Below are 56334 nucleotides of genomic sequence, written 5' to 3' on the forward strand. Positions count from 1 at the left end.
CCCCGGACCCCCGGCCCGCCCCCGGCGTCGACGGGGCCCCCGCCGAGGTGCCGAACCAGGTCAACGGGCACGCGCCCGAGCAGACCGCCAACGGCACCGCCGCGGCCGCCGAGCAGGCGGCCTCCGCCGAGGGCACCCCGGGCCCGGCCGAGGGCACCGCGGGCGGCGCCGACGGCGAGGAGGGCACCGGCCGTCGCCGGCAGACCCGCCGCCGCTCCGGCGGCGAGCCCCAGTCGGACACCCTCGACGCGGTCGCCGCGAGCATCGGCGCGTCCGAGAAGGAGAAGTCCGACCGCGGCGAGCGCACCGACCGCGACGGCGAGGGCGGCCGCAACCGCAACCGGAACCGCAACGACCGCTCGGAGCGCTCCGACCGCTCGGACCGTTCCGAGCGGGGCGGCGACGGCGGCGGCCGCAACCGCAACCGGAACCGCAACGACCGCTCGGAGCGCTCCGACCGCTCGGACCGTTCCGAGCAGGGCGGCGACGGCGGCGGCCGCAACCGCAACGACAACCGGGCCGACCGGGCCGACCGGGGCGACCGGGGCGACATCCGGACCGAGCCGCGCGACTCCCGTGCGGACGACGACGGGGACGACGACGGCGACGGCCGCGGCCGGCTCGGCCGCCGGTTCCGGGACCGCCGCCGGGGCCGCGACCGCGACACCCGCGGCGGCGACCGCACCGTCGACACCGAGGTGCGGGAGGACGACGTCCTGCTGCCGGTGGCCGGCATCGTCGACATCCTCGACAACTACGCGTTCGTGCGGACGACCGGCTACCTGTCCGGCCCGAACGACGTCTACGTGTCGCTGTCGATGGTCCGCAAGCACGGCCTGCGCCGCGGCGACGCGATCACCGGCGCCGTCCGCCAGCCCCGCGAGGGCGAGCAGCAGCGGCAGAAGTTCAACCCGCTGGTGCGCATCGACACCATCAACGGGCGGGACCCGGAGTCGGGCCGGCAGCGGCCGGAGTTCACCAAGCTCACCCCGCTCTACCCGAACGAGCGGCTGCGCCTGGAGACCGAGCCGTCGAAGCTCACCACCCGGGTCATCGACCTGGTCATGCCGATCGGCAAGGGCCAGCGCGCGCTGATCGTCTCGCCGCCGAAGGCCGGCAAGACGATGGTGCTGCAGTCGATCGCCAACGCGATCACCACCAACAACCCCGAGTGCCACCTCATGGTCGTCCTCGTCGACGAGCGGCCGGAGGAGGTCACCGACATGCAGCGGTCGGTGAAGGGCGAGGTCATCGCCTCGACCTTCGACCGCCCGCCGTCGGACCACACCGCGGTCGCCGAGCTCGCCATCGAGCGGGCGAAGCGGCTGGTGGAGCTGGGGCACGACGTCGTCGTCCTGCTGGACTCGATCACCCGCCTGGGCCGCGCCTACAACCTGGCCGCGCCCGCGTCGGGCCGGATCCTGTCCGGTGGTGTCGACTCGACCGCGCTCTACCCGCCGAAGCGGTTCCTGGGCGCGGCGCGGAACATCGAGGACGGCGGCTCGCTGACCATCTTCGCCACCGCGCTGGTCGAGACCGGTTCGACGATGGACACGGTGATCTTCGAGGAGTTCAAGGGCACCGGCAACGCCGAGCTCAAGCTGGACCGCAAGCTCGCGGACAAGCGAATCTTCCCGGCGATCGACGTCGACGCCTCCGGCACCCGGAAGGAGGAGCTGCTGATGTCCGGCGACGAGTTCGCCATCAGCGTCAAGCTCCGCCGCGTGCTCGCCGCGCTCGACCACCAGCAGGCGATCGAGCTGGTGCTGGGTCAGCTCCGCAAGACCCGCACCAACATCGAGTTCCTCATGCAGGTCCAGAAGACCACGCCGGGGAACTTCGGCAACGACGACTGACCCCGCTCGGCGCCCGGCCCCGGTGGGAATCCCCGCCGGGGTCGGGTGGTTGAATGAAGCGGTACGCATCCGGCTCCGGTTCACCCACATCCGGGGGCTCCGCCCCCGGAAGCCCCCGAACGGCGAGGGGTGTGAGACCCGGCGGCCGATCTTCGAGAGGAACATCCCATGCGTGAGGGCATCCACCCCCAGTACGTCGAGACCCAGGTCACCTGCGGTTGCGGCAACTCGTTCACCACCCGCAGCACCAAGACCAGCGGCGTGATGACCGTCGAGACCTGCTCCGCCTGCCACCCGTTCTACACGGGCAAGCAGCGGATCCTGGACTCCGGTGGCCGCGTCGCCCGCTTCGAGGCGCGCTACGGCAAGCGCAAGGCCGCCAAGTAGCTCTCCCGTCCGGCGCCCGTCCCCTCGCCAGGGGCCGGGCGCCGTTCGCATGTCAGGGGTGACGACGAGGGAGAACGGGAGCACGTGGTGGCGGTGAGCAGCAGCGCGGCAGGCGTGGACGCGCTGATCGACGAGTACGCGGAGCTGGAGACCCGGCTGGCCGACCCGGCGGTGCACGCCGACGCGGCCACGGCACGCAAGCTCGGCCGGCGCTACGCCGAGCTCGGCCCGGTGGTCGCCGTCGCGCGGGAGCTGGCCGGGGCGCGGTCGGACGAGGCCGCCGCCCGTGAGCTGGCCGCCGAGGACCGGGCGTTCGCCGCCGAGGCGGACGAGATCGCCGCGCGGATCCCCGCACTGGAGGCCCGGCTGGCGGAGCTGCTGGTCCCGCGCGACCCGCACGACGGCGACGACGTCGTCATGGAGGTCAAGTCCGGCGAGGGCGGCGAGGAGTCGGCGCTGTTCGCGGGCGACCTGGTCCGCATGTACACGCGCTACGCCGAGCGCCGCGGCTGGAAGGTCGAGGTGCTCGACTCCGTCGGCTCGGACCTGGGCGGGTACAAGGACATCACGCTGGTGCTGCGCTCGCGGACCCCGTCCGCCGACGGCGTGTGGTCGGCGCTTAAGTTCGAGGGCGGCGTGCACCGCGTGCAGCGGGTGCCGGTCACCGAGTCGCAGGGCCGCATCCACACCTCCGCGGCCGGCGTGCTGGTGTACCCGGACACGGGCGAGGACGCCGAGGTCGAGATCGACGAGAACGACATCCGGGTGGACGTCTTCCGCTCGTCCGGGCACGGCGGGCAGAGCGTCAACACCACGGACTCCGCGGTGCGCATCACGCACCTGCCGACCGGGATCGTCGTGAGCTGCCAGAACGAGCGCTCGCAGCTGCAGAACCGGGCGCGCGCGATGGAGGTGCTGCGCTCGCGGCTGCAGGCGCTGCACGAGGCCGAGCAGGCCGCGGCGGCGTCGGCGGAGCGGAAGTCGCAGGTCCGGACGGTCGACCGGTCCGAGCGCATCCGCACGTACAACTTCCCGGAGAACCGGATCTCCGACCACCGCGTCGGCTACAAGGCACACAACCTCTCGACGGTGCTCGACGGCGACCTCGACGACGTCGTCGCCGCCCTGCAGAAGGCCGAGCGCGCCGAGGCGATCGCCGCGACCGAGCAGGGCGCGTGAGCCGCCTGCCGCTGCGGGTCGCGATCGCGGAGGCCGAGCGCGCGCTGGCGGCGGCGGGCGTCGAGTCCCCCCGGGTGGAGGCGGAGTTCCTGGCCTCGCACGTCGTCGGGGTACCGCGCGGGCGGCTGATGCTGCACCCGCTCGTCGACCCGCCGCAGGTGGAGGAGTACCGCCGGCTCGTCGCCCGGCGCGCCACCCGCGAGCCGTTGCAGCACGTCCTCGGCACCGCCGTGCTCGGCCCGGTCGAGGTCGCCGTCGGGCCGGGAGTCTTCACGCCGCGCCCGGAGACCGAGCTGCTGCTCGAATGGGGCCTGCGGCAGCTCCGCGGCGTCGAGAACCCGGTGGTCGTGGACCTGTGCACGGGGTCGGCGGCGCTCGCGCTCGCCTTCGCCGAGAGCCGGCCCGACGCGCGGGTGCACGCCCTCGAGATCGACCCCGCCGCGCTCACGTGGGCGCGCCGCAACATCGCCGCGCACGGCGACCGCGTCACGCTGCACGCCGCGGACGTCCGGTCGCCGGACCCGCTGCCCGAGCTCGAGGCCCGCGTCGACCTCGTGGTCTGCAACCCGCCGTACGTGCCGGAGGGCACCCCGGTGCCGCCCGAGGTCGCGGACTGGGACCCGGCCGTCGCGGTGTTCGGCGGCGCGGACGGGCTCGCGCTGATCCCCGCGGTGATCGCGCTGGCCGCGACCCTGCTCCGCTACGGCGGCGGGCTCGCGATCGAGCACGACGACACCCACGGCGAGGCCGTCCCCGCCCTGCTCCGGCGGCGCAAGGTGCTCACGGACGTGCAGGAGCACCACGACCTCACCGGCCGCCACCGCTTCGCCACCGCCCGCCGCACCACCCCCACCTGAGCTCCCGCGAGTCGGGGGTTGGTTCCGGCAGCGCGAGTCGGGAGTTGCCGCATGTCACGGGGGTGCGAGCCGGGTCCGTTCGGGCCGGTCGTAGGGTGCCGGGCGTGACTGCTCCGGCCGTTCCCGTCTACGACTGTTCCGATCCCGACACCCGCGCCGAGGGGCTGGCCGCCGCCGCGCGTGCCGTGCGGGCCGGGCAGCTCGTCGTGCTGCCGACGGACACCGTGTACGGCCTGGGCTGCGACGCCTTCTCCTCGACCGCGGTCCGCAACCTGCTGGCCGCCAAGCACCGCGGCCCGGACATGCCCGTGCCGGTGCTGGTCGGCTCCTGGTCCACGATCGACGGGCTCGTCCTCGGCGTCTCGGCCACCGCCCGCAGCCTGATCGAGGCGTTCTGGCCGGGCGGGCTGTCGCTGGTGCTGCCGCACGCCCCCTCGCTGAACTGGGACCTCGGTTCGACCAAGGGCACCGTGATGCTGCGCATGCCGCTGCACCCGGTGGCGCTCGAGCTGCTCCGCGACGTCGGCCCCATGGCCGTGTCCAGCGCGAACATCTCGGGCCGGCCGCCCGCGAGCACCGCCGCCGAGGCCCTCGACCAGCTCGCCTCCTCGGTCGCCCTCTACCTCGACGGCGGCCCCAGCGGCGACCCCGTGGCCTCCACCATCGTCGACCTGACGGGCAAGCAGCCCCGCATCCTCCGCGAGGGCGCCGTCACCCGGGCCCAGGTCGGCGAGGTCATCGGCCAGGACGTGCCCCTCGGCTGAGCGCGTTCGCCGAGAAGGAGCTGAGGGCTCGTGGCGACCGTCGGACTCACCCTCAGCTCCTTCCGCCGCATCGGAGCCCTGCTTCGAGGCGCGGAGCCGCGCGGCCTACCTGCACGTCGAGCGTCGGGGCGGGGTGCTGGCCGGGTACTCCGCGGCGCAGCTGCTCGGCGCGTCGTGCGAACCGCGCGGGGCGCCGGCGGAGGTTCTGGTGCCGGCCCACCTGCCGAGGCACGACGGTCTCGTGGCGCACCAGGGCACGGCTACGCCGGACGACCTCCAACGGATCGCAGCATCCGGTGGACGTGGGGTGGTGGTCACCGGGCGCGAGCGCACGGCCTGGGACGTGGCCAGGCGCCTCGAGCTGGTCGAAGGCGTCGTGCGGCAGCCGCGGGCGCCCGGGTTCAGCGCACGGCCGCCGACATCGTGCGCCACCCGGAGCGCACCTCGCGCTGTCCGCGGCCAACTGGCGCACCGCGCAGCGCTCCTCGGCGCCGACAGGAGCTGGGGGCTCGATGACCACGCTTCTGGGACCGACAGCTCCCGTCGCTCACACCGGGAGACCCACCTCGGCGGCGAGGCGGGTGGCGAGGGTGCGGAAGTGCTCCTCGTGCGCCACCACGACGTCGTGGGTGTGGCCGAAGAGCTCGAACCCGACGGCGCCGAAGAGGCTCGACCACGCCAGCACCAGGCGCCCGCCGAGCCCGCTGTCCGTCGGGAGACCCAGCTGGTCGAGCAGGCCGGGGGCGATCGTGGCGTCGTCGTCCCCGGGCGGGGGAGTGACGGCGCCGGCGGCGATCCCGTCCCGCAGCACGCCGGCGAGCACCACCGCCACCCGGCCCGCGGGGGCGATCGTGTCCTGCGGGGCCGAGTAGCCGGGCACGGGGGAGCCGTAGAGCAGGGCGTACTCGTGCGGGTGGGCGAGCGCCCAGGTGCGGGCCGCGGCGCAGGCGGCGTGCCAGCGACCGAGCAGGTCCTCGCGCGGGACGGCCGCCTCGGCGAGCTCGACGGCCTCGCCCAGCGCGTCGTAACCCTCGACGATCAGCGTGGTGAGCAGGTCGTCCCGGCTGGGGAAGTAGCGGTAGACCGCCGACGACACCATGCCCAGCTCCCGCGCGACGGCCCGCAGCGAGAGCGCCGCGGCGCCCGAGGTGGCCAGGTGGGCCCGGGCCACGTCGACGATCTCGGCGGTGAGCTGCGCGCGGACGCGCTCGCGGGCGGTGCGGGGCGCGGAGCGGGGGGAGGTCATGCGGACCAGTCTCCCAGCGGCCACGGAGCGGTGTCCACGTCCGCGAGCACCGATCCGCGAGCCGTCCGCACGGTCCGTACACATGCCGGTGACGCTGCGCAGACCCTCCGGATTCCGGAGCGGGTCCTCGTCGGACGGCGAGGAACCGCAGGTAGCCTGGTGCACCGTGAGTGCGCACAGCGAGAACGCCCCCGGTCAGGACGTGCCGTTCTGGGGCCCGGACTTCGGAGCCCTGCAGCAGGAGGACCCGGAGATCGCCGGCGTCGTCCTCGACGAGCTGGAGCGCCTCCGCGGCGGACTGCAGCTGATCGCCAGCGAGAACCTCACCAGCCCGGCCGTCCTCGCGGCGCTGGGGTCCACGCTCTCGAACAAGTACGCCGAGGGCTACCCGGGCCGCCGCTACTACGGCGGCTGCCAGGTCGTGGACCGCGCCGAGGAGATCGGCAACGCGCGCACGAAGGCGCTCTTCGGCGCCGAGCACGTCAACCTCCAGCCGCACTCGGGCGCCAGCGCGAACCTCGCCGCGTACGCGGCCTTCGCCAAGCCCGGCGACACCGTGCTGGCCATGGACCTCAAGCAGGGTGGGCACCTGACCCACGGCAGCAAGGTCAACTTCTCGGGCCTGTGGTTCCACGCCGTGTCCTACACCGTGCGCGAGGACTCCGAGCTCATCGACTACGACCAGGTCCGCGACCTGGCGCTGCAGCACAAGCCGAAGATCATCATCGCCGGCGCCACCGCCTACCCGCGGCTGATCGACTTCGCCCGGTTCCGGGAGATCGCGGACGAGGTCGGCGCCAAGCTGATGGTCGACGCCGCGCACTTCATCGGCCTGGTCGCCGGCAAGGCGATCCCCTCGCCGGTCCCGTTCGCCGACGTCGTCACGGCGACCACGCACAAGGTCCTGCGCGGCCCGCGCGGCGGCATGATCCTCGCCCGCGAGGAGCACGCGAAGGCGATCGACAAGGCCGTCTTCCCGTTCTCCCAGGGCGGTCCACTGATGCACTCCGTCGCCGCGAAGGCCGTCGCGATGAAGGAGGCCGCGCAGCCCGCCTACCAGGCCTACGCGAACCAGGTCATCGCCAACGCCCAGGCGCTGGCGAAGGGGCTGGAGGCCGAGGGCATGCGCGCCGTCTCCGGCGGCACCGACACGCACCTCGCGCTGATCGACCTGCGGCCCATCGGCGTCACCGGCGGCGAGGCCGAGGCGCGCTGCGACCTGGCCCGGATCACGCTGAACAAGAACGCCATCCCGTACGACCCGGCGCCGCCCATGAAGCCCTCGGGCATCCGCGTCGGCTCGCCGAGCGTCACCACCCAGGGCATGGTCGAGTCCGACATGGCGGAGATCGCCTCGCTGCTCGCGCGGGCGGTCAAGGCCGAGCACGGCACCCCGGCGGGCGACCGCGAGCTGGCGGACGTCGCCGAGGCCGTCTCCTCGCTCGTCTCCCGCGCCCCCGCCTACCCGCGCGGCTGACCCCGCCCGGCCCGCGCGCACGCGGTGGTGCTCGCCCAGTCCTCGTACGGCCAGTCCTCCTTCGGGTTGGGGCTCCCGATCCGGGAGTACCTGCTGGTCGGGCTGGCCGCCGCCGTCGTGACGTTCCTGCTGGTCGGCCTGGTGCGGGTGCTCGCGCTGCGGCTGGGCGCCGTGGCGTGGCCCCGCGGCCGGGACGTCCACGTGACGCCGACGCCGCGGTGGGGCGGGCTGGCGATGTTCGGCGGGGTGCTCGCCGGGATCGGGCTCGCCGCCCAGCTCCCCGCGCTGCGGCTGGCCTTCGACTACTCGCGCGACGTGCAGGGCGTGCTGCTCGCGGCCGTCCTGCTCGTCGCGGTCGGGGCGCTCGACGACCGCTTCGAGCTCGACGCGATCACGAAGGCCGCCGGGCAGGTCACCGCGGCCGGGGTGCTGGTGCTGTTCGGCGTGCAGTTCTCGGTGTTCTGGATCCCGTGGGGCGGGGGCGGCACCGGGATCTCCGGCTCGATCCTGTCCCTCGGCCCGGAACAGGGCGTCGTGCTCACGGTGGTGCTGACCGTCGCCCTGGTGAACGCGATGAACTTCGTCGACGGCCTCGACGGGCTCGCCGCGGGCATCGGCCTGGTCGCGGCCACCGCGACGTGCGCCTTCGCGATCGGGCTCGTCCGCGAGAACGGGAACGACGCCGCCGCCTACCCGCCGGCGCTGATCGCGTCCGTCCTGGCGGGGGCCTGTCTGGGGTTCCTGCCGCACAACTTCAACCCGGCCCGCATCTTCATGGGCGACTCGGGCTCGATGCTCATCGGGCTGATGCTCGCCGCCGCCACGACGAGCGCCTCGGGCAAGATCCCGATCACCACGACGACGGACGGCACGGACGTCCTGGCGCTCTTCGCCCCGCTCATCGTGCTCGCCGCGGTCGTGTTCGTGCCGCTGCTCGACCTGCTCATGGCGGTCGTGCGGCGCACCCGGGCCGGGATGAGCCCCTTCTCGCCTGACAAGATGCACCTGCACCACCGGCTGCTGGAGATCGGGCACAGCCAGCGGCGCGCGGTGCTGCTGATCTACCTGTGGGCGGGCATCCTCGCGTTCGGCGCGGTGGCGCTCGCCCTGATCGACGACCCGGCCTTCGTGCTGTGGGCGGTGGCGCTCGGCCTCGGGGCGGCGGTGCTGGCCACGGCCGTGCCGCGGGCCCGCCACGCGCGGCGGTCCGGGTCCGCGGGGCCGCCCCGTCCCGGCACCCCGCCCCGTGCGCCGGGACGGACCTGACACGAGCGGCCCGTGCCGGGCCGACGAGGAGTAGCCATGACCGAGAACCCGAACCCCGCCCCGGCGGCCGACGAGCAGCCCCACGTCCGGACGGTGCTGCGGCTGGCGGCGGCCATGCAGCGGACCGCGTTCCTGGTCGGTGCCGTGGTCAGCGTGCTCGCGATCGTCCTGTCCGTCGTGCTGCGCGGGGTCCCCGGGCTGATCGGTGCCCTGCTCGGGGTGGTGATCGGGCTCGCGCTGGGGTTCGTCGGGACCGCGGTGATGAAGGGGACGGCCCGGGCCACGCCCGGCGGCGTCATGGTCGGGGCGATGGCGTCCTTCGCCGGCAAGTTCGTCGTGCTGCTGGTCTTCCTGCTCGTCTTCCGCGGCACGACGCTCTTCGACAACCAGACCTTCGCCTTCAGCCTGCTCGGCGTCACCGTCGGCTGGATCGCCGGCGAGGTCGTCGGGTTCGTGCGCGCCAAGGCCCCGTCCGTCGACGTCTGACCGGGTCGACCCGCGCGCCCGGGGCGGTGCCGCGGCGCGTCCGTTAGCCCGATCGGGTGAAGCTGGTACCCCTGTCCGGGCTGTCCGGGATGTCCGTGACGGCGCTCTCAGCGAGACCTGTGTCACACGCCGCCGGAACTTCTACAGGTGATAGAGCGACGTCGGGCGGTCGCGGGCCCGTCGGAGGGTAAGGATCGGGCCGCCGGAGGGTGTCACGGCAGGTCGTGCCGGGTAAGTGCGCCGTAACCCGGCTGATAGGGTCCGCGGTGATGGAGCAGGAACGGCCGCGCGGGACGAGCGGCGGGCCCGGCGGGGCGCCGGGGCCGACGCCACCCCCCGGTGAGGCCTGGACCGCTCTGTCGCACCTCCTGACCGGGATCCTCCTCTTCGGAGGCATCGGTTGGGGAGTGGACGAACTGTTCGACCTACGGGGCTTCACCGTGGCCGGCCTGCTGGTCGGTGCGGCGGCCTCGATGTACTTGATCTACGTCAGGTACGTTAAGTCCTGATCGTCTCGATTCCGCAGGCTCCGGCTCCCTGGAGCGCGGAACCGAAAGGAGCATTGGGTGACCACGACGGCCACCGCCCCGGCACCGGGGTTCGAAGCCCCGGGGGTCGAGGACTTCCAGCTGCCCCCGGTCTTCGGGCCCGTGACCAAGCCGGTCCTGGAGCTCGTGCTCGCGGCGATCCTCATCGCCGCGTTCTTCCTGGTGGCCGTGCGCAGGCCCGCGCTGGTCCCCGGCAAGACGCAGTTCCTCGGCGAGGCGTTCCACGGACTCGTCCGGAACACGATCGCCCGGGACATGATCGGCGGGCGCGACTTCGTCAAGTACGTCCCGTTCCTGACGGCCCTGTTCGCCTTCATCCTGGTGAACAACCTGTTCGGGATCATCCCGTTCATCCAGTTCCCGACGTTCTCGCACCCGAGCGTGCCCTACGCGCTGGCGGGTCTGGTGTACGTCGTGTTCACGTACGCGGGCATCCGCAAGCACGGGTTCGGCGGGTACATGCGCCTGTCGACCTGGCCGCCGGACGTGCCGTGGTGGGTGCGGATCATCCTCACGCCGATCGAGTTCCTCTCGAACCTGATCCTGCGGCCGGTCACGCTGTCGCTGCGGCTCTTCGGCAACATGTTCGCCGGCCACCTGCTGCTGCTGCTGTTCACCCTCGGCGGCGAGTACATGCTGCTCCACGCCGGGGACTGGCAGCTGAAGGTGCTGTCCCCGTTCGCCTTCCTGATGGCCATCGTCTTCACGTTCTTCGAGGCGTTCGTGCAGGTCATCCAGGCGTACATCTTCGTCATGCTCACGGCGTCGTACATCGGCACCGTCCTCGCGGACGACCACTAGGTCCCGTCGAGTCCCACCCCAGAGACCCTTCGGAACCGCGGGACGGCCGCGGACCCGGATCGAAAGGAAAGCGCAATGATCACCGGTAACCTGAACGCCATCGGCTACGGCCTCTCGGCCATCGGCCCCGGTATCGGCGTCGGTATCGTCTTCGCGGCCTTCATCAACGGTGTGGCCCGCCAGCCGGAGGCCCGCGGCCAGCTCCAGGGCATCGCGTTCATCGGCTTCGCCCTCTCCGAGGCCCTCGCGATTCTGGGCCTGGTGCTCGCGTTCGCCCTCTGACGCACCCCCTGAACCACAGGTGACGCGGAGGAGCACACCATGACAATCGCCGCGGAGGAGCTGAACCCGCTCGTCCCGCACCTCACCGAGATCATCGTCGGTCTCATCGCCTTCGGCCTGCTGTTCTGGGTCCTCGCGAAGACGGTGTTCCCGCAGTTCGAGAAGCTGTACGCGGAGCGCACCGACCAGATCGAGGGCGGTCTGAAGCGGGCCGAGCAGGCGCAGGCCGAGGCCGACGCGCTGAAGAAGCAGTACGAGGACCAGCTCGCCGGTGCGCGGGCCGAGGCGGCGCGCATCCGCGACGACGCCCGGGCCGAGGGCCAGCAGATCAAGGCCGAGCTGCGTGCCGAGGCCGAGGAGGAGGCCGCGCGGATCCGGGCGCGCGCCGAGGAGCAGGTCACGGCGCAGCGTTCGGCCGCGGAGCGCTCGCTCCGCGGTGAGATCGGTGGTCTGTCGGCCGAGCTGGCCGAGCGCATCCTCGGGTCCGAGCTCGCCGACCCGAGGCGCCGGTCGGCCACCGTCGACAGCTTCCTGTCGGAGCTCGACGCGATGGCGCCGCGCCAGACCACCGGGGTGCGCTGATGGCGCTCGTCCTGGCCGCCACCAGCCGCGAGTCGCTGGCCGAGGTCTCGGAGCGCTTCGAGACCCGGCTCGGCCCGCTCGCCGCGGGTGACCGGCAGAAGCTGGGCGAGGAGCTCTACGCCGTCACCCGGCTGCTGGTCGCCGAGCGCGGCCTGCGCCGGGCGTTCTCCGACCCCGCCACCACCGCCGAGCAGCGCGGCCGCCTGGCGCAGAGCGTGCTGGGCGGGAAGGTCGCGCCGGCCACCCTCGAGACCGTCGGGGACCTGGCCGGGGCCCGCTGGTCCGGGCCCGCCGACCTGGTCGAGGCGACCGAGGCGCTGGCCCGCACGGCGCTGCTGGCCGCGGCCGAGAAGCAGCGCGCCCTCGACGACGTCGAGGACCAGCTGTTCCGGTTCGGCCGGATCCTGGAGCGCGAGCCGCAGCTCACCGCCCTGCTCGCCGACGAGGACGTGCCGGCGGACAAGCGGATCGGCCTGCTGGACTCGGTGCTGGGCACGAAGGTCTACCCGGTCACCGCGGCGCTGCTGCGGGACCTGGTGCGGACCCCGCGGTCGCGGCACCTCGACGTCGCCGCGGAGGAGCTCTCCGAGCTCGCCGCGGCCCGGCGCAACCGCTCCGTCGCCTACGTGCGCACGGCGGTCGCCCTGAGCGCGGCGCAGGAGCGCCAGCTCACGGCCTCCCTCACGCGCCTCTACGGGCGGGAGATCGCGTTGCAGGTGGAGCTGGACGAGAGCCTGCTGGGCGGCATGGTCATCAGGGTCGGCGACGAGGTCATCGACGGCAGCGTGTCCGGCAAGCTCGCCGCGGCCCGCCGGTCGATCCCGAGCTGACCGCCCCACGTTTCGAAGAGAAGGAACAGACGACAGCCATGACAGAGCTGACGATCTCCCCGGAGGAGATCCGGAGTGCGATCTCCAGCTACGTCTCGTCGCTGGAGACCGGGACCTCCCGCGAAGAGGTCGGGACCGTCTCCGACACCGGTGACGGCATCGCCCACGTCGAGGGCCTGCCCTCGGCGATGACCAACGAGCTCCTCGAGTTCGAAGGGGGCGTGCGGGGTGTCGCGCTGAACCTCGACGCGCGCGAGATCGGTGCCGTGGTCCTGGGCGACTACGCCGGGCTCGAGGAGGGTCAGTCGGTCAAGCGGACCGGCGAGATCCTCTCGGTGCCGGTCGGCGACAAGTTCCTCGGGCGCGTCATCGACCCGCTGGGCAACCCGATCGACGGGCTCGGCGACATCGAGGCCGAGGGCCGCCGCGTCCTCGAGCTGCAGGCCGCCTCGGTGATGCAGCGCCAGGAGGTCCGGGAGCCGCTGCAGACCGGCATCAAGGCCATCGACGCCATGACGCCGATCGGCCGCGGCCAGCGCCAGCTGATCATCGGCGACCGCAAGACCGGCAAGACCGCGGTCTGCGTCGACACGATCATCAACCAGCGGCAGAACTGGGAGTCGGGCGACCCCAAGAAGCAGGTCCGCTGCATCTACGTCGCGATCGGCCAGAAGGGCTCCACGATCGCCGGCGTCCGCAAGTCCCTGGAGGACGCGGGCGCGCTCGAGTACACGACGATCGTCGCCGCCCCGGCCTCCGACCCGGCCGGCTTCAAGTGGCTCGCGCCCTACACCGGCTCGGCCATCGGCCAGCACTGGATGTACGGCGGCAACCACGTGCTGATCATCTTCGACGACCTGTCGAAGCAGGCCGAGGCGTACCGCGCGATCTCGCTGCTGCTGCGCCGCCCGCCGGGCCGCGAGGCCTACCCCGGCGACGTCTTCTACCTGCACTCCCGCCTGCTGGAGCGCTGCGCGAAGCTGTCGGACGACCTCGGCGGCGGTTCGATGACCGGCCTGCCGATCATCGAGACCAAGGCCAACGACGTGTCGGCCTACATCCCGACGAACGTCATCTCCATCACCGACGGCCAGGTCTTCCTCGAGTCGGACCTGTTCAACCAGGGCGTCCGGCCGGCGATCAACGTCGGCATCTCGGTCTCCCGGGTCGGCGGCTCGGCGCAGATCAAGGCGATGCGGTCGGTGTCCGGCTCGCTGCGCCTGGACCTGTCGCAGTACCGCGAGCTGGAGGCCTTCGCCGCGTTCGGTTCGGACCTCGACGCCGCCTCGGCCGCCGCGCTGGGCCGCGGTGAGCGCCTGGTCGAGCTGCTCAAGCAGGCGCAGTACGCCCCGTTCGCGGTCGAGGACGAGGTCGTGTCGATCTGGCTCGGCACCTCCGGCCAGCTGGACACGGTGCCGGTCGCCGACGTCTCCCGGTTCGAGTCCGAGTTCCTGGACCACCTGCGCCGCAACCACGACGGCGTCCTCGCCGAGATCCGGGACACCGGGCTGCTGAAGGACGAGAACGTCGACCGGCTCAAGGGCCTGGTGGACGACTTCAAGCGGAACTTCACCGCGTCCGACGGGTCCTCGGTCGTCAAGGAGCCCCAGGCGGAGGCCCTCGAGGAGGACCAGGTGGACCAGGAGACGGTCAAGGTCAACAAGCCGGCGCCGGCTTCGAGCTGACGGGTAGGGACCGATGGCGGCACAGATCCGTGTGCTGCGGCGGCGGATCAGGTCGACGCAGTCCATCAAGAAGATCACGCGCGCGATGGAGCTCATCGCGACCTCCCGGATCGCGAAGGCCCGGGCGCGGGTCGAGGAGGCCAAGCCGTACGCCGAGCAGATGACGGCCACGCTCACCGAGCTGGCCAGCAACTCGGCGCTCGACCACCCCCTCCTCGTCGAGCGGGAGAACCCGAAGCGGGCCGCGGTCCTCGTCGTGACGAGCGACCGCGGTCAGGCGGGCGGCTACAACGCCAACGTGCTCAAGGAGGCCGAGCAGCTCCAGTCGCTCCTGCGCGAGCAGGGCAAGGAGCCGGTGCTCTACGTGGTCGGCCGCAAGGGCGTGAACTACTACCGGTTCCGCCGGCGGAAGATCGAGGACTCCTGGACCGGGTTCTCCGAGCAGCCGAGCTACGAGAACGCCGCCGAGGTGGCGCGCACCCTGGTGAAGGCGTTCATGGCCGGGGCGGACGACGGCCGGGACGACTCTGCGGACGGCGCGGGCGAGGACGGTGTCCGCGGCGTCGACGAGCTGCACCTGGTGTACACGCAGTTCCGCAACATGGTGACCCAGGTGCCGCAGGCGCGGCGCATGGCGCCGATGGAGGTCGAGTACGCCGGCGAGGGCGACGGCGTCGACGCCACGACGTCGGAGACGCAGACCGGCGGCGCGACCGGTGTCCGGCCCGGCGAATCCGGCCCGGCTGCGGGCGAGGGTCCGGCGCGGCTCTACGCGTTCGAGCCGAGTGCGGACGTCCTGTTCGACGCGCTCCTGCCCAAGTACGTCGGGGCGCGGCTGTTCGCGGCGCTGCTCGAGTCCGCGGCGTCGGAGTCGGCGAACCGGCAGCGGGCCATGAAGGCCGCGACGGACAACGCCAACGAGCTCATCCGTACCCTGACACTGGAGGCCAACCAGGCCCGTCAGGCCCAGATCACCCAGGAGATCAGCGAGATCGTCGGTGGCGCCGACGCTCTCGTCAGCGCAGGAAGTGAGAGCTGATGACCGCCACCGTTGAGAACACGGCCGCCGGCACGACAACGGGCCGCGTCGTCCGGGTCACGGGCCCGGTCGTCGACGTCGAGTTCCCGCGCAACTTCGTCCCGGACCTCTACAACGCCCTCCAGGTCAAGGTGGAGTTCGGCGACCTGGCCAAGACGCTGACCCTGGAGGTCGCCCAGCACCTGGGCGACAACCTGGTCCGCGCGATCTCCATGCAGCCGACGGACGGCCTCGTCCGCGGCCAGTCGGTCGAGGACCTCGGCCGGCCGATCTCGGTGCCGGTTGGCGACCAGGTCAAGGGGCACGTGTTCAACGCGCTCGGCGACTGCCTGGACGACCCGGAGTTCCGGCCGACCGGCGACCTGTGGAGCATCCATCGCAAGGCGCCGAACTTCGACCAGCTCGAGGGCAAGACCGAGATGCTGGAGACCGGCATCAAGGTCATCGACCTGCTCACCCCGTACGTGCAGGGTGGGAAGATCGGCCTGTTCGGCGGCGCCGGCGTGGGCAAGACGGTGCTCATCCAGGAGATGATCACCCGTGTCGCGAAGAACTTCGGTGGTACGTCGGTGTTCGCCGGCGTCGGCGAGCGCACCCGCGAGGGCAACGACCTCATCACGGAGATGACCGAGTCCGGCGTCATCAACGACACCGCGCTGGTGTTCGGGCAGATGGACGAGCCGCCGGGCACGCGTATGCGCGTCGCCCTGTCGGCGCTGACGATGGCGGAGTACTTCCGCGACGAGCAGAACCAGGACGTGCTGCTCTTCATCGACAACATCTTCCGGTTCACCCAGGCCGGCTCCGAGGTCTCCACGCTGCTGGGCCGCATGCCCTCCGCGGTGGGCTACCAGCCGACCCTGGCGGACGAGATGGGCGAGCTGCAGGAGCGGATCACCTCGACCCGCGGCCGCTCGATCACCTCGATGCAGGCCATCTACGTGCCCGCGGACGACTACACCGACCCCGCGCCGGCCACCACGTTCGCCCACCTGGACGCGACGACGGAGCTCTCCCGGCCCATCTCGCAGAAGGGCATCTACCCGGCGGTGGACCCGCTGACCTCGACCTCGCGGATCCTGGACCCGCAGTACATCGGCGAGGAGCACTTCCGCGTCGCCAACGAGGTCAAGCGGATCCTGCAGAAGTACAACGACCTGCAGGACATCATCGCGATCCTCGGCATCGACGAGCTGTCCGAGGAGGACAAGCAGCTCGTCGGCCGGGCCCGCCGGATCGAGCGCTTCCTGTCGCAGAACCTGCTGGTCGCCGAGCAGTTCACCGGCCAGGCGGGCTCGACGGTCCCCCTCAAGGAGACCATCGAGTCGTTCGACAAGATCGCCAAGGGCGAGTTCGACGACGTGCCCGAGCAGGCCTTCTTCCTCTGCGGCGGTCTCGAGGACCTCGAGAAGAACCGCAAGAAGCTCGAGGGCTGACCGCATGTGCCGGACGCGCGACGCAGGAGTGCGTCATTGGCCGAGCACGACGAAGGAGTGCGCAGTTGGCTGAGATGACCGTGGAGCTCGTCGCGGTCGAGCGGCGGATCTGGTCGGGCGAGGCGAGCTTCGTGCTCGCCCGCACGACCGAGGGCGAGGTCGGCGTCATGCCCGGGCACGAGCCGACGCTCGCCCAGCTCGAGGAGGCGGGCGTCGTGCGGATCGACCCGGTGGACGGCTCGCCGCTCACCGTGGCCGTGCACGGCGGCTTCCTGTCGATCTCGCCGGAGCGCGTGTCGATCCTGGCCGAGTTCGCCGAGCTGGCCGACGAGATCGACGTCAGGCGGGCCCGCGCCGCGCTCGACCGCGCGGACACCTCGGACGAGGAGGGCGCGGCCGCGCGCAAGCGCGCGGAGGTACGGCTGCGGGCGGCCGAGTCCGCCACGGCCGGCCAGTAGGACCGGACCACACGGGCGGGAGCGGCGGACAGCAGTGGCGGGGACCGTGGCGATCGTCGTCGGGGCCGTACTGCTGCTCGCGTGCCTGTTGCTGGGCTGGCTCGCCGTGCGGCGGGTGAGACTCATGCGGGGCGGCGGCGTGGACCTGTGTCTGCGCCGCCGCTTCGCCGTCACGGACTGGCACTTCGGCGTGGGCCGCTACCGGGGCGACGAGTTCGCCTGGTACCGGCTCACCAGCTTCCGGGTGGGCCCGAGCGTCGCGATCGACCGCACCGAGGTCGAGATCGTGGACCGGCGGGCGCCGCTGCCCGAGGAGTCCTTCGCCATCCCCTACGCCACCGCGGTGCTGCGCTGCCGCGACCACGGCGAGGACGTCGAGCTGGCCATGGACCGGGACGTCCTGACCGGCTTCCTGGCCTGGCTGGAGGCCACGCCGCCGGGCCGTACGGGCTACCGGCAGGCGAGCTGACCGCTCCCGTTGTGGAACCATAATGCGATTTCGGCGCCTTCCTCGACGCATTATGGAACCATAATGCGCTGATTGTGGCCGCTGAACCGCAGGATGGTTCCCTAATGCGCGCCGGGTTAGGCTCGGCCCATGGCCGTGCACCTGACCAGGATCTACACCAAGACCGGCGACGACGGGACCACCGCGCTCGGCGACTTCAGCCGCGTCCCGAAGACCGACCGCCGGCTCGCGGCCTACGCCGACACGGACGAGTGCAACGCGGCCGTCGGGGTCGCCGTCACCGTGGGGCAGCTCGAGGAGCAGCTGCTGGTACCGCTGCGCCAGGTGCAGAACGACCTGTTCGACGTCGGAGCGGACCTGTGTGCGCCGATCGTTCCCGACCCGGAGTACCCGCCGCTGCGGATCGACGAGGCGTACATCACCCGGCTCGAGGGCTGGTGCGACGAGTTCAACGCCGAGCTGCCGAAGCTGGCCTCGTTCATCCTGCCCGGCGGCACGCCCGGCGCCGCGTACCTGCACGTGGCCCGCACGGTCGCGCGGCGGGCGGAGCGCAGCGTCTGGGCGCTCCTGGAGACGGACGCCGAGCGGACCAACCCGCTCACCGCCAAGTACCTCAACCGGCTCTCCGACCTGCTGTTCATCCTCTGTCGCGCGGCGAACCCGAACGGTGACGTGCTGTGGCGGCCCGGCGGGCCCGAGGGCGGCCGCTGAGCCCGGAGCCGCTACCGTCGGTCGTCGTGACGGAGCATTTCGCGGTCCGCGGCGGGGCCCGGTTGTCGGGGACGGTCGACGTCGTCGGGGCCAAGAACAGCGTGCTGAAGCTGATGGCGGCGGCACTGCTGGCCGAGGGCACGACGACCATCACGAACTGTCCGGAGATCCTCGACGTCCCGCTGATGGCGGACGTGCTGCGCAGCCTCGGCTGCACCGTCGACGTCATGGGGGACCGGGTCACCATCGACGTGCCGGCCGAACCGGGCGCGCAGGCGGACTACCGCTCGGTGTCGCGGCTGCGGGCGTCGGTCTGCGTGCTGGGGCCGCTCGTCGCGCGCTGCCGCAAGGCCGTCGTCCCGCTGCCCGGGGGCGACGCGATCGGCTCGCGGCCGCTGGACATGCACGCGAACGGCCTGCGCAAGCTGGGCGCGACCACCGAGATCGAGCACGGCCGCGTCGTCGCGCAGGCGGACGACCTGCACGGCGCGCAGATCTGGCTGGACTTCCCGAGCGTCGGGGCCACGGAGAACATCCTCATGGCGGCGGTGCTCGCCCAGGGGACCACCGTTATCGACAACGCCGCCCGCGAGCCCGAGATCGTCGACCTGTGCGTGATGCTGCAGCAGATGGGCGCGAAGCTCGAGGGCGTCGGCTCGTCGACGCTCACCGTGCACGGCGTCGCGGAGCTGCAGCCAACCACCCACCGCGTGATCGGCGACCGGATCGTCGGCGCGACGTGGGCCTTCGCCGCGGTGATGACGCGCGGTGAGGTCACGGTCCGCGGCGTGGACCCGCACCACCTCGACCTGGTGCTCGACAAGCTGCGCAGCGCGGGCGCGGAGACCCGCATCGGCGGGGACGAGTTCGCAGTGTCCATGGCCGGCCGCCCGCGGGCCGTCGACTTCGTGACGCTGCCGTACCCGGGCTTCGCCACGGACCTGCAGCCGATGGCGATCGCCCTGTCCGCGGTGGCGGACGGCACCTCCATGATCACCGAGAACGTGTTCGAGGCGCGGTTCCGGTTCGTCGACGAGATGGTCCGGCTGGGCGCCGACGCCCGCACGGACGGCCACCACGCAGTCGTGCGCGGGGTGGAGCGGCTCTCCAGCGCCCCGGTGTGGGCGAGCGACATCCGGGCCGGCGCCGGTCTCGTGCTCGCCGGGCTGTGCGCCGACGGCGTGACCGAGGTCTGGGACGTCGACCACATCGACCGTGGCTACCCCCGGTTCGTCGAGAACCTGGCCTCGCTCGGTGCGGACATCCGGCGGTTGTCGGCCGACCCCGAGCGGTAGCGCGCCGCGTTCCTCCGGTCGGAGCAGTCCGGGATGCCGGAAGCGTGCCGACGTGCGACAGTCCGCCTCACCCTCGGGTGGCCCCTCACCCGGACGCGTGACCTGCGGAGGCTCCCATGACCGACGTCAGCCCTGCCGGATCGTCCCGTACCTCCCGGGAGCACGGGTCGGGGGGCGCGTCGGACCGCGCGTCGGACCGGACGTCGGACGGCGGCCTCGGGGGCAAGGTGGGGGAGGTCGCGGGCTCCGTCGGCACCGCCGCCCGCAGCGCCGACCGGCACGCCGCGAAGGCCGCCCGCAGCGAGCCCGTGCGCAAGGGCGTCCGGCTGGGGATCGCCGCCCACGGCGTGCTGCACCTCCTCATCGCCTGGCTCGCCCTGCAGATCGCGCTCGGCGGGGGCGGCGGCGAGGCCGACCAGAGCGGCGCCGTCACCACGCTCGCGCAGCAGCCCTTCGGCCGGGTGCTGCTGTGGGTGCTCTTCGTCGGGTTCGTGGCCGTGGTGCTGTGGCGGCTGTCCACCGCGCTGTTCGGCTTCGGCTACGTCCAGGACGACAAGAAGAAGCTGGTCAAGCGGGTGGTCAGCGCCGGGCAGGCCGTCGTGTACGCGGCACTGGCGGTCCTGGCCGTCCGCGCCGCGGTGCAGGGCGGCGCGCAGGGCGGCGGCGGCAGCAAGGCCACCGCGGGCGTGCTCGGGCTGCCCGGCGGGCAGATCATCGTCGCGCTCATCGGGGTCGGCGTGGTGATCGGCGGCGGCGTGATGATCTGGCACGGCGCCAAGAAGAAGTTCACCGAGGACCAGGACCTCGCCGGGGTGAACCCGCACGCGCGCAAGGTCGACGAGCGGACGGGCCAGGTCGGCTACATCGCCAAGGGCATCGCGATCGGCGTGCTCGGCGGGCTGATCGTGTCCGCGGCCGTCACCTTCGACCCGGCCAGGGCCAACGGCCTCGACAGCGCCCTCAAGACCCTCGCCGGCCAGCCCTTCGGCGTCGTGCTGCTCGGGCTGGTGGCGATCGGGATCGCCGCCTACGGCGTCTTCTGCTTCTTCGACGCGAAGTACCACCGGGTGTGACGTCCCCGTCCGATCGGACGGCTTGACCGATCGAGTGCGTACTTTGCCGCGCAGATCGCGTACTTTTCCACCCAGACAGGTGTGACGACGCCCGTTCGTCGGGGTGGCGAAGGCTACCGGCCAGTACGATCCGGGTGGTCTTCGACGTGGAGGTGTCCGGTGCCGTACCCGACCGATCGAGAGCGCGACCGCCCCTGGGTGATCCGGACCTACGCCGGTCACTCCTCGGCGGAGAAGTCCAACGCGCTCTACCGGCGCAATCTCGCCAAGGGCCAGACCGGTCTGTCCGTCGCGTTCGACCTGCCGACGCAGACCGGCTACGACCCCGACGACGAGCTCGCCAAGGGTGAGGTGGGCAAGGTCGGCGTGCCGGTCAGCCACATCGGCGACATGCGCACGCTCTTCGACGGCATCCCGGTCGCCGAGGCCAACACCTCGATGACGATCAACGCGCCGGCGATGTGGTTGCTCGCGCTGTACGTCGCCGTCGCCGAGGAGCAGGCCGAGGCGTCCGGGCTGGACCACGCCGAGGTGCGCGCCAGGCTCGCCGGCACCACGCAGAACGACATCGTCAAGGAGTACCTGTCCCGCGGGACGTACGTGTTCCCGCCGGCCCCGAGCCTGCGGCTGATCACGGACATGGTGGCCTGGTCGGTCACCGAGATCCCGAAGTGGAACCCGATCAACATCTGCAGCTACCACCTGCAGGAGGCGGGCGCGACGCCGGCGCAGGAGCTGGCCTACTCGCTGTCCACCGCGATCGCGGTGCTGGACTCGGTGCGCGACTCCGGGCAGGTGCCGCAGGAGCGGTTCGGCGACGTCGTCGGGCGGATCTCGTTCTTCGTCAACGCCGGGCTGCGGTTCGTCGAGGAGATGTGCAAGATGCGCGCCCTCGGCCGGCTGTGGGACACGATCACCCGCGAGCGCTACGGAGTGGAGAACCCGAAGCAGCGGCGGCTGCGCTACGGCGTCCAGGTCAACTCGCTCGGGCTCACCGAGGCGCAGCCCGAGAACAACGTCCAGCGGATCGTGCTGGAGATGCTCGCGGTCACGCTGTCCCGGGACGCGCGCGCCCGGGCGATCCAGCTCCCGGCGTGGAACGAGGCGCTCGGACTGCCGCGGCCGTGGGACCAGCAGTGGGCGCTGCGCATGCAGCAGGTGCTCGCCTACGAGACCGACCTGCTCGAGTACGAGGACATCTTCGACGGCTCGCACGTGATCGAGGCCAAGGTGTCCGAGCTGGTCGAGGCGGCGCAGGCCGAGATCGACCGCGTCCAGGAGATGGGCGGGGCGGTCGCCGCGGTCGAGAACGGCTACATGAAGGGCGAGCTGGTCACCTCGCTGGCCGAGCGACGGCGCCGCATCGAGTCGGGCGAGGAGGTGGTGGTCGGCGTCAACAAGTTCGAGACCACCGAGCCGAGCCCCCTGCAGGCCGAGGGTGCGGCGTCGATCGAGACCGTCGACCCGGAGACCGAGGCCGCCGCGATCGCCGCGATCAAGGACTGGCGGGCCTCCCGGGACCAGAACGCCGTCGCCGAGGCGCTCACGCGGCTGCAGGACGCGGCCAAGACGGACGAGAACCTCATGCAGGTCTCGATCGACTGCGCCAAGGCGGGCGTCACCACCGGCGAGTGGGCCGGGGCGCTGCGCGAGGTGTTCGGGGAGTTCCGGGCGCCGACCGGGGTGTCGGCTGCCGTCGCAGGCGGGGAGGCCGCGGTGGAGATCGCGGAGGTGCGCGAGCGGGTCCGGGCGACCGGCGAGGAGCTGGGCTCGCGGCTGCGCATGCTGGTGGGCAAGCCGGGCCTCGACGGGCACTCCAACGGCGCCGAGCAGGTCGCCGTCCGTGCCCGCGACGTCGGCTTCGAGGTCGTCTACCAGGGCATCCGGCTCACCCCGGCCCAGATCGTGGCGGCCGCGGTACAGGAGGGCGTGCACGTGGTCGGGCTGTCGGTGCTCTCCGGCTCGCACCTGGAGGTCGTCCCGGCGGTCGTCGACGGTCTGCGGGCCCAGGGCGCCGACGACGTCCCGGTCATCGTCGGCGGCATCATCCCTTCCGAGGACGCGAAGGTGCTGAAGGAGAAGGGCGTCGCCGCCGTCTTCACACCGAAGGACTACCAGCTCACCGAGATGATGGACGAGATCGTCAGCCTGGTGCGCCGGGAGCACGGGCTGGACTGAGCCCGCGCCCGACAGGACCGCGACCCGGGCGCGGTGGTTCCGGTCGACGAGGCCCATCCCGCCGGACTGGTGACCACATGATCCACGGTCGGGCAGCGGAACGATCGGGATCCGGCTGTTCCCCATCCGAGACGTGGATCAAGGGGCTTTACGGACGCGGTCAGCCGACCTCGGGGAGCGGGCCGGTTCCGCAGTCGCACACGACGCGGGCGGGTGGGGCGTCGCGCATCGGGTGGGGCGTCGCGCATCGGGTGGGGCGTCGCGCACCGGTGGGGCGTCGCGCACCGGTGGGGCGTCGCGCACCGGTGGGGCGTCGCACATCCCTCAGGGCGCTGCGGCACACCCGTCGCGAGCGCGGCACATCCGGTCGACGGGGTGTGGATCGCGCGGGCGGGTGTGCGAGGCAGCCCGCTCAGGGATGGTTCGGGCGGCCGAACCACCGAGCTGATCGTCCTGCCGCACCTCGCACACCTCGTCGGGCCGGACACACCCGGTCGACGGGGTGTGCGGCGCACTTCGCGCGTGTGGGAGCGGGTCGCGGCGGGTGTGCGACGCTCGGGCGGGTGTGTGCTGGGCGCGCGACGGGCGTCCCAGGCGAGGCTGGGTGCCCGGCTTCCGCGGCGGTGTGACGCCTGGTCAGGCAGGTGCGGCACATCCGTTGCGAGGGCGGCACATCCGGTCGACGGGGTGTGGATCGCTGTGGATCGCGCGGGCGGGTGTGCGAGGCAGCCCGCGTCGGAATGATTCGGGGGCCGAACCACCGAGCTGATCCTCCTGCCGCACCTCGCACACCTCGTCGGGCCGGACGCACCCGGTCGACGGGGTGTGCGGCGCACTTCGCGAGTGTGGGAGCGGGTCGCGGCGGGTGTGCGACGCTCGGCCGGGTGCGTCGCACCACCCCGGCAGTGCGTGACGCCCCATCGGAGGTGCAGCGGCGCGGTCGGGTGTGCGGGCGGGCGGCCGGGTGTGTGGCGTCTGCCGTGGTCAGGCCCGGTCGGGCTCGTCCCGCTCCTCGCCCCGGCGGCGGAAGAAGTTGAAGCCGGGGATGCCGTTGATGGCCTGCCGCACGCCCTTGAGCTCGTCGAGCAGCTCGTGGACGTCCGGGCCGACCCGGTCGAGCGTCGCGAGGATCGGCATGATGTCGCTCTCGAGATGCTCGGTGAGCGCGGGCAGCTGGTCCACCATGCGGATCGCCGCGTGCAGCTCCTCCTCGGAGAACTCGTCGACGAACCGCGTGGCGAGCGGCGCGGCCCGCTCCGCGATGGGGCGGTAGGTCGCGAGCAGCGAGCCGGCCTGCTCGCTGAGCCCGGAGGCGTCGCCCACGAGGTGGTCGGCGCGGTCCGCGACGGCGGCGGCCCGCTGGACCAGCTCGGAAGCGTCGTCCGCGACCGAGCCCGCCCCGGCGACGATCGTGCGGGCGTCGTCGGCGACGGAGCCGGCCGAGGCGACGATGCGCTCCGCATCCTCCGCCACACCGCCGACGCGCGAGACGAGCTCCTCGGCGGACGCGGCGGTCTCCGTCACCCGCGTGATGAGCTCCTGCGCGGACTCGGCGGTGCCGCCGACCCGCGTGATGAGCGATTCCGCGGACTCCGCGGTGCCGCCGACGCGGTCGATGAGCGACTCCGCGGATTCGGCAGTACCGGAGACACTCGCGATGAGGGTCTCGGCGGACTCGGCGGTGCCGGAGACCCGGGTGATCAGCTCGTCCGCCGAGCCGGCCGTGCCACTGACACGGTTGATCAGCGACTCCGCGGACTCGGCAGTGCTGGAGACACTCGCGATGAGGGTCTCGGCGGACCCGGCCGTGCTGCCGACCCGCGTGATGAGCGACTCGGCGGAGCCGGCCGTGCCACTGACACGGTTGATCAGCGACTCCGCGGACTCGGCAGTGCTGGAGACACTCGCGATGAGGGTCTCGGCGGACTCTGCGGTGCCGGAGACCCGGGTGATCAGCTCGTCCGCCGAGCCGGCCGTGCTGCCGACCCGCGTGATGAGCGACTCGGCGGAGTCGGCGGTGCCGGAGACCCGGGTGATCAGCTCGTCCGCCGAGCCGGCCGTGCTGCCGACCCGCGTGATGAGCGACTCGGCGGAGTCGGCGGTGCCGGAGACCCGGGTGATGAGCGATTCCGCGGACTCCGCGGTGCCGCCGACGCGGTCGATGAGCGACTCCGCGGACTCGGCAGTGCCGGAGACCCTCGCGATCAGGGTCTCGGCGGACTCGGCGGTGCCGGAGACCCGCGTGATCAGCTCGTCGGCCGTCCCCGCCGTGCTGCGCACCCCCGCCACGAGCCCCTCGGCCTCCCCGGCGACCAGCCGGACGCGCGCGACGAGCTCCTCGGCGTCGGACGCGGTGCCCGTGACCCGGCCGATCAGCTCGGTGGCGTCGGTGGCGGTGCGGTCGACCCGGGCGACGAGGTTCTCCGCGGTGCCGGCGACCCGCTCGACCCGCCCGATCAGCCCGTCGGCCCGGTCCGCCACGCCGTCGACGCGGTCGAGCAGGCCCTCGACCCGGCCCGCGATCCCGGCGACCCGGGCGAGGAGGGCGGCGACCTCGTCGAGCAGGTCGACGGCGCGCTCCGGCAGCCCGGCCGCGACGCCGACGGCCTCGCCCGTCCACCCGGCGACGGCCCGTGCCCCGTCGAGCAGGTCGGAGGGGCCGGGGACGGGCAGGCCCGCGATGCGAAGTGCCATGGCGGTGATCCTCCCGTATCCGCGGCCCTCCGGCCGGGTCACCCGCGCCCGCGCCGCCCACCGGGTCACGCTCCGCAACCGGCGCTGCTCCCGGTCGGTGCGGTACGTCGCCGTTCGTCACAGTCACGTAACGACCGTGTGTAACCGCCGCCAGCCTTTGACCAGTCATGATCGAGGACCTACGTTCGATCTCCGTTGCCGGTCACCGGCGCAGGGGGTGTGCCCGGTCCGGCCCAGCTCGCGACGACGACGTCGACAGCCGAAGGGGTGCCTGCCATGTCCCGAACCGCCTGGTCCCGCCGGGAGTTCTTCCGCCGCACCGCCATTGCGGGTGCGGTCGCCATCGGAGGCCCGGCGCTGCTGTCGGCCTGCACGCAGACCAGCACGGGCGGTTCCGGCGCGGGCGGCACGCTCGAGCGCGCGAGGTCCGCCGGCACGATCAAGGTCGGCATCGCCAACGAGGCGCCCTACGGCTTCACCGACAGCAGCGGGAAGGTGACCGGCGAGTCCGTCGAGGTCGGCCGCGCGGTGCTGAAGAACCTGGGGATCAACGACCTCCAGGCGACCACGGTGGACTTCGGCTCGCTCATCCCCGCACTGAACGCCAACCAGTTCGACATGGTGACCGCCGGCATGTTCATCAACGCCCAGCGCTGCCAGAACGCCGCCTTCTCCACTCCGGACTACACGGCGCCGACGGCCTTCCTCGTGCCGAAGGGCAACCCGGACGGTGTGTCCACCTTCGAGGACATCAAGAACAAGAACCTCCGGCTCGCGGTTCTCAGTGGTGCCGTGGAGCAGGGCTACGCGCAGAAGAGCGGCGTGCCGGACGGCCAGATCCAGGTCTTCGACTCGCAGAACACGCTGCTGCAGGCGGTGACCGCGGACCGGGTGGACGCGGCGGCGCTGACGAACATCTCGCTCAACGACGTCGTCGCCAAGAACCCCGGCGCGAACGTCGAGGTGACCAAGGGCTTCTTCCCGACGATCGACGGCAAGCAGACGATCTCGGCCGGTGCCTTCGTGTTCCGCAAGGCCGACACCGACTTCGTCAACGCCTTCAACGGCGAGCTGACCAAGCTGCACCAGAACGGGCAGTGGCTGCAGATCGTCACCCCGTTCGGGTTCACCCAGGACAACCTCCCGGGAGCCGACGTCACGACCGAGAAGCTCTGCGCGGCGGCCTGAGCGTCGGCACGGGGCCACCGTGGAGAACCTCCCGCAGATCGTCGGAGTCCTGTCCGACGGCATCCCCGAGACCGTCCTCGCGACGCTCGGCGGCATCCTGCTGACGATCGTCCTGTCGGTCGGCGCGGGCCTGCTCCTGCTCTCGCCGTCACGCACGGTGCGGGGCGTGACCCGGGTGTACGTGGAGGGCTTCCGCGGCACGTCCGAGGTGGTCCAGCTGTTCTGGATCTACTTCGTCCTGCCCGTGCTCGTGGGCTTCCAGCTGCTGCCGCTGTTCGCCGGCATCGTGGTGCTGGGGCTCAACCACGGCGCGTACGGCGCCGAGATCGTGCGCGGCGCCGTCCGGTCCGTGCCACGGGCCCAGTACGAGGGGGCGATCGCGCTGAGCCTGTCGCCGGCGCAGCGGATGCGGCGCGTGATCCTGCCGCAGGCCTTCGTGGAGATGCTGCCGCCCTTCAACAACCTGTTCATCCAGCTGCTGAAGTCGTCCGCGATCCTCGCCCTGATCACCGTGCCCGAGGTGACCCGGCAGGCGCGGGAGGTGCTGATCCCGAACTACGGCGCGGACACGCTGCTGATCTTCGGCGTGACCTTCGTGATCTACCTGGTGCTCGCCGCGGTCATCACGTTGGTCATGCGGCTGCTGGAGCGGTGGGCCTCGGCGCGGCTGGGCCGCCGGCCCTCCCGCGCGGCACGGGCGGCGGCGCGGGCGGCCGGACCGACGGGCACCGAGGGGGTGGCGGCCTGATGCCCCTCTGGGACTGGAACTACGCGTTCGACATCCTGCCGGACCTGCTCCTGGCGCTGGTCACGACGATCGAGATCACGCTGCTCGGCTCGGTGGTCGCGCTCCTGCTCGGGCTGGTGTTCGCGGTGCTGCGGCGGCTGCACATCCCGGTGCTCGACCAGGTGCTGTGGGCCTTCATCGAGGTGGTGCGCTCGACCCCGCTGCTGGTGCAGGTCTTCTTCCTGTTCTTCGTCCTGCCGCAGTTCGGGGTCACGCTCAGCGCGTTCGTCGTCGGCGTCGTGGGGCTCGGCGTCCACTACGCGACCTACACCTCCGAGGTCTACCGGGCGGGGATCGACGCCATCCCGAAGGGGCAGTGGGAGGCCTGCACCGCGCTCTCCCTGCCGCGCACCCGGGTGTGGACCGGCGTGATCCTGCCCCAGGCGGTCCCGCGTGTGCTGCCGGCGCTGGGCAACTACGTGATCTCCATGTTCAAGGAGGTCCCGCTGCTGCTCGCGATCGGCGTGGTCGAGGTCGTCAACGAGGCGCGCGAGCTCGGCTCGCTGACCTTCCGCTACACCGAGCCGTACACCATCGCCGGCCTGCTCTTCCTGCTGCTGAGCTACCCGGCGTCCATGTTGGTCCGACGACTGGAGCGCCGCCGTGCCACCGCCTGACAGCACCGAGCCGATGATCGTCTTCGACGGCGTGGAGAAGCGCTTCGGGTCGAACGTCGTGCTCAAGAACCTCCACTTCACCGTCGCGCCGGGCGAGCACGTCACCCTGATCGGCCCGTCCGGCTCGGGCAAGACGACGATCCTGCGCCTGCTCATGACGCTCGAGCGGTGCAACGAGGGCACGATCTCGGTGGGCGGCCGCTACCTGTCCCACGAGTTGCGTGGCGGCAAGCTCGTCCCGCCGCGCGAGAAGTACCTGCGCGACGTCCGCAAGCACATCGGGATGGTGTTCCAGCAGTTCAACCTGTTCCCGAACATGACGGTGCGCGGCAACCTCTGCGAGGGCCCGACGCGGGTGCTCGGGCTGTCCAGGGACGAGGCGAGCGCGCGGGCCGAGGAACTGCTGGACCTGGTCGGCCTGAAGGACAAGATCGACGCCCATCCCACCCAGCTCTCCGGCGGGCAGCAGCAGCGGGTCGCCATCGCCCGCGCGCTGGCCATGCGCCCGGACGTCCTGCTGCTCGACGAGGTGACCTCGGCGCTGGACCCCGAGCTCGTCGCCGGGGTGCTGAAGCTGTTGCAGGACATCGGCGAGAGCACCGACATCACCATTCTCTGCGTGACCCACGAGATGGGCTTCGCGCGGGACTTCTCGCACCGGGTGATGATGTTCGACGGCGGCCGGGTGCTCGAGGACGCGCCGCCGGACAAGCTGTTCACCGACCCGGACCACCAGCGCACCAGGGACTTCCTGCACGCCGTGCTCAACCACTGAGGAGGGCCCCGCTCACGGCCCGGTCGCACCTGCGCAGAGGGAGTCCGTGGTGAGCTCGGCGGGCGGGAGGTTCTCGGCGGTGAACCCGAAGGGCCGCACGAGCTCGAGCCAGCGGCCCGAGGTGTGCAGCGCGGTGAGGCCGGCGTCGAAGGCGGTGCGCAGGTCGGCGTCGCCCGGCCGGAAGGCGAAGGCGCCCACCGGGTAGACCCGCCGCCCGTCCGCGTCGACCCGGGCGGCGACCCCCGGGGTCACCTGCACCGCCGCGCCCGGGTTGCGGGCCAGCTCGTCGAGCAGGGAGATGCGGGTGAGGACGGCGGCCGGGACCTCGCCGCCGGCGACCGCGCGGAACAGCGTGCTCTGCCCGTCGTAGGTGCGGATGGCCTCGGGCGGGAGGCCCGCCGCGCGCGCGTACTCCTGCTCCGCCGACCCGGTCAGCACGGCGAGCTCGATCCCCGCGCGCCGCACGCCGTCGAACGTCCGGATCCCGCGCGGGTTGCCCTCGGGGACGAGGAAGGCCAGCGGCGCGAGGAAGTCCGGCCGGGAGAAGGCGACGCGCCCGCACCGCGACGGGGTGACCGTGGTGCCGGCGGCGACGATGTCGAACTGCTCCGCCAGCAGCCCGTCGAGCAGCGCGGCGAACGGGACCTGGATCGCCTCGATCCCGCCCACCCCGAGCCCGGCGAGGACGGCCCGGGCGACCTCGGGGGCCTCGCCGGTCACCGTGCCGTCCGTGGAGGAGTACCCGTAGGGCCGCTCGCCCGCGATGCCGATGCGCGCCACGCCGTCCGCCCGCATGCGCTCGAGCGCGGAGCCCGCGCGCGAACCACAGGCGGCCAGCGCGGCGGCGCCCCCGAGCGCGGCCGCCCCGGCGAGGAGCGAGCGTCGGGAGACCAGGTGCATCGCGCGAAGGGTAGTGGCCCAGGAGCAGGCTCCTCAGTCCGGCCAGACCGGGCGGCGCTTCTCCAGGAAGGAGGCCATGCCCTCCTTCGCGCCCGCGGACTGCGACATCGCCGCCATGACCTCGACGGCGATCGCGTAGGCGTCGGCCTCCGGGCGGTCGAGCTGCGCGTAGAGCGTCTGCTTGCCGATCTCCTTGCCGAACCGGCTGCCGCGCGTGGCGCGGGCGAGCAGTTCGTCCGTGCGCGCGTCGAGCTCGGCGTCGGGCACGACGTAGTTGACCAGGCCCCACTCGGCCGCGGTGCGGGCGTCGATCGGGTCACCGGTCAGGGCCAGCTCCATCAGCCGCTTGCGGCCGACGTTGCGCGCCACCGGGACCGCCGGGGTGTGGCAGAACCAGCCGCCCTTGCCACCGGGGAGCGCGAAGGCGGCGGACTCGGCCGCGACGGCGAGGTCGCAGGTCGCGACGAGCTGGCAGCCGGCCGCGGTCGCGATGGCCTGGACCTTCGCGACCACGACCTGCGGCACCGCCTGGATCGTCTGCATGACCTCGGTGCACAGGGTGAGCAGCTCACGGACGCCCTTGAGGTCCCGGGCCGCGACGTCGGCGAAGTCGTGCCCCGCCGAGAAGGCCTTGCCCTCGGCGCCCAGCACGATCCCGGTCGCGTCGCTGCTGCCGGCGGTCTCGAACGCGTCGAGCAGCTCGCGGAGGTGGTCCTCGGAGAGGGCGTTGCGCCGCTCCGGCCGGTTCATCGTGATGCGGACGGTGTCCCCGTCCTGCTTGACCAGGAGGTGCTCGTAACCCATGGGCTCACGGTAGCTGGACGGGCCGCCGGACTGGGTCTACCGTGACCGCATGACCGGATCGGCAATTCCAGTCACGCAGTCACGCGAGGAGCGGCTCCTCGACGTGGCCGCCGACCTGCTGGTCCGGTGGGGCTACCAGCGCGTGACGATCGACGAGGTCGCCCGCCGCGCCGGGATCGGCAAGGGCACCGTCTACCTGCACTTCCGCACCAAGGAGGCGTTGTTCCTCGCCGTCCTCCTGCGCAGCCACCGCACCGTGACCGCCCGCACGGCGGACCGGATGGAGGCCGATCCCGCTGAGGCGCTGCCCGCCCGCGCCATCCGCTCGATCTACCGCGAACTGCTCGACGACCCGGTGACCCGCCCGCTCTACCTCGGCGACCCGGAGGTGCTGGGCCGGCTCGCGCACGAGGCGGCCGACGCCCTCGGCGACCTCACGGCGAAGCGCACCGAGGTCGGCCGGCGCTGGTTCTCGCTGGTGCGCGAGGCGGGCCGGATGCCCACCGACCTGCCGATCGACGCGCAGATGCACCTGTTCTCCGCCGTCACGACCGGCTTCTTCTTCCTCGACGGCATGCCGTCCACGCCCGGCCCCACGGACCCGGACGCGCGTGCCGACCTGCTCGAACACGCCCTGCGGAGCGCCCTGGAGATCCCGGGTGCGCCGCTGACCCGCGAGTGCGCGGCGGAGTGCGCGGCGCTCTTCCGCTCGCTGCTCGACCAACTGCCCACCCTGAGCGGAACCAGGTGACCACCATGGCCGTGCTCGACGCGCCCGCCCTCACCGACCCGGAACTCCTCGCCGACCCCTGGAACGCCTTCGGCCGCCTGCGCGAGCAGGCGCCCGTGCTGCGCAGCCGGTTCGGGCTGGGCGGGGACGAGGCGCCGCTCTGGCTCGTGACCCGCTACGCGGACGTCCGCGCGGTGCTGAGCGACCCGCGGTTCGTCAACGACCCGGCGAACGCGCCCGGCGGCCGGGACACGCGCAAGGACCTGATGGCCGCGCTCGGCGTGACCCCGGACCTGGCCGCGTACATGACCCGCAGCGTGCTCGACGCCGACGGCGCCGACCACACCCGGCTGCGCAAGCTGGTCTCCCGGGCCTTCACCGTGCGCCGGGTCGGCGACCTGCGGCCGCGGGTCGAGGAGATCGCCGCGGGCCTGCTCGCGGGCCTCGCCGCCGCCGAGCAGCCGGTCGACCTGGTCGAGGCCTACGCCTACCCGCTGCCGATCACGGTGATCTGCGAGCTCGTCGGGATCCCGGAGGAGGACCGCGCGAACTGGCACGTCTGGGGCCGCGAGCTCGTGTCGGCCGACCCGGCCCGGGTGCCCGGCGCGATGCGGGCCACCGTGGACCACATCCGGGACCTCGTCGCGCGCCGCCGCGCCGAGCCGACGGACGACCTGCTCGGCGCCATGATCCGCGCCCAGGAGGAGGACGGCGACCGGCTCTCGGACTTCGAGCTGGTCACCATGGTGCTCGCCCTGGTCTTCGCCGGGCACGAGACGACGGCGCACCTGGTCGCGAACTCGGTGGCCGCGCTGCTCACCCGTCCCGACCAGCTCGCCCGGCTGCAGGCCGAGCCCGACCTGTGGCCGGCCGCGGTCAACGAGCTGATGCGGCTGTGGGGACCGGTCAGCATGGTCCGCGTGCGGTACGCGACCGAGCCGGTCGAGATCGGCGGGGTGGAGATCCCCGCCGGCGCGGCCGTGCAGCCGGTCCTGCTGTCCGCCAACGGCGATCCGCGCGAGTTCGACGACCCCGAGACGTTCGACGTCGGGCGGCGGACCGAGCGCGGGGAGGGGCACCTCGGGTTCGGCCACGGCGCGCACTACTGCCTCGGCGCCGCCCTGGCCCGGCAGGAGGGGGAGGTGGCGCTGCGGGCGCTGTTCACCCGCTTCCCGTCGCTGGAACTCGCGGTGCCGCCCGAGGAGCTGGTGTGGCAGCCGGTCCCGGGCTCCCGCCGCCTCGCCGCCCTCCCCGTCCGCCTGTGACTCCGGCGCAGTACGGAGCCATGACGTCACTTCGGGCCGTGAGGGAGCGCATCATGGTTCCCTGACGCGAGCTCAGGGCCCGGATTCGCGCATCGTGGTTCCATAGTGCGGATCACTGGCGGTCGTGGAGGACCAGGAGCATGTAGGCGGCGACGGACTGGGCGTCCGTGATCTCGCCGCCCGCGATCATGGCCTCGAACTCGGCGATGGTGAACCAGGCCTGCCGCATGTCCTGCTCGGTGTGCTCGCGCTGCGCCTCGCCCTCGGTGAGCTCGGTGGCGAGGTAGACGTGCCCGCGCTGGCTGGACATGCCCGGCGCGACGTCGAGCGTGCCGATCTTCTCCATCCGCCCGGCCCGCAGCCCGGTCTCCTCGACCAGCTCGCGGACGGCGAGCTCGGCGGGGTCCTGGGCGGCGCGGTCCGGCGCCGTGCCGGCGGGGAACTCCCAGCGTCGCATGCCGATCGGGTAGCGGAACTGCTCCACCAGGTGCAGCCGGTCCCCGTCGCGCGGGATCACCAGGGCGTAGGTCGGCTTGTCGATCACGCCGTAGACGCCGTCCGAGCCGTCGGGGCGGCGCACGGCGTCCTCCCGGACGGTCATCCAGTCGTTCGCGTAGACCTGCCGGGTCGAGAGGGTCTCCACACGGTCAGCCTCCCACCTGCGACGATCGGGCCGTGCGCGCGTCCCGGCTGATGGCCCTGCTCTTCGTGCTGCAGCGGCGCCGCTCGGCCACGGCGGCCGAGCTGGCCGCGGAGCTGGAGGTCTCCGAACGGACGATCTACCGGGACGTCGCCTCGCTGACCGAGGTGGGCGTGCCGATCTGGACCGAACCGGGGCCGGGCGGCGGGATCCGGCTCGTCGAGGGCTGGCGCACCCGGCTGGACGGGCTGACCGCGCACGAGGCCGCGGCCATGCTGACCATGGGCGCGCCGCAGCTGCTCGCCGAGCTGGGCCTGGGCACCGCGCTGGCCGGCGCCCAGGCCAAGATCCTCGCGACCCTGCCGGAGGGCCTGCGCGCGCACGCCCGCACCGTCGCCGAGCGGGTGCACCTCGACGCGCCGGGCTGGTTCCAGAACCCGGCCGAGGTCACGCACCTCGCCGTGCTCGCCGAGGCGCTCTGGGAGCAGCGCCGGGTCCGGATCGTCTACGGGCCGAGGAGCGTCCGCCGGGAGGTCGATCCGCTCGGGCTCGTGCTCAAGGCGGGGGTCTGGTACCTGGTCGCGAAGGTGGGGGACCGGCCCGACGCCGACGTCCGCACCTACCGGGCGGCCCGGATCGCCGAGGCCGAGCCGCTGGACGTCATCTTCGAGCGGCCGGCGGACTTCGACCTGCCCGCCTGGTGGGCGGAGTCGGCGGGGCGGTTCGCGGCGTCGATGCTGCGGGAGAAGGTGCGGATCCGGGTCTCGCCGGCCGGTCTGCGCGCCCTCCCGCACGTCACGGACGCCGAGGCGGCCCACGCCGCCGTCGCCGCGGCGGGGGAGCCCGACGCGGAGGGTTGGCGCGAGGTGCTGCTCGACGTCGAGTCGCTGCGGGTCGCCGCCGGGCAGCTCGTGGCGCTGGGCGGCGAGGTCGAGGCCCTGGACCCGCCCGAGCTGCGCGCGATGCTGGCCGAGCACGGCCGGGCGCTGGCCGAACGCAACGCCCCTCTAGGGTGACGGCCCGTGCGCCTCGTCATCGCCCGCTGCCAGGTGGACTACGTCGGCCGGCTCACCGCACACCTGCCGATGGCCCCGCGGCTGCTGCTGGTCAAGGCCGACGGGTCGGTCAGCGTGCACGCCGACGACCGCGCCTACAAGCCGCTGAACTGGATGAGCCCGCCGTGCTGGCTCAGCGAGGAGCCGGGCGTGTGGACGGTCCGCAACAAGGCCGACGAGTCGCTCGTCATCACCATCGACGAGGTGCTGCACGACTCCTCGCACGAGCTGGGGGTGGACCCCGGCCTGGTGAAGGACGGCGTCGAGGCGCACCTGCAGGAGCTGCTGGCCGCGCACCCCGAGACCTTCGGCGAGGGCTGGACGCTGGTCCGCCGCGAGTACATGACCGCGATCGGCCCGGTCGACCTGCTCTGCCGCGACACCGCGGGCGGGCACGTGGCGGTGGAGGTCAAGCGCCGCGGGGAGATCGACGGCGTCGAGCAGCTGACCCGGTATCTCGAGCTGATGAACCGCGACCCGCTGCTCGAGCCGGTGAGCGGGGTGTTCGCGGCGCAGCAGATCAAGCCGCAGGCGCGCACGCTCGCCGAGGACCGCGGGATCCGCTGCGTGACCGTGGACTACGACGCGCTACGGGGCCTGGACTCCAAGGACCTGCGGCTCTTCTGAGCCCCCGCCCCGCGCCGGCGGCAGCACCCCGCGCAGCTGGACCAGCACGAAGTCGCGCACGTCGGCCGCCGGCAGGTCGGGGCGGGTCAGGACCTGCAGGAGCATCGCGTTGGTGTGGTAGCGGGCGGTCCGGTCGACGTCGAGGTCCAGGCCGAGCGCGTCCGCGGCGTGCCGCAGGGCGGCGTCGAGGATCTGCGGGATCCGGGCGATCAGCCGGGTGTCGTCGAGCGCCCGCGGTGGGCCCTCGCTGCGGACGGCGTCCTCGTAGAGGGCGGCGAACAGCGCGAAGGTCAGGGTGCGACGGGCCTCGAGCAGCCGCACCATCTCGTCCACGGCCAGCCGGACCACCTCGTCCGGCGCCGCGCCGGTCGCGACCCGCCGCTCGACCTCCGCCACCGCCGTCTCGATGCGCGGTGCGAACAGGTGCGCGATGAGCGCGTGCTTGCTGCCGAAGTGGTTGTAGAGGGTCGCGAGGGCGACGCCCGCCCGGGACGCCACCTCCGTCATCCGCGTGCCCTGCCAGCCCTGCGCGGAGAACAGCTCCTCGGCCGCGGCGAGGATCGCGGCGCGCGTCCCGGCGGTGCGCTCCTGGCGCCGCCCGGGTCGCCGCCCCGGCCCCTGCTCGCTCATCGGCGGAGGCTAGCCCAGCGCAACTGCATTGTGGAGTACCTGGAACCCGTTATAGGTTTTGCGTCCGCGCGGGCACGGCGGGCCCGTTCCCCGGGCGCGGGTCCGGGGGCGCGGCCCTGTGCGGAGGAGGGGTCCGCGCAGCGCCGCGCCCCGTTCCGCACGTGCCGGTCGGTGGTGGTCCGCCCGGGTCGCCGGAGGCACACGCGGCCCCTCGCGGCCGCCCTACCCTGACCGACGTGACCGCCAGCACCGAGGCTCCGGCCAGCACCCGCCCCGACACCTTCGACTCGCTCGACCCGCGCACCGGGGAGGTCGTCGGGACCCACCCGGTCCACGGCGAGGCGGACGTGCGCGCCGCGGTGGCCCGGGCCGAGGAGGCCGCGCGGTGGTGGCGCGGCCTCGGCTTCGACGGCCGGCGCGCGCGGCTGCTGGCCTGGCGCAAGGCCCTGGTCGCGCGGCTGGACGAGGTCGCGGCCGTGGTCTCCGCGGAGACCGGCAAGCCCCTCGACGACGCCCGGCTCGAGCTCGTCCTCGCCGTCGACCACGTGGACTGGGCGGCCAGGCACGCGAAGCAGACCCTCGGGCGGCGGAGGATGTCGCCGGGCCTGCTCGGCGCCAACCAGTCGGCGACGCTGGGCTACCCGCCGATCGGCGTCGTCGGGGTGATCGGGCCGTGGAACTACCCGGTCTTCACCCCGATGGGCTCGATCGCCTACGCGCTCGCCGCGGGCAACGCCGTCGTGTTCAAGCCGAGCGAGCTGACCCCCGGCGTCGGGGAGATCCTCGCCCGCACGCTCGCCGACGCGGTGCCGGAGAGGACGCTGCTCGAGGTGGTGACCGGCTTCGGCGAGACCGGCGCCGCGCTGTGCCGCGCCCCGGGCGTCGGCAAGATCGCCTTCACCGGCTCGACGGCCACGGGCAAGCGGGTCATGGCCGCCTGCGCCGAGACGCTCACCCCGGTGCTCATCGAGTGCGGCGGAAAGGACGCGCTGATCGTCGACGCCGGCGCGGACGTCGAGGCCGCCGCCGACGCCGCGGTGTGGGGCGGGATGTCCAACGCCGGCCAGACCTGCGTGGGCGTCGAGCGGGTGTACGTCGTCGAGTCCGTTGCCGAGGAGTTCACCGCGGCGCTCGTGGCGAAGGCCCGCGGGCTGCGCGCCGGCACCCAGTTCGGCCCGATGACGATGGCCTCGCAGACGGACGTCGTCCGCCGGCACGTCCGGGACGCGCTGGACAAGGGCGGGCGCGCCGTCGTCGGCGGCGAGGACTCGATCAGGCCGCCGTTCGTGGAGCCCGTCGTGATCGTCGACGTCCCGGAGGACTCCTCGGCGGTCACCGAGGAGACCTTCGGGCCGCTGATCGTGGTCAACCGGGTGCCGGACGTCGCCGAGGCGGTCCGCCGGGCCAACGGCACCCGCTACGGGCTCGGGGCCAGCGTGTTCACCGGTTCGGCGAAGGAGGGCGAGCGGATCGCCGAGAGCCTGCGCTGCGGCATGGTGAGCGTCAACGGCGTGATCGCGTTCGCCGGCATCCCGTCGCTGCCGTTCGGCGGGGTCGGCGACTCGGGCTTCGGCCGCATCCACGGCGAGGACGGCCTGCGCGAGTTCACCCGCCCGCAGGCGGTGGCCCGGCAGCGGTTCGCGCTGCCCGTCCCGGTCACCAGCTTCACCCGCACCGCGAAGCACATGAGCACCCTCCTCGGCCTCGTCCGGGCACGTCACGGGCGGTAGACCCGCCATCCGGACGGGGTGTTCCCGGCCTCATGCGTGGGTTACCAAGCAGCGGGGGATGAGAGGATTACCGCTCGGTACAGACCCTCGAGGCAGCGGGAGGTAACGGCGTGGCACGCGAGTTCCGGACGGTCGGCGTGGTCGGCCTGGGCACCATGGGTGCGGGCATCGTGGAGGTGTTCGCCCGCAACGGCCTGGACGTGATCGCCGCCGAGGTGGACGCGGCCGCCGTCGAGCGCGGGAAGGCGCACCTGGAGACCTCGACGAGGCGCGCGATCGAGCGCGGCAAGCTCACCGAGGAGCAGGCGGGCGAGCTGCTCGGCCGGATCACGACGACCACGTCGCTGGCCGACCTGGCCCCGTGCGACCTCGTCGTCGAGGCGGTGCCGGAGTCGCTCGAGCTCAAGGCGTCCGTGTTCGCCGAGGTGGACAAGCACGTCGGCCCGGAGACGATCCTGGCGTCGAACACCTCGTCGCTGTCGGTCACCGAGCTGTCGGTGCGCACCGCGCGCCCGGGCAAGGTCGTCGGGATGCACTTCTTCAACCCGGCGCCGGTGCAGAAGCTGGTCGAGCTGGTGCGCACGGTCGTCACCGAGCCGGACGTGGTGGAGGACCTCCAGGCCTTCGCCGCCACGCTGGACAAGGTGCCGGTCGTGATCGGCGACCGCGCCGGGTTCATCGCGAACGCCCTGCTCTTCGGGTACCTCAACCACGCGGCGCGGATGTACGAGTCGCGCTACGCGAGCCGCGAGGACCTCGACGCCGCCATGCGCCACGGCTGCGGCTACCCGATGGGCCCGCTGGCCCTGCTCGACCTCATCGGCCTCGACACCGCGTACGAGATCCTCGAGACGATGTACGCGCAGTCGCGCAACCTCATGCACGCCCCGGCGCCGGTGTTCAAGCAGATGATCACCGCCGGGCTCCTCGGCCGGAAGAGCGGCCGCGGCTTCTACACCTACGAGAAGCCGCACAGCAGCAAGGTCGTGCCCGACGCCCTGACCCCCGCCTCGGTCGTGCCCGAGGACGTCCCGACCCGCGACGTGCAGCGGGTCGGCGTGGTCGGCACCGGCACCATGGCCAGCGGCATCGTGCAGGTGTTCGCGCAGGCCGGGTTCGACGTGGTGGTCCGCGGCCGCAGCGAGTCCAAGGTCGAGGCGTCCGTCGGCGGGATCCGCAAGGCGCTGGACAAGGCCGTGGTGCGTGGCCGGCTCACCGAGGAGGAGCGGGACGCCACCCTCGGCCGGATCACCGGCACCACCTCGCTGGAGGACTTCGCCGACGTCGACCTCGTCGTCGAGGCCATCGCGGAGGAGCTCGAGGTCAAGCGGGCCGTGTTCGGCGCGCTCGACGAGATCTGCAAGCCGGGCGCGATCCTGGCGACCACGACCTCGTCGCTGCCGGTCGTGGAGTGCGCGGCGGCCACCAACCGGCCCGCCGACGTGGTCGGCCTGCACTTCTTCAACCCCGCCCCGGTGATGAAGCTGGTCGAGGTCGTGTCCACGATCAGCACGTCGCCGGAGGTGGCGGCCACCGCGCTGGCGCTGTGCCAGAAGCTGAAGAAGGTGCCGGTGTCCTGCGGCGACCGGGCCGGCTTCATCGTCAACGCGCTGCTCTTCCCGTACCTGAACGACGCGGTGAAGATGCTCGAGGCGCACTACGCGACGGCCGACGACATCGACGCCGCAATGAAGACCGGCTGCGCCCTGCCGATGGGGCCGTTCGAGCTGCTCGACGTCGTGGGCCTGGACGTGTCGCTGGCCATCGAGCGCTCGCTGTTCGCCGAGTTCCGCCAGTCCGGCTTCGCCCCGGCGCCGCTGCTCGAGCACCTGGTCACGGCGGGTCGGCTCGGGCGCAAGACCGGGCAGGGCTTCCGGGACTACACCGCGCGCTGAGCTGTGACGCGCCGCGGCGCCGCCCGCACGGCGGTGCCGCGGCGGTTACGGTCGGTGCCATGGCACGCGGTCGACGGCCCCGCCCCTCGGAACGGGGGCGGGGCCGCGCCGTGCCCGCACCCCTGTCCTCGGGGATCGTGACCCGTGCCGAGACGGGGCCGGACGGCGAGTGGGCCGTGCGGCACGTCCCCGGCGGGTCGTCGGTGAAGGACTACCGCTGCCCGGGCTGCGACCAGCTGATCCCCGCCGGCGTCGGGCACGTCGTGACCTGGCCGACGGGGGAGTGGGGCGGCGTCGAGGACCGCCGCCACTGGCACCTGCCGTGCTGGAACGCCCGCGGCCGCCGGCGGCCCGGGATCCGCCGTCCCCGCTGACCCGCTGCTCGCCCACGACCGCGGCCCGCCGGCGGGTGCGCGGCGTCGACGGTGGGGGCGAGGTACGGCTCAGGCGCGCGCCGAGGCCGGGTGGGGGCGCGGGCGACGCCGCGACTGCTCGCTCGCCTGCTCGGGAACCGGGGCGGCGTCGGCGGCGGGGGTGCCGTCCGTGCGGTCGGTCCGCCCGCCCTCCTCGGCCAGCGGGCCCAGCGCCGCGAGGTCCGCGACGAGCGCCGCGCGGGCGTGGGCGAGCTGCTCGGCGATCCGGCTGCGCAGGCCGGTGAGCTCGGCGACGCGGCGCTCCGCCTCGCGGACGAGCCGGTCCGCCTCCCTGCGGGCGTCGGCGACGATCCGGGCCGCCTGCTCGTCCGCCTTCGCGTGCGTGCGCTGTGCGTACTCGTCGGCCTTCGCGTGCGTGCGCCGGGCGTACTCGTCCGCCTCCGCGCGGGTGGTCCGGCCGTACGCGTCCGCCTCGGCGCGGAGCCGGGCGATCTCCTGTTGCGCGGCCGTGCGCTCGGCCTGCAGCGCCCCGAGGGTCTCGGTGCGCCGCTGGTCCATCGCGATCCGGAAGTCCTCCTCGACCTGGGCCCGCTCCGCGGCCGCGGCGGAGTTCGCGGCGGCGATCGCGGCGGCGGACTCGGCCTGGACCCGGGCGATCGCCTCGTCGCTCGCCAGCTTGTCCTGGGCGGCCTGGGCCTGCAGGGCCTTCGCCCGGGCGACGACCCGCTCGGCCTCCTCCCGGGCCTCGGCGAGCAGCGCCTCGCGGCGGCGCTCCGCGTCCGCCCGGCGGTCGGCCAGCTCCTGGTCGCACTCGACCCGCTGGCGGGTGACCTCGGCGGCGGCGCGGGCGCGCGTCTCGGCGACCTCCTCCTCGGCCAGCCGGAGCATCGAGCGCATCCGCTCGCTGAGCCCCTGGACGCTGTCCGGCGGCCCCGACAGCCGGCGCACCTGCTGGCGCATCGACTCCAGCCGGTTGCGGACCTCGTCGAGCTCCCGGGTCAGCCGGGTCACCTGCGCGACGGCGGCGTCCCGGTCCGCGGCGAGCAGCCGGACGTCCGCGTCGATCCGGTGCAGATGCCCGTTGACCTGGTCCTGGTCGTAACCGCGGCGGACGACCCGGAACCCGGCCGTGGGCTGGAGACCGGGGTCGGGCTGGGCGTTCTCCGGTTCACCGACCATGCGCGTCACCGTACCGGGCTACCGCACCCGCGGCGGGTCGTGCGCGCTCCCGCGTGGGCGTCGTCACCCGTCCGGGCGTGAGGTCCGGGCGACGGGCGCAGTGGCGGCTGCGCAGGATGGCCCAGCTCGCCTCCGGCGTGGTGATCCTCCGCGGTCTCCGGGACGCGTCGTGGACCCGGGACGGGACGGCCCACGGCGCGTTCCTGCGCCGTGGGCCGTGAGCGCGTCCCGATCAGACGCCGCGGAAGCGGTTGATCGCGTCGAGGTGCTTGGCACGCTTCTCCGGGTTCGTCACGCCCAGCCCCTCCTCGGGCGCCAGCGCGAGCACGCCGACCTTGCCCTGGTGGGCGTTCTGGTGGACGTCGTAGGCCGCCTGGCCGGTGTCGGCGAGCGGGTACACCTTGGACAACGTCGGGTGGATCAGGCCCTTGTCGATGAGCCGGTTGGCCTCCCACGCCTCGCGGTAGTTCGCGAAGTGCGACCCGACGATCCGCTTGAGGTTCATCCACAGGTATCGGTTGTCGTACTCGTGCAGGTAGCCCGAGGTGGAGGCGCAGGTGACGATCGTGCCGCCCTTGCGCGCGCAGTAGACGGACGCGCCGAAGGTCTCCCGGCCCGGGTGCTCGAAGACGATGTCCGGGTCGTCGCCGCCGGTGAGCTCGCGGATCCGGGCCCCGAAGCGCTTCCACTCCTTCGGGTCCTGGGTCTGCGGGTCCTTCCAGAACCGGTAGCCTTCGGCGTTGCGGTCGATGACCAGCTCGGCGCCCATCGACCGGCAGATCTCCGCCTTCTCCGGCGAGGAGACCACGCAGACCGGGGTGGCGCCGCCGTTGAGCGCGAACTGGGTGGCGTAGGAGCCGAGGCCGCCGCTCGCACCCCAGATCAGCACGGTGTCGCCCTGCTTCATGTCGGCACCGTTGCGGGAGACGAGCTGGCGGTACGCGGTGGAGTTGACCAGGCCGGGGCTCGCCGCCTCCTCCCAGGTCAGGTGCTCGGGCTTGGGCATGAGCTGGTTGGACTTGACCAGCGCGAGCTGCGCGAGGCCGCCGAAGTTGGTCTCGAAGCCCCAGATCCGCTGCTGGGGGTCCATCATCGTGTCGCCGTGCCCGTCCGGGCTCTCCAGCTCGACGGACAGGCAGTGCGCCACCACCCGGTCGCCCGGCTTCCAGGCGTTGACGCCCGCGCCTGTGCGCACGACGACGCCGGCCAGGTCGGACCCGACGATGTGGTAGGGCAGGTCGTGCCGCTTGGCCAGCTCGGACTCGCGCCCGTAGCGCTTGAGGAAGCCGAAGGTGGACAGCGGCTCGAAGATCGAGGTCCAGACGGTGTTGTAGTTGATCGCGCTGGCCATCACGGCCACCAGCGCCTCACCCGGGCCCAGCTCCGGCGTCGGGACGGTGTCCAGGTGCAGGCTCTTGCGCGGGTCCTTGTCGCGGGTGGCGATGCCGTCGAACATCTCCGTCTCGTCCGCGTGGACCGTCATCGCCTGGTAGTGGTCCGGCACTGGCAGCCCGCCCACGGCGTCGAAACGCTCGGCGAGAATGGCGTCGAGGATCTCCTGCACGGCCTGGCCTCCGGTGGCGTGAGTCGTGTGTCTTGCTTGGGATACCGATCAGTTACCGATCAGTATGGTACCCGAGGCATTGTGGTCGTGCGCTGGTCCGATGGGGCCGATCGTGACGGAGGCCACCGACTGGATCAATGAAGCAGCCCCTCCGGGCGGGCGGTGGACCGCCTGATCGGAGGGGCTGCGTGCGACACGAACGGCCCGTCGTCCCAGTAGGCGTGAGCGAGAGTGCCGTTCGCTCGGCGGGTCAGTGTCCGCCGGCCGCCGGCTCCACCAGCTCGACGAGCACGCCGCCGGCGTCCTTCGGGTGCACGAAGTTGATGCGGGAGTCCGCGGTGCCGCGCCGCGGCTCCGGGTAGAGCAGCCGCAGGCCCTTGGCCTTGAGCGCCTCCGTCGCGGCCTCGATGTCGGTCACCCGGTAGGCGAGCTGCTGCAGGCCCGGCCCGTTGCGGTCGAGGAACTTCGCGATCGTGGAGTCCGGGCGCAGCGGGGCCAGCAGCTGGATCCGGGTGCTCGAGGCCGGGTCGGCGCCGGGGGCGGCGAGCATCGCCTCGCGCACGCCCTGCTCCTCGTTGACCTCCTCGTGCGTGTTCACCAGGCCGAACACGTCGTGATACCAGGCGATGGCCTCGTCGAGGTCGGCGACCGCGATCCCGACGTGGTCGATCTGGGTCAGCAGGGATCCGAGCGCGCCGTGGGCCGATTCCGTCTGTGCCGTCATGCCCCGGGAATCTAGTGCGCGAGAGGGGCCGCGGCCCCGTGTGTGGCTGCTCACCCCGTCCGTTCGGCCCGTCTCCCGGCCTGTGACCGGCGGGTATCGTCCGTGCCGGTCCCCTGTGTGGCCAATCCCGTGTGCCAACGTAGTTGCTGGAGGTCGTCGTGGCGCAGTCCGTGATCGTCGCTGGTTCCCGTACGCCGGTCGGGCGGCTGCTCGGCTCGCTGAAGGGCTTCTCGGGCGCCCAGCTCGGCGGCTTCGCCATCAAGGGCGCGCTGGAGAAGGCCGGCGTCGCCCCCGAGCAGGTCGAGTACGTGATCATGGGCCAGGTGCTCACGGCGGGTGCCGGCCAGATCCCGGCCCGGCAGGCCGCCGTCGCCGCCGGTATCCCGATGGACGTCCCCGCGCTGACCGTCAACAAGGTCTGCCTCTCGGGCATCGACGCGATCGCCCTGGCCGACCAGCTCATCCGCGCCGGCGAGTTCGACATCGTGGTCGCGGGCGGCCAGGAGTCGATGACCCAGGCCCCGCACCTGCTGCCGAAGTCCCGCGAGGGCACGAAGTTCGGCGACGCCACGCTGATCGACAGCATGTCCCACGACGGCCTGTTCTGCGCCTTCGACCAGTGCGCGATGGGCGCGTCGACCGAGAAGTACAACAGCCGCTTCGACGTCACCCGCGAGGACCAGGACGCCTTCGCCGCCCGCTCGCACCAGCGCGCCGCGGAGGCCGTGAAGAACGGCGTGTTCGACGACGAGATCACCCCTGTCGAGATCCCGCAGCGCAAGGGCGACCCGATCGTGTTCGCGCAGGACGAGGGCGTGCGCGGCGACACCACCGGCGAGAGCCTGGCCAAGCTGCGCCCGGCCTTCTCCGCCGACGGCACGATCACCGCGGGCTCGTCGTCGCAGATCTCCGACGGCGCCTGCGCGGTCGTCGTCATGAGCAAGGCCAAGGCCGAGGAGCTGGGCCTGACCTGGCTGGCCGAGATCGGTGCGCACGGCGTGGTCGCCGGTCCGGACGCGAGCCTGCACGAGCAGCCCGCCAACGCGATCGTCAAGGCGTGCGCCAAGGAGGGCGTCGACCCCAAGGAGCTGGACCTCGTCGAGATCAACGAGGCGTTCGCGGCGGTCGGCCTGGTGTCCACCCGCAAGCTGGGCATCGACGAGGAGAAGGTCAACGTCAACGGCGGCGCGATCGCCCTCGGCCACCCGATCGGCATGTCCGGCGCCCGGATCACCCTGCACCTGGCGCTGGAGCTCAAGCGCCGCGGCGGCGGTGTCGGCGTGGCCGCTCTGTGCGGCGGCGGCGGGCAGGGCGACGCGCTGATCCTCCGCGTCCCGGCCTGATCCCTTGGCTCGGCAGTCCCGGCAGTCCCCGCAGGAGCTGGTCGACCGCGCGCTGGAAGGGCAGCAGCGCGCGGTCGCCCGGCTGATCTCGCTCGTCGAGAGCGGTTCGCCGGACCTTCCGGAGATCGCCGCGCTGCTCGCCCCGCACACCGGCCGGGCCCAGGTCGTGGGCCTGACCGGCTCCCCGGGCGTCGGCAAGTCCACCACGACCTCCGCGCTGGTCGCCGCGTTCCGGCGGCAGGGCAAGCGGGTCGGCGTGCTCGCCGTCGACCCGTCGTCGCCCTTCTCCGGTGGCGCGCTGCTCGGCGACCGGGTCCGGATGGGCGACCACGCGGTCGACGAGGGCGTGTTCATCCGGTCCATGGCCACCCGCGGGCACCTGGGCGGGCTGGCCTGGGCGACGCCCCAGGCCCTGCGGGTGCTCGACGCCGCCGGCTGCGACGTCGTGCTCGTCGAGACCGTCGGGGTGGGACAGTCCGAGGTGGACGTCGTCTCGCTCGCCGACACCACGGTCGTGCTGCTCGCCCCGGGCATGGGCGACGGGGTGCAGGCCGCCAAGGCCGGCATCCTGGAGATCGCGGACGTGTTCGTGGTCAACAAGGCGGACCGCGAGGGCGCCGCCCAGACCGTCCGCGACCTGCGCTACATGATGTCGCTCGGCGAGCGGCGGGACGCGTGGAAGCCACCGGTGTGCCGGACCGTCGCGGCCCGCGGCGAGGGCGTGGCGGAGGTCGCCGGGGCGATCGACGAGCACCGCGCCTGGCTGGAGTCCTCGGGCGAGGGCCCGCGGCGGCGCCGCCGTCGGGCGGAGAACGAGATCGAGGCGATCGGGCTGGAGAAGGTCCGCGCGCGGCTCGGCGGCGTCCGCGGCGGCACCGCGCTCGAGACGCTGGCCGAGAAGGTCGTGGCCGGCGAGCTGGACCCCTACCGCGCCGCGGACGAGCTCCTCGGCGCCCTGTAGCGCCTCACCGGAAGTCGCCCGACGCCGCGCGGATGCGGCCGAGCAGGTCGAAGAGCGAGGCCTTGCCCTCCGCGTCGAGCCCCACCAGCCCGAAGTCGACGGCGGTGACGGACTTGGTGGCGTGCTCGAGCCGCTCCAGCCCCTCGGGCGTGATCTCGACCAGCGTCGCGCGGCGGTCCGTGGGGTGCGGGGTGCGGCGGACCAGCCCGTCCGCCTGCAGCCGGTCGACGATGTTCGTGACGCTCGTCGGGTGCAGCTGCAGCCGCTCGCCCATCACCCGCATCGGCAGCCGCTTCGCCCGCGAGAAGCTCAGCAGCACCAGCGCCTCGTAGCGGGCGAAGGTGAGGTTGTGCGGCTTGAGCGCGGCGTCGACGGCGGAGAGCAGGATCTGCTGCACCCGCATCACGCTGGTGACGGCGGCCATGGTGTCCGACGGACCGATGCGCTCGGCCCACAGCTTCGCGGCCCGGTCGATCGGGTCGAAGGGGAGCGGGTCGCGCGCGGCCATGACCGCGAACGCTAGCAGGGCCGACACCCGCGACCCGAGATCATGGGGCAGGCTGGCGGCATGCTCGTAGCGTTCAGCATCGCGCCGTCCGGCAGCTCGTCCGACGACGGGAGCGTGGGCGACGCCGTCGCCGAGGCCGTCCGCGTGGTCCGGGAGTCCGGCCTGCCCAACGAGACCACCTCCATGTTCACCACCATCGAGGCCGAGACGTGGGACGAGGCCATGGCCGTGGTGGGTCGCGCGGTCGAGGCCGTGCAGGCCCGGTCGCCGCGGGTCAGCCTGGTGCTCAAGGCCGACATCCGGCCCGGCCACACCGGTCAGCTCACGGCGAAGGTGGAGCGGATCGAGAAGGCGCTCGGCACGGATGGCTGATCCGGCCTTCCTGCTCCTGCACGGCGCCTGGCACCGCGGGTCGAGCTGGGCGCCGCTGCAGGCGGAGCTGCGGGCCCGCGGCCGCGCCTCGGTGGCGCCGGACCTGCCGTCCGACGAGCCCGGGGTCGGCGCCGCCGGGTACGCGGCGGCCGCACTGGCCGCGGCGCCGGCCGAGGGGCCGGTCGTGGTGGTCGGGCACTCCCTCGGCGGGCTCACCGCGCCGCTGGTGGCGGCCGGGCTCGGCGCCCGGGTGCACGCCCTGGTGCTGGTCGGGGCGATGCTCCCCGAGCCCGGCCGGGCGCACGGCGACCTGCTGCGCGAGGACCGCACGATCATGGCCGAGGGGTTCGGTCCGGGCCAGGAGCGCGGCCCGGGCGGCACCACGAGCTGGCCGCCGGAGACCGCCGAGGCGTCGTTGTACGCCGGGGTGGCCGACGAGCTGGGCGACCCGGACCGCGTCCGGGAGGCGGTGGCGGCCCTGCGTCCGCAGGCGTGGGCGATCGGCAAGGAGGTCACCCCGCTGACCGCGTGGCCCGCGGTGCGCACGGTCTCCGTCATCTGCGCGGACGATCGGGTGGTCAACCCGCGGACCTCCCACCGGCTCGCCGCGGCGCTGGGCTTCGAGGTCCGCGAGCTTCCGGGCGGGCACTTCCCGATGCTCACCCGGCCCGCCGAGCTGGCCGACCTGCTCGTCGGGCTCTGACGGCGGCCTCCGGGAACGCGGACGGCCGGCGGAGGACCCCGCCGGCCGTCCCGACGTGCCCGGTCAGGCGATGTTGAGTGTGAAGAAGAAGACTCCGACCAGGATCGCCGCGAAGCCGAGCCCCATCGCGATCTTGGCGGGCTTCGCGGTCTCCGGGTTGCGCACCGCGGCGAGGCCGACGCCGATCGCGGCGAGCCCGCCGATCCAGCCGACGATCGAGATCGGGCTCGCGACCAGCGCGACGATCCCGATGATCAGCGCGACCTTGCCCAGTGCCGGGCTCTCCCGGCGCGCGCTCTTCTTGCGGGCCTCCGCCAGCAGGCGGTCGGCGACGGGGTTGTCCTGGCTCATGGAATCCTCCGGTCGGGGGACGGTCCCGGTGCGGATCCGTCCGGCGGGCACGCCCGGGTGACGTGCCGTCATCTCCGTGAGGTCAACGACGGCGGGCCGCTGCTGGTGCTCCGCCGGTCCGGTGATCGGGACCGCCGGTCCCGCGAACCGCGGGTGCGCACCGCCACCGGATCGGCTCAACCCGCGACGCTGGCCCCGCGATGCTCGGACGTCCTACGGTTTCCGGAGGACGACGACGGGAGGCGCGATGACGAGCGGGAGCACCGCCGTGACCAGCACGGGCGCGGCCGAGGGGGAGCACCGGGCACGCCGGCTGTGGCGGGCCCTGGAGCCGTTGCACGCGGTGACCTACTTCGCGCCGGAGGCCCGGTCGGCGGGCGAGGCGCTGGGCCTGCGCGGCTTCTGGCGCGGCTACTTCGGCCAGCGCGCCGCACCGCTCGGGCCGGTGCCGGCCGAGGTCGTGACCGCGTTGTTCTACAACTTCGCCCCCGGCTTCGTGGCCCGCTCGGTGCCCGAGGTCTGGTCGGTCGCCTCACCCGCGCAGCTCCTCGACGCCCGCCTCGCGGCCGTCGACGCCGCCCTGCGCCGCGCGCTCGGCGACCTCGCCGCCTCCGCCGAGGTGGCCGAGGCGGCGGAGCTGGCGCGGGAGGCGGCGACGTCGGTGTCGACGGCGGGGCGCGCGCTCGCCGCGGCCAACGCGGCGCTGCCCTGGCCCGACGCCCCGCACCTCGTGCTCTGGCAGGCCCAGACGATCCTGCGCGAGCAGCGCGGCGACGGCCACGTCGCGGCCCTGGTCGCCGCCGGGATCGACCCGGTGGAGGCGCTGGTGGTGTTCGCGGGCGCGCAGGAGCTGCCGGGGGACTGGCTGCGGGAACGGCGCGGCTGGACCGTCGGGGAGTGGGAGGCCGCGCGGTCGCGGCTGGCCGACCGGGGCCTCGTCGAGGCGGCGTCCGGGGGCGGCGACGTCGCGGACACCGTGCTGACCGGGGCCGGGCGGGACCTGTGCGCGGAGGTCGAGGCCCGCACGGACGCGCTCGCCGACGAGGCCTGGCGCGCCCTCGGCGACGCCCGGGCGGAGCGCCTGGTCGCGCTGGCCGGACCGCTGGTCGAGCGGGTCCTCGCCGCGGGCGACTTCCTGCCGCAGAACCCGATGGGCATGCGCCCGCTCGTGGACGCGCGCCCCGCCTGACCGGCCGCCGGACCGGCCGCCGGATCGGCCGCCGGCCCCTGCGGTGGGCGGCGGGCGGGCCGGGTGGCGATCGTGCCAGGATGGAGCGCGTGTCGCGACCCGATCCTCGTCAGGCAGCTCAGACGGCGGCCCTGTCGTCCGCGTTGGCGGGCGCCGTCGACCTCTCCGCGCTGAAGGCCCGCTCCGAGGCCGCGGCCCGCCAGCAGGCGGCGGGCGGCGCCCGGGGCACGGCCCAGGGCGCGCCGGGCGCCCCGGAGGGCGGAGGTGGCGGCGGGTACGTCCTCGACGTCACCGAGCAGGGCTTCCAGCGGGACGTCCTCGAGGCGTCCCTGCAGGTCCCGGTGATCGTGGACCTGTGGGCGACCTGGTGCGAGCCGTGCAAGCAGCTCTCGCCGGTGCTGGAGCGGCTGGCGAACGCAAGCGGCGGCGCCTGGCTCCTCGCCAAGGTCGACGTCGACGCCAACCCGCGGATCGCGCAGGCCTTCGGCGTGCAGTCGATCCCGATGGTGGTCGCGGTGGTCGCGGGCCAGCCGGTCGACGCCTTCCAGGGCGCGCTGCCCGAGCCGCAGGTCAAGGACTGGATCGCCCGCATCCTCGACGCGCTGCGCGACCGCATGCCCGCGATCGCCGAGGGCGAGCGCCGGGCCGCCTCCGGCGGTGGTGCGGCCCCGGAGGAGGAGCCGGAGGACCCCCGGTTCACGGAGGCCGAGGACGCCCTCGAGCGCGGCGACTACGCCGAGGCCGAGGCCGCCTACCAGCGGATCCTCGACCAGGAGCCCGCCAACGAGATGGCGCAGGCCGCGCTCTCGCAGGTCCGGTTCCTGGCCCGGGCGGAGCAGGCCGACCCGTCGGCGATCGGCCGGGCCGACGCGGCCCCGGACGACGTCGACGCCCAGCTCGCCGCCGCGGACGCCGAGGTCGCCCAGGACCGGGCCGAGGCCGCGTTCCAGCGGCTGGTCTCCGCGGTCTCCCGGACCTTCGGCGACGACCGGGAGAAGGTCCGCAGCCACCTCGTCGGGCTGTTCGAGCTGTTCCCGGCGGACGACCCGCGGGTGAGCACCGCCCGTCGCGCCCTGGCCCGCGCGCTCTTCTGACGCCGGAGAACGTGGCCTGATCGCAGTATGGATCCATAACGCGTCACGGCGGCCGTCCTGGACGCGCTACGGATCCGTACCGGCTTGGCCGGTGGGGCGGGCGGACGCGCGCGCGCTCGGGCGACTACCGTCGGGCGTCGTGTCGACGACCAGCCCGCAGCCCGTCGCCGATCCGCCGCGGCCCCCGGCCCGGCGGTGGCCGGCGGCCCGCGTCGGCGCGGTGCTGCTGGCGGTGGCGGCGCTCGCGCTGACCGTCGTCCTGCACGCCACGCACCACAACTGGTTGGTCCTCGGGCTGGCGTCGACCGACATGCGGGAGCTGCACGCCGACTTCGACACCTTCTGGCACTCCGCGGTCGCCCTGACCCAGGGCGGCGACATCTACGCGACCCCGGCGAAGCTGCGCAACCTCAACCCGCCGCTGCTCAGCCTGCTGCTGGCCCCGTTCGCCGGTCTCGACGTGGTGCTGGCCTACCGGGTGTTCGCGGCGCTCACGCTGCTGCTGATCGTCGGTGCCGTGCTGGTGGTGTGCCGCGAGCTGCGGCTGCCCTGGTGGTGGACGGCGGGCGCGACGCTGGCGATGCTCGCCTCCTCGCCGCTGCACGGCACGCTCTACCTGGGCCAGATCTACGGGCTGCTGCTGGTGGGGCTCGTCGCCGGCTGGGTCGCCGAGCGCCGCGGGCACCCGCTGCTCGCCGGCACGCTCTACGGCGTCACCGTCGCGCTCAAGCCCTCCCTCGCGCCGGTGCTGCTGCTCCCGGCCGTGCAGCTGCGCTGGCGGCCCTTCTGGGCCGGGATCGGCGGCGCCGTCGTCGCCACCCTGGTGGGGGCGCTGGCGGCCGGGCCGTCGAGCGCCCTCGAGTGGCTGCGGATCGGGTTCGGCGAGCCGGTGCCCGACGTCCTGGACAACGCCGCCCTGCCCGGCGAGGCGCTGCGGCTCGGTCTGCCCTCGGCCGTCGGCACGCTGCTGGGCGCCGCCGCGCTGGTCGGGACGCTGGTCCTGCTCGCGCGCCGCAGCCGGACCGGTGCGGTGGATCCCGCCGGCACCGCGCCCTGGGCGGTGATCGCCGCCAGCCTGCTGATGTCGCCGATCTCCTGGCACAACTACGTGCTGCTGCTGTGGCCGGGGGTGCTGGCCGTGGTGGCCGCCTCCGCCGCGGGGAGCGCGCGCCGCGCGTGGGCGGCCGCGCTGCTGGCGCTGCCGCTGGTCCCGGTCTCCTGGGGCGACCTCTGGACGCCGGAGGACCCCTGGACGCCCGTCGGCCGCAGCCTCTACTGCGCGATCCTCCTGGCCTACTGGCTCACCCTGCTCCGCGCCGTCGATCGCAGTACGACCATGACGCGGGATTCCGCGCCTCCTGATCGCGTCATGGTTCCATAACGCCGAACAGGATCCGGATGAGCCGCATCATGGTTCCATAACGCCGACACGGTCGCGGCTGGTCAGCGTTATGGAACCATTCTGTGGACGGTTCAGACGTCCCGGGAGTCCTCGTCGGCCGGGCCGACCTCCGGGGTCGGCGGCACGCCCTGCGCGAGGTCGGGGGTGTGGGCCGCACCGGCCGGCGGCGCCTCGACGGCCGGCTCGGTCGCCGCGGACCGGACGGGCCGCTTCGGGTGGACCGGGCCGCCGGTCTCCTCCGGCACCAGCCACACCACGCCCGCCGGGGGCAGCCGCAGCACGGCCGACGCGGGCCGCCCGTGCCACACCACCCGCTCCGCCTCGACGGCGCCGAGGTTGCCCACCCCGGACCCGCCGTAGCTCTCCGCGTCGGTGTTGACCAGCTCCCGCCAGCGCCCCGCGAACGGCAGCCCCACGCGGTAGTTCTCGTGCGGCTGGCCGGAGAAGTTGGCGATGCAGGCCAGGACCGCCGGGCGGCCGTCGTGGTCGGTGCCCTCCCGCAGGAAGCTCAGGACGTTGCCCGCGGCGTCGTTGGCGTCGATCCACGAGAAACCCTCGGGCGAGTGGTCGGCCGTCCACAGCGCCGGGTGCTCGCGGTAGGTGCGGTTGAGGTCGCCGACGAGGCTCTTGATGCCGCCGTGCAGCCGGTCGCCGAGCAGGTCCCAGTCCAGCGAGCGCTCCTCGGACCACTCGCGGACCTGCCCGAACTCCTGGCCCATGAACAGCAGCTGCTTGCCCGGGTGCGCCCACATGAAGGCGAGCAGCGCGCGGACGTTGGCGGCCTTGTTCCAGTCGTCGCCCGGCATCCGGGTCCACAGCGAGCCCTTGCCGTGCACGACCTCGTCGTGGCTGATCGGCAGGACGTAGTTCTCGCTGAACGCGTACATCAGCGAGAAGGTCATCTGGTTGTGGTGGAAGCTGCGGTGCACGGGGTCACGCCCGATGTAGTCGAGCGTGTCGTGCATCCAGCCCATGTTCCACTTGAAGCCGAAGCCGAGCCCGCCCATGTAGGTGGGCCGCGTGACGCCGGGCCACGCCGTGGACTCCTCGGCGATCGTGACCACGCCCGGGTGCTCCCGGTAGACGGTCGCGTTCATCTCCTGCAGGAAGGAGACGGCGTCGAGGTTCTCCCGGCCGCCGTACTGGTTGGGCAGCCACTGCCCGTCCGGGCGCGAGTAGTCCAGGTAGAGCATCGAGGCGACGGCGTCGACCCGCAGCCCGTCGACGTGGAACTCCTCGAGCCAGTACAGCGCGTTGGCGACGAGGAAGTTCCGCACCTCGCGGCGGCCGAAGTCGAACACGAGCGTGCCCCAGTCCGGCTGCTCGCCGCGGCGGGGGTCGGCGTGCTCGTAGAGCGGCGTGCCGTCGAACCGCGCCAGGGCCCACTCGTCCCGCGGGAAGTGCGCCGGCACCCAGTCGACGATCACGCCGTAGCCGTGCCGGTGCAGCGTGTCGACGAAGTAGCGGAAGTCGTCCGGGGTGCCGTAGCGCGAGGACGGCGCGTAGTAGCCGGAGACCTGGTAGCCCCAGGAGCCGCCGAACGGGTGCTCGGCCACCGGGAGCAGCTCCACGTGCGTGAAGCCGGTCTCGCCCAGGTACTCGACGAGCTGGTCGGCGACCTCGCGGTAGCCGTTGCCCTGCCGCCACGACCCGATGTGCAGCTCGTAGACGCTCATCGGCTCGGCGTGCGGCTGGCGGACGGCGCGCCCGGCCATCCACTCCTCGTCGCCCCACTCGTGGGCGCGGGCGCTGACCACGGACGCCGTGGCCGGCGGGACCTCGGTGGCGAAGGCGAGCGGGTCGGCCTTGTCGCGCCACACGCCGTCCTGGCCGAGGATCCGGTACTTGTACCGCGTCCCGACGCCCACGCCGGGGACGAAGATCTCCCAGACGCCGGAGCCGCCCAGCGACCGCATCGGGTGCGCCCAGCCCGCCCAGCCGTCGAAGTCCCCGGTCACGCGCACGCCCTGGGCGTTGGGTGCCCAGACGGCGAAGCTGGTGCCGGTGACCTGGCCGGAGGCGGTGTCGTAGGTGCGCACGTGCGCGCCGAGGACCTCCCAGAGGCGCTCGTGGCGGCCCTCGCCGATCAGGTGGAGGTCGACCTCGCCCAGCGTCGGGAGCCAGCGGTAGGGGTCGTCCGTGACGTCGACGCGGTCGCCGTAGCGGACGCGGATCGTGTAGTCGCCCCCCGCCCCGTCGACGACGCCGGAGAACAGGCCGGCGTCGTGCACCTTGACCAGCGGGTGCGCGTCGTCCGGGTCGCCGCCCCGCAGCACCCACACCTCGTCGGCGTGGGGGCGCAGCACGCGGACGACGGTGCTGCCGCCGGCCGTCGGGTGCACGCCCAGCACCCCGTGCGGGTTGTGGTGGGCACCGCCCAGGAGCCTGTCGGTCGTCGCCTGGTCCGGGGGGCAGGGGTCGATCGTGCGGGTGTCCTCGTGTGCCACCCGGGAACCCTATTGCGGTCCCGCGGAACGCGCCCACTGTGGTCCGCCGAACGGGTTGCGGCCCTTGGCCCAAACCTCGTCCGGCCGGACTTTCTAGAGCGAGATGTGCGGGTCGGACTCCGGGTCCGCGGTGTCCGCGCCCTTCTCCTGCGCCTCCTCGACCAGCCGTGCGATGGAGGTGAGCGGGATCCCGGCCCAGGTGGGGCGGGAGCGGGTCTCGTAGACGACCTCGTAGACCGCCTTGTCCAGCTCGTAGGCCCGCAGCACCGCGGCCTCCGCGCGCGGGTCCCGGCCGGCGCCGAACGCGTAGCCGTCGCAGAAGGCGGAGCGGTTGCGCACCGCCCACTCGTCGGCGCGGCGGAAGAGCTGCTGCTCCTCGTGCTCGTCCGCGTCGGCCGACAGGACCTGGTGGTAGACGGCGTAGTCGAAGGAGCGCAGCATGCCGGCGACGTCGCGCAGCGGGGAGTCCATCCGGCTGCGCTCGGCCAGCGGCGCCGACGGCTCGCCCTCGAAGTCGATCAGCAACCAGCCGCGCGGGGTCCGCAGGGTCTGGCCGAGGTGCAGGTCGCCGTGCACCCGCTGGGTGGGGATCTCGCCGGTCAGCGCGTCGTAGACCGCGCGGATGCCGTCGACGTGCTCGCCCAGCGTCGGCACCTGGGCGGCCGCCTCGGTCAGCCGGGCGGTGAGCGCCGCCCGCAGCTCGTCCGCGCTCCGGGTGCTCGTCCCCAGCGCCCGGGCCAGCTCCTTGTGCACGACGGCGACGGTCTCGCCGAGCCGCCGCGCCTCGCCGGCGAAGTCGCCGCCGACCTCGTTGGCGAACAGGTCGCCCTCGGCGAAGAGGTCCCGGACGCTGGTCAGCGCCATCGCCCAGCCCTCGGCCGAGTTCGACTTGAAGTCCTGCAGCATGCCGAGCGTGGCGGGCCGCCCGTCCAGCGTGCCCTCGACCGCGCCCTGCAGCGACGCCACCTGCTCGCTGCCCTGCGACCGCAGCGCGCGGTGCAGCTCCAGGTCCGGGTTCAGCCCGGGCGCGACCCGGCGGAACAGCTTGAAGATGCTCCGGTCCCCGTAGGCGACCGAGGTGTTCGACTGCTCCACCCCGAGGATCCGCCCCGACACCCCGGAGGGGATCTCGGCACCGGGCTCGGGCACGAACCGGACGTCGCCGTGGGTGCGTCCCTCGCGGATCGCGTCGAGCAGGAAGGCGGTCGCCTCGTGGTCCCACATCGCGTCGTAGGCGATCCGGTCGCCGACCGCGCCGATCGTGGCGTACTCCAGCTCCGGCGCGGGCTGGTACCGCCGCCCGACCAGCAGCTGGTAGTGCTCGGGGGCGCTGCCGTCGGCGAAGGTGACGCGCAGCAGGCACAGGTCGAGGAGCAGCTCCCCCTCGTCGATGAGCGCGGTGGCGCCGGCGACCGCGACGGACTCGACGGGCCTGCCCTTCGCCGGGAACCAGCGCTGGCGGGCCAGGTAGTCGGGCAGATGGGCCGGGAGCTCCTCGGCGAGCGCCGTCATGCGGTGTCCTCCGCGGGCTTGATCGCGAACCAGTAGAACCCGTGGCCCGGCAGGGTGAGCAGGAACGGCAGCTGGCCGATCCGCGGGAAGGGCACCCCGCCGGTGAGCTCACACGGGATGTGCCCCTCCCAGGCCGAGAGGTCGAGCTCGACCGGCTGCGGGAACCGGCTCATGTTGTGCACGCACAGGACGGTGTCCTCCCCGTGCGTGCGGGTGTACGCCAGCACGGACGGGTTGGAGCCGCCCAGCTCGTGGAAGTCGCCGAGGCCGAAGGCGTGGTGGCGCTTGCGGATCTCGATCATGTGCCGGGTCCAGTGCAGCAGCGAGGTCGACGAGTTCGACTGCGCCTCGACGTTCACCGCCTGGTAGCCGTACACCGGGTCCATGATCACGGGCAGGTAGAGCCGGCCCGGGTCGCACATCGAGAAGCCGGCGTTGCGGTCCGGGGTCCACTGCATCGGGCTGCGGACCGCGTCGCGGTCGCCGAGCCAGATGTTGTCGCCCATCCCGATCTCGTCGCCGTAGTACAGGACCGGGGAGCCGGGCAGCGAGAGCAGCAGCGCGGTGAACAGCTCGAGCTGGTTGCGGTCGTTCTCCAGCAGCGGGGCGAGCCGGCGGCGGATGCCGATGTTCGCCTTCATCCGCGGGTCCTTGGCGTACTCCGCGTACATGTAGTCGCGTTCCTCGTCGCTGACCATCTCGAGCGTGAGCTCGTCGTGGTTGCGCAGGAAGATGCCCCACTGCGCGTTGGACGGGATCGCGGGGGTCTGGGCCAGGATCTCCGAGATCGGGAAGCGGTTCTCCCGGCGGACCGCCATGAAGATGCGGGGCATCAGCGGGAAGTGGAAGGCCATGTGGCACTCGTCGCCGCCGACCTCGGGGTCGCCGAAGTACTCCACCACGTCCGACGGCCACTGGTTGGCCTCGGCGAGCATGACCCGGCCGGGGTACTCGTCGTCCATCACCTTGCGGCAGCGCTTGAGGAAGGCGTGCGTCTCGGTGAGGTTCTCGCAGTTCGTGCCGTCGCGCTCGTAGAGGTACGGCACGGCGTCGAGCCGGAAGCCGTCGATCCCGAGGTCCAGCCAGAACCGCAGGACGTCGATCATCGCCTCCTGCACGGCCGGGTTGTCGTAGTTGAGGTCCGGCTGGTGGGAGAAGAAGCGGTGCCAGTAGAACTGGCCGCGGACCGGGTCGTAGGTCCAGTTCGACGACTCGGTGTCGACGAAGATGATCCGCGCCTCGGGGTAGCGGGTGTCGTCGTCCGACCAGACGTAGAAGTCGCCGTACGGCCCCTCGGGGTCGCGGCGCGAGGCCTCGAACCACGGGTGCTGGTCCGAGGTGTGGTTCATGACGAGGTCGGTGATCACCC

General features: G+C 73.1%; 55 protein-coding genes (1 of these 55 only partly in view). 41 read left to right on the forward strand and 14 right to left on the reverse strand.

Annotated elements, in window-relative coordinates; genetic code table 11:
- The 5 genes from rho to ACFQH9_RS04715 form a co-directional block, all read left to right on the forward strand.
- On the forward strand, positions 1-1856 hold a 1856-nt coding region (gene rho, locus ACFQH9_RS04695; RefSeq protein ID WP_379564564.1), incomplete at its 5' end, for a transcription termination factor Rho.
- Between the two features lie 168 nt (positions 1857-2024).
- Entirely contained in the window at positions 2025-2243 is a 219-nt protein-coding gene (gene rpmE, locus ACFQH9_RS04700) for a 50S ribosomal protein L31 (protein WP_232871709.1), read from the forward strand.
- 93 nt (positions 2244-2336) lie between these two features.
- A complete protein-coding gene (gene prfA, locus ACFQH9_RS04705) occupies positions 2337-3422 on the forward strand; it encodes a peptide chain release factor 1 (RefSeq protein ID WP_379564566.1) in 1086 nt (361 codons plus the stop codon).
- Positions 3419-4279 (forward strand): peptide chain release factor N(5)-glutamine methyltransferase, encoded by an 861-nt coding sequence (prmC, locus tag ACFQH9_RS04710; protein WP_379564568.1) that lies wholly within the window; start codon positions 3419-3421, stop codon positions 4277-4279. Before prfA ends, prmC begins: the two co-directional genes overlap by 4 nt.
- Positions 4280-4383: 104 nt before the next feature.
- Positions 4384-5043: an L-threonylcarbamoyladenylate synthase gene (locus tag ACFQH9_RS04715; protein ID WP_379564570.1), complete on the forward strand. Its 660-nt coding sequence runs from the start codon at positions 4384-4386 to the stop codon at positions 5041-5043.
- Between the two features lie 547 nt (positions 5044-5590).
- On the opposite strand, the gene ACFQH9_RS04720 is transcribed toward ACFQH9_RS04715, so the two are convergent.
- Complete coding sequence (locus tag ACFQH9_RS04720; RefSeq protein ID WP_379564572.1) at positions 5591-6289, reverse strand: TetR/AcrR family transcriptional regulator; 699 nt, start codon at positions 6287-6289, stop codon at positions 5591-5593.
- A gap of 166 nt (positions 6290-6455) precedes the next feature.
- Here ACFQH9_RS04720 and ACFQH9_RS04725 point away from each other — a divergent pair, with 166 nt between their 5' ends.
- The 17 genes from ACFQH9_RS04725 (at position 6456) to ACFQH9_RS04805 (ending at position 22905) form a co-directional block, all read left to right on the forward strand.
- Entirely contained in the window at positions 6456-7766 is a 1311-nt protein-coding gene (locus ACFQH9_RS04725; RefSeq protein WP_379564574.1) for a serine hydroxymethyltransferase, read from the forward strand.
- Between the two features lie 27 nt (positions 7767-7793).
- Positions 7794-9032 (forward strand): glycosyltransferase family 4 protein, encoded by a 1239-nt coding sequence (locus ACFQH9_RS04730; RefSeq protein WP_379564576.1) that lies wholly within the window; start codon positions 7794-7796, stop codon positions 9030-9032.
- 36 nt (positions 9033-9068) lie between these two features.
- On the forward strand, positions 9069-9518 hold the full coding sequence (locus tag ACFQH9_RS04735) for a hypothetical protein (RefSeq protein ID WP_379564578.1): 450 nt from the start codon (positions 9069-9071) through the stop codon (positions 9516-9518).
- A 269-nt stretch (positions 9519-9787) separates the two neighbouring features.
- Positions 9788-10027 (forward strand): AtpZ/AtpI family protein, encoded by a 240-nt coding sequence (locus ACFQH9_RS04740; protein WP_379564580.1) that lies wholly within the window; start codon positions 9788-9790, stop codon positions 10025-10027.
- 57 nt (positions 10028-10084) lie between these two features.
- Positions 10085-10867, forward strand: a complete 783-nt coding sequence (gene atpB / locus ACFQH9_RS04745) for a F0F1 ATP synthase subunit A (RefSeq protein WP_379564582.1) — start codon at positions 10085-10087, stop codon at positions 10865-10867.
- 75 nt (positions 10868-10942) lie between these two features.
- Positions 10943-11149, forward strand: coding sequence for an ATP synthase F0 subunit C (gene atpE / locus ACFQH9_RS04750; protein ID WP_037044700.1), 207 nt, complete (start codon positions 10943-10945; stop codon positions 11147-11149).
- 39 nt (positions 11150-11188) lie between these two features.
- A complete protein-coding gene (locus tag ACFQH9_RS04755) occupies positions 11189-11731 on the forward strand; it encodes a F0F1 ATP synthase subunit B (protein WP_379564585.1) in 543 nt (180 codons plus the stop codon).
- Positions 11731-12561 (forward strand): F0F1 ATP synthase subunit delta, encoded by an 831-nt coding sequence (locus ACFQH9_RS04760; RefSeq protein WP_379564587.1) that lies wholly within the window; start codon positions 11731-11733, stop codon positions 12559-12561. Before ACFQH9_RS04755 ends, ACFQH9_RS04760 begins: the two co-directional genes overlap by 1 nt.
- Positions 12562-12599: 38 nt before the next feature.
- A complete protein-coding gene (atpA, locus tag ACFQH9_RS04765; protein WP_379564589.1) occupies positions 12600-14246 on the forward strand; it encodes a F0F1 ATP synthase subunit alpha in 1647 nt (548 codons plus the stop codon).
- Between the two features lie 13 nt (positions 14247-14259).
- On the forward strand, positions 14260-15285 hold the full coding sequence (locus ACFQH9_RS04770; RefSeq protein WP_379564591.1) for a F0F1 ATP synthase subunit gamma: 1026 nt from the start codon (positions 14260-14262) through the stop codon (positions 15283-15285).
- The gene (gene atpD / locus ACFQH9_RS04775; protein WP_379564593.1) at positions 15285-16721 is read left to right on the forward strand and encodes a F0F1 ATP synthase subunit beta; all 1437 of its coding nucleotides are present in this window, start codon (positions 15285-15287) and stop codon (positions 16719-16721) included. Before ACFQH9_RS04770 ends, atpD begins: the two co-directional genes overlap by 1 nt.
- Positions 16722-16795: 74 nt before the next feature.
- Positions 16796-17179 (forward strand): F0F1 ATP synthase subunit epsilon, encoded by a 384-nt coding sequence (locus ACFQH9_RS04780; protein ID WP_379564768.1) that lies wholly within the window; start codon positions 16796-16798, stop codon positions 17177-17179.
- A 34-nt stretch (positions 17180-17213) separates the two neighbouring features.
- A complete protein-coding gene (locus tag ACFQH9_RS04785; protein ID WP_379564595.1) occupies positions 17214-17648 on the forward strand; it encodes a DUF2550 domain-containing protein in 435 nt (144 codons plus the stop codon).
- A 129-nt stretch (positions 17649-17777) separates the two neighbouring features.
- Complete coding sequence (locus ACFQH9_RS04790; protein WP_379564597.1) at positions 17778-18359, forward strand: cob(I)yrinic acid a,c-diamide adenosyltransferase; 582 nt, start codon at positions 17778-17780, stop codon at positions 18357-18359.
- A 26-nt stretch (positions 18360-18385) separates the two neighbouring features.
- The gene (murA, locus tag ACFQH9_RS04795; protein ID WP_379564599.1) at positions 18386-19654 is read left to right on the forward strand and encodes a UDP-N-acetylglucosamine 1-carboxyvinyltransferase; all 1269 of its coding nucleotides are present in this window, start codon (positions 18386-18388) and stop codon (positions 19652-19654) included.
- A 116-nt stretch (positions 19655-19770) separates the two neighbouring features.
- On the forward strand, positions 19771-20727 hold the full coding sequence (locus ACFQH9_RS04800) for a DUF1206 domain-containing protein (protein WP_379564601.1): 957 nt from the start codon (positions 19771-19773) through the stop codon (positions 20725-20727).
- A 159-nt stretch (positions 20728-20886) separates the two neighbouring features.
- Complete coding sequence (locus ACFQH9_RS04805; protein ID WP_379564603.1) at positions 20887-22905, forward strand: protein meaA; 2019 nt, start codon at positions 20887-20889, stop codon at positions 22903-22905.
- Between the two features lie 984 nt (positions 22906-23889).
- Here ACFQH9_RS04805 and ACFQH9_RS04810 read toward each other — a convergent pair.
- Positions 23890-25599 (reverse strand): methyl-accepting chemotaxis protein, encoded by a 1710-nt coding sequence (locus tag ACFQH9_RS04810; protein WP_379564605.1) that lies wholly within the window; start codon positions 25597-25599, stop codon positions 23890-23892.
- A gap of 276 nt (positions 25600-25875) precedes the next feature.
- Here ACFQH9_RS04810 and ehuB point away from each other — a divergent pair, with 276 nt between their 5' ends.
- From ehuB to ACFQH9_RS04830, 4 genes are read left to right on the forward strand one after another with little or no spacing between them, the layout of a single operon-like run.
- Positions 25876-26787, forward strand: a complete 912-nt coding sequence (ehuB, locus tag ACFQH9_RS04815; RefSeq protein WP_379564607.1) for an ectoine/hydroxyectoine ABC transporter substrate-binding protein EhuB — start codon at positions 25876-25878, stop codon at positions 26785-26787.
- A 19-nt stretch (positions 26788-26806) separates the two neighbouring features.
- Positions 26807-27535: an ectoine/hydroxyectoine ABC transporter permease subunit EhuC gene (ehuC, locus tag ACFQH9_RS04820; protein ID WP_379564609.1), complete on the forward strand. Its 729-nt coding sequence runs from the start codon at positions 26807-26809 to the stop codon at positions 27533-27535.
- Positions 27535-28191, forward strand: coding sequence for an ectoine/hydroxyectoine ABC transporter permease subunit EhuD (gene ehuD / locus ACFQH9_RS04825; protein WP_379564611.1), 657 nt, complete (start codon positions 27535-27537; stop codon positions 28189-28191). The genes ehuC and ehuD overlap by 1 nt, the downstream gene beginning before the upstream one ends.
- A gap of 13 nt (positions 28192-28204) precedes the next feature.
- Positions 28205-28966 carry an amino acid ABC transporter ATP-binding protein gene (locus ACFQH9_RS04830; protein WP_379564769.1) on the forward strand — a complete coding sequence of 254 codons (762 nt, stop codon included), beginning with the start codon at positions 28205-28207 and terminating at the stop codon, positions 28964-28966.
- A gap of 12 nt (positions 28967-28978) precedes the next feature.
- Here ACFQH9_RS04830 and ACFQH9_RS04835 read toward each other — a convergent pair whose 3' ends face one another.
- Positions 28979-29866 (reverse strand): transporter substrate-binding domain-containing protein, encoded by an 888-nt coding sequence (locus tag ACFQH9_RS04835; RefSeq protein WP_379564613.1) that lies wholly within the window; start codon positions 29864-29866, stop codon positions 28979-28981.
- Positions 29867-29899: 33 nt separating this feature from the next.
- Positions 29900-30670 (reverse strand): enoyl-CoA hydratase-related protein, encoded by a 771-nt coding sequence (locus ACFQH9_RS04840; protein WP_379564615.1) that lies wholly within the window; start codon positions 30668-30670, stop codon positions 29900-29902.
- A gap of 49 nt (positions 30671-30719) precedes the next feature.
- Here ACFQH9_RS04840 and ACFQH9_RS04845 point away from each other — a divergent pair, with 49 nt between their 5' ends.
- Positions 30720-31421: a TetR/AcrR family transcriptional regulator gene (locus tag ACFQH9_RS04845; RefSeq protein WP_379564617.1), complete on the forward strand. Its 702-nt coding sequence runs from the start codon at positions 30720-30722 to the stop codon at positions 31419-31421.
- A gap of 5 nt (positions 31422-31426) precedes the next feature.
- A complete protein-coding gene (locus ACFQH9_RS04850; protein ID WP_379564619.1) occupies positions 31427-32665 on the forward strand; it encodes a cytochrome P450 family protein in 1239 nt (412 codons plus the stop codon).
- 112 nt (positions 32666-32777) lie between these two features.
- Here the strand turns inward: ACFQH9_RS04850 and ACFQH9_RS04855 are convergent, their stop codons facing one another.
- Complete coding sequence (locus ACFQH9_RS04855) at positions 32778-33308, reverse strand: NUDIX domain-containing protein (RefSeq protein WP_379564621.1); 531 nt, start codon at positions 33306-33308, stop codon at positions 32778-32780.
- Positions 33309-33340: 32 nt separating this feature from the next.
- Here ACFQH9_RS04855 and ACFQH9_RS04860 point away from each other — a divergent pair, with 32 nt between their 5' ends.
- Together ACFQH9_RS04860 and nucS are read left to right on the forward strand one after the other, a co-directional pair.
- Positions 33341-34321, forward strand: coding sequence for a helix-turn-helix transcriptional regulator (locus ACFQH9_RS04860; protein ID WP_379564623.1), 981 nt, complete (start codon positions 33341-33343; stop codon positions 34319-34321).
- Positions 34322-34327: 6 nt separating this feature from the next.
- Positions 34328-34987, forward strand: coding sequence for an endonuclease NucS (gene nucS / locus ACFQH9_RS04865; RefSeq protein ID WP_379564625.1), 660 nt, complete (start codon positions 34328-34330; stop codon positions 34985-34987).
- On the opposite strand, the gene ACFQH9_RS04870 is transcribed toward nucS, so the two are convergent.
- Positions 34949-35617, reverse strand: a complete 669-nt coding sequence (locus ACFQH9_RS04870) for a TetR/AcrR family transcriptional regulator (protein ID WP_379564627.1) — start codon at positions 35615-35617, stop codon at positions 34949-34951. The genes nucS and ACFQH9_RS04870 overlap by 39 nt on opposite strands.
- Positions 35618-35853: 236 nt before the next feature.
- Between ACFQH9_RS04870 and ACFQH9_RS04875 the strand changes: the two genes are divergently transcribed.
- The 3 genes from ACFQH9_RS04875 (at position 35854) to ACFQH9_RS04885 (ending at position 39616) form a co-directional block, all read left to right on the forward strand.
- Complete coding sequence (locus tag ACFQH9_RS04875; protein WP_379564629.1) at positions 35854-37347, forward strand: aldehyde dehydrogenase family protein; 1494 nt, start codon at positions 35854-35856, stop codon at positions 37345-37347.
- Between the two features lie 110 nt (positions 37348-37457).
- On the forward strand, positions 37458-39242 hold the full coding sequence (locus ACFQH9_RS04880; protein ID WP_379564631.1) for a 3-hydroxyacyl-CoA dehydrogenase family protein: 1785 nt from the start codon (positions 37458-37460) through the stop codon (positions 39240-39242).
- A 110-nt stretch (positions 39243-39352) separates the two neighbouring features.
- Positions 39353-39616, forward strand: coding sequence for a hypothetical protein (locus tag ACFQH9_RS04885; RefSeq protein ID WP_379564633.1), 264 nt, complete (start codon positions 39353-39355; stop codon positions 39614-39616).
- 69 nt (positions 39617-39685) lie between these two features.
- On the opposite strand, the gene ACFQH9_RS04890 is transcribed toward ACFQH9_RS04885, so the two are convergent.
- Complete coding sequence (locus tag ACFQH9_RS04890; RefSeq protein ID WP_379564635.1) at positions 39686-40795, reverse strand: coiled-coil domain-containing protein; 1110 nt, start codon at positions 40793-40795, stop codon at positions 39686-39688.
- A 77-nt stretch (positions 40796-40872) separates the two neighbouring features.
- Between ACFQH9_RS04890 and ACFQH9_RS04895 the strand changes: the two genes are divergently transcribed.
- The gene (locus ACFQH9_RS04895) at positions 40873-41016 is read left to right on the forward strand and encodes a hypothetical protein (RefSeq protein ID WP_379564636.1); all 144 of its coding nucleotides are present in this window, start codon (positions 40873-40875) and stop codon (positions 41014-41016) included.
- A gap of 11 nt (positions 41017-41027) precedes the next feature.
- On the opposite strand, the gene ccrA is transcribed toward ACFQH9_RS04895, so the two are convergent.
- The gene (ccrA, locus tag ACFQH9_RS04900; protein WP_379564638.1) at positions 41028-42359 is read right to left on the reverse strand and encodes a crotonyl-CoA carboxylase/reductase; all 1332 of its coding nucleotides are present in this window, start codon (positions 42357-42359) and stop codon (positions 41028-41030) included.
- A 250-nt stretch (positions 42360-42609) separates the two neighbouring features.
- Positions 42610-43083 (reverse strand): methylmalonyl-CoA epimerase, encoded by a 474-nt coding sequence (gene mce / locus ACFQH9_RS04905; protein WP_379564640.1) that lies wholly within the window; start codon positions 43081-43083, stop codon positions 42610-42612.
- Positions 43084-43241: 158 nt separating this feature from the next.
- Here mce and ACFQH9_RS04910 point away from each other — a divergent pair, with 158 nt between their 5' ends.
- Together ACFQH9_RS04910 and meaB are read left to right on the forward strand one after the other, a co-directional pair.
- Complete coding sequence (locus tag ACFQH9_RS04910) at positions 43242-44426, forward strand: acetyl-CoA C-acetyltransferase (RefSeq protein WP_379564642.1); 1185 nt, start codon at positions 43242-43244, stop codon at positions 44424-44426.
- A 4-nt stretch (positions 44427-44430) separates the two neighbouring features.
- Positions 44431-45387, forward strand: a complete 957-nt coding sequence (gene meaB / locus ACFQH9_RS04915; RefSeq protein ID WP_379564644.1) for a methylmalonyl Co-A mutase-associated GTPase MeaB — start codon at positions 44431-44433, stop codon at positions 45385-45387.
- 4 nt (positions 45388-45391) lie between these two features.
- On the opposite strand, the gene ACFQH9_RS04920 is transcribed toward meaB, so the two are convergent.
- Entirely contained in the window at positions 45392-45895 is a 504-nt protein-coding gene (locus ACFQH9_RS04920; RefSeq protein ID WP_379564646.1) for a MarR family winged helix-turn-helix transcriptional regulator, read from the reverse strand.
- 60 nt (positions 45896-45955) lie between these two features.
- Between ACFQH9_RS04920 and ACFQH9_RS04925 the strand changes: the two genes are divergently transcribed.
- Together ACFQH9_RS04925 and ACFQH9_RS04930 are read left to right on the forward strand one after the other, a co-directional pair.
- The gene (locus ACFQH9_RS04925) at positions 45956-46267 is read left to right on the forward strand and encodes a thiamine-binding protein (protein ID WP_379564648.1); all 312 of its coding nucleotides are present in this window, start codon (positions 45956-45958) and stop codon (positions 46265-46267) included.
- Positions 46260-46970 (forward strand): alpha/beta fold hydrolase, encoded by a 711-nt coding sequence (locus ACFQH9_RS04930; RefSeq protein ID WP_379564650.1) that lies wholly within the window; start codon positions 46260-46262, stop codon positions 46968-46970. Before ACFQH9_RS04925 ends, ACFQH9_RS04930 begins: the two co-directional genes overlap by 8 nt.
- A gap of 63 nt (positions 46971-47033) precedes the next feature.
- Here ACFQH9_RS04930 and ACFQH9_RS04935 read toward each other — a convergent pair whose 3' ends face one another.
- On the reverse strand, positions 47034-47321 hold the full coding sequence (locus tag ACFQH9_RS04935) for a hypothetical protein (RefSeq protein ID WP_379564652.1): 288 nt from the start codon (positions 47319-47321) through the stop codon (positions 47034-47036).
- A gap of 247 nt (positions 47322-47568) precedes the next feature.
- On the opposite strand from ACFQH9_RS04935, the gene ACFQH9_RS04940 reads away from it, so the two are divergent.
- From ACFQH9_RS04940 to ACFQH9_RS04950, 3 genes are all read left to right on the forward strand, one after another.
- Positions 47569-48510 carry an SCO6745 family protein gene (locus tag ACFQH9_RS04940; protein WP_379564654.1) on the forward strand — a complete coding sequence of 314 codons (942 nt, stop codon included), beginning with the start codon at positions 47569-47571 and terminating at the stop codon, positions 48508-48510.
- A gap of 80 nt (positions 48511-48590) precedes the next feature.
- Positions 48591-49604: a tetratricopeptide repeat protein gene (locus tag ACFQH9_RS04945; RefSeq protein ID WP_379564656.1), complete on the forward strand. Its 1014-nt coding sequence runs from the start codon at positions 48591-48593 to the stop codon at positions 49602-49604.
- Between the two features lie 139 nt (positions 49605-49743).
- Positions 49744-50985, forward strand: a complete 1242-nt coding sequence (locus tag ACFQH9_RS04950; RefSeq protein ID WP_379564658.1) for a glycosyltransferase family 87 protein — start codon at positions 49744-49746, stop codon at positions 50983-50985.
- A gap of 92 nt (positions 50986-51077) precedes the next feature.
- Here the strand turns inward: ACFQH9_RS04950 and glgB are convergent, their stop codons facing one another.
- From glgB to treS, 3 genes are all read right to left on the reverse strand, one after another.
- Complete coding sequence (gene glgB / locus ACFQH9_RS04955) at positions 51078-53453, reverse strand: 1,4-alpha-glucan branching protein GlgB (protein ID WP_379564660.1); 2376 nt, start codon at positions 53451-53453, stop codon at positions 51078-51080.
- A gap of 93 nt (positions 53454-53546) precedes the next feature.
- Positions 53547-54965 carry a maltokinase N-terminal cap-like domain-containing protein gene (locus tag ACFQH9_RS04960; protein WP_379564662.1) on the reverse strand — a complete coding sequence of 473 codons (1419 nt, stop codon included), beginning with the start codon at positions 54963-54965 and terminating at the stop codon, positions 53547-53549.
- Positions 54962-56334, reverse strand: the 3' portion of a protein-coding gene (gene treS / locus ACFQH9_RS04965) for a maltose alpha-D-glucosyltransferase (RefSeq protein WP_379564664.1). It continues 367 nt past the right edge of the window; the window shows 1373 of its 1740 coding nt (coding positions 368-1740); its start codon lies beyond the right edge, outside the window — the gene reads right to left on this strand; the stop codon is at positions 54962-54964. The genes ACFQH9_RS04960 and treS overlap by 4 nt, the downstream gene beginning before the upstream one ends.

This window comes from Pseudonocardia lutea, from assembly GCF_042658055.1.
GTDB lineage: Bacteria > Actinomycetota > Actinomycetes > Mycobacteriales > Pseudonocardiaceae > Pseudonocardia > Pseudonocardia lutea.

Coding starts and splice junctions, on each gene's coding strand:
- rpmE (WP_232871709.1), top strand. CDS start 2,025: ATGCGTGAGGGCATCCACCCCCAGTACGTCGAGACCCAGGTCACCTGC.
- ACFQH9_RS04720 (WP_379564572.1), bottom strand. CDS start 6,289: ATGACCTCCCCCCGCTCCGCGCCCCGCACCGCCCGCGAGCGCGTCCGC.
- ACFQH9_RS04735 (WP_379564578.1), top strand. CDS start 9,069: ATGACCGAGAACCCGAACCCCGCCCCGGCGGCCGACGAGCAGCCCCAC.
- ACFQH9_RS04740 (WP_379564580.1), top strand. CDS start 9,788: ATGGAGCAGGAACGGCCGCGCGGGACGAGCGGCGGGCCCGGCGGGGCG.
- atpE (WP_037044700.1), top strand. CDS start 10,943: ATGATCACCGGTAACCTGAACGCCATCGGCTACGGCCTCTCGGCCATC.
- ACFQH9_RS04755 (WP_379564585.1), top strand. CDS start 11,189: ATGACAATCGCCGCGGAGGAGCTGAACCCGCTCGTCCCGCACCTCACC.
- ACFQH9_RS04760 (WP_379564587.1), top strand. CDS start 11,731: ATGGCGCTCGTCCTGGCCGCCACCAGCCGCGAGTCGCTGGCCGAGGTC.
- atpA (WP_379564589.1), top strand. CDS start 12,600: ATGACAGAGCTGACGATCTCCCCGGAGGAGATCCGGAGTGCGATCTCC.
- ACFQH9_RS04770 (WP_379564591.1), top strand. CDS start 14,260: ATGGCGGCACAGATCCGTGTGCTGCGGCGGCGGATCAGGTCGACGCAG.
- atpD (WP_379564593.1), top strand. CDS start 15,285: ATGACCGCCACCGTTGAGAACACGGCCGCCGGCACGACAACGGGCCGC.
- ACFQH9_RS04780 (WP_379564768.1), top strand. CDS start 16,796: ATGACCGTGGAGCTCGTCGCGGTCGAGCGGCGGATCTGGTCGGGCGAG.
- ACFQH9_RS04790 (WP_379564597.1), top strand. CDS start 17,778: ATGGCCGTGCACCTGACCAGGATCTACACCAAGACCGGCGACGACGGG.
- ACFQH9_RS04800 (WP_379564601.1), top strand. CDS start 19,771: ATGACCGACGTCAGCCCTGCCGGATCGTCCCGTACCTCCCGGGAGCAC.
- ACFQH9_RS04810 (WP_379564605.1), bottom strand. CDS start 25,599: ATGGCACTTCGCATCGCGGGCCTGCCCGTCCCCGGCCCCTCCGACCTG.
- ehuB (WP_379564607.1), top strand. CDS start 25,876: ATGTCCCGAACCGCCTGGTCCCGCCGGGAGTTCTTCCGCCGCACCGCC.
- ehuD (WP_379564611.1), top strand. CDS start 27,535: ATGCCCCTCTGGGACTGGAACTACGCGTTCGACATCCTGCCGGACCTG.
- ACFQH9_RS04830 (WP_379564769.1), top strand. CDS start 28,205: ATGATCGTCTTCGACGGCGTGGAGAAGCGCTTCGGGTCGAACGTCGTG.
- ACFQH9_RS04835 (WP_379564613.1), bottom strand. CDS start 29,866: ATGCACCTGGTCTCCCGACGCTCGCTCCTCGCCGGGGCGGCCGCGCTC.
- ACFQH9_RS04840 (WP_379564615.1), bottom strand. CDS start 30,670: ATGGGTTACGAGCACCTCCTGGTCAAGCAGGACGGGGACACCGTCCGC.
- ACFQH9_RS04845 (WP_379564617.1), top strand. CDS start 30,720: ATGACCGGATCGGCAATTCCAGTCACGCAGTCACGCGAGGAGCGGCTC.
- ACFQH9_RS04850 (WP_379564619.1), top strand. CDS start 31,427: ATGGCCGTGCTCGACGCGCCCGCCCTCACCGACCCGGAACTCCTCGCC.
- ACFQH9_RS04870 (WP_379564627.1), bottom strand. CDS start 35,617: ATGAGCGAGCAGGGGCCGGGGCGGCGACCCGGGCGGCGCCAGGAGCGC.
- ACFQH9_RS04890 (WP_379564635.1), bottom strand. CDS start 40,795: ATGGTCGGTGAACCGGAGAACGCCCAGCCCGACCCCGGTCTCCAGCCC.
- mce (WP_379564640.1), bottom strand. CDS start 43,083: ATGACGGCACAGACGGAATCGGCCCACGGCGCGCTCGGATCCCTGCTG.
- ACFQH9_RS04920 (WP_379564646.1), bottom strand. CDS start 45,895: ATGGCCGCGCGCGACCCGCTCCCCTTCGACCCGATCGACCGGGCCGCG.
- ACFQH9_RS04925 (WP_379564648.1), top strand. CDS start 45,956: ATGCTCGTAGCGTTCAGCATCGCGCCGTCCGGCAGCTCGTCCGACGAC.
- ACFQH9_RS04930 (WP_379564650.1), top strand. CDS start 46,260: ATGGCTGATCCGGCCTTCCTGCTCCTGCACGGCGCCTGGCACCGCGGG.
- ACFQH9_RS04935 (WP_379564652.1), bottom strand. CDS start 47,321: ATGAGCCAGGACAACCCCGTCGCCGACCGCCTGCTGGCGGAGGCCCGC.
- ACFQH9_RS04940 (WP_379564654.1), top strand. CDS start 47,569: ATGACGAGCGGGAGCACCGCCGTGACCAGCACGGGCGCGGCCGAGGGG.
- ACFQH9_RS04945 (WP_379564656.1), top strand. CDS start 48,591: ATGGAGCGCGTGTCGCGACCCGATCCTCGTCAGGCAGCTCAGACGGCG.
- ACFQH9_RS04960 (WP_379564662.1), bottom strand. CDS start 54,965: ATGACGGCGCTCGCCGAGGAGCTCCCGGCCCATCTGCCCGACTACCTG.